52 protein-coding genes (2 of these 52 cut by a window edge) are annotated in these 56963 nt (G+C 69.1%); 21 read left to right on the top strand and 31 right to left on the bottom strand.

Translation table 11 applies throughout. From position 1 onward, the window contains the following. Positions 1-1243 carry the 5' portion of an AAA family ATPase gene (locus DL990_RS31850; protein ID WP_233620631.1) on the bottom strand. Its footprint begins 1568 nt before the window's first position, so only the first 1243 of its 2811 coding nucleotides appear in the window; it begins with the start codon at positions 1241-1243; the stop codon falls past the left edge of the window. Positions 1244-1628: 385 nt separating this feature from the next. On the opposite strand from DL990_RS31850, the gene DL990_RS31845 reads away from it, so the two are divergent. Next, positions 1629-2219, top strand: coding sequence for a papain-like cysteine protease family protein (locus DL990_RS31845; protein ID WP_125800895.1), 591 nt, complete (start codon positions 1629-1631; stop codon positions 2217-2219). Positions 2220-2223: 4 nt separating this feature from the next. Next, complete coding sequence (locus tag DL990_RS31840) at positions 2224-2976, top strand: hypothetical protein (protein WP_125786987.1); 753 nt, start codon at positions 2224-2226, stop codon at positions 2974-2976. A gap of 47 nt (positions 2977-3023) precedes the next feature. Here DL990_RS31840 and DL990_RS31835 read toward each other — a convergent pair whose 3' ends face one another. The 3 genes from DL990_RS31835 to DL990_RS31825 are packed head-to-tail and all read right to left on the bottom strand — an operon-like array spanning position 3024 to position 6294. Next, positions 3024-4505, bottom strand: a complete 1482-nt coding sequence (locus tag DL990_RS31835) for an NAD(P)/FAD-dependent oxidoreductase (protein WP_125800894.1) — start codon at positions 4503-4505, stop codon at positions 3024-3026. Further along, positions 4502-5350, bottom strand: a complete 849-nt coding sequence (locus DL990_RS31830) for an SDR family oxidoreductase (RefSeq protein WP_125800893.1) — start codon at positions 5348-5350, stop codon at positions 4502-4504. Before DL990_RS31830 ends, DL990_RS31835 begins: the two co-directional genes overlap by 4 nt. Continuing rightward, complete coding sequence (locus tag DL990_RS31825; RefSeq protein WP_233598985.1) at positions 5347-6294, bottom strand: patatin-like phospholipase family protein; 948 nt, start codon at positions 6292-6294, stop codon at positions 5347-5349. Before DL990_RS31825 ends, DL990_RS31830 begins: the two co-directional genes overlap by 4 nt. Before the next feature lie 48 nt (positions 6295-6342). Here DL990_RS31825 and DL990_RS31820 point away from each other — a divergent pair, with 48 nt between their 5' ends. Next, positions 6343-6975, top strand: a complete 633-nt coding sequence (locus DL990_RS31820; protein ID WP_125786984.1) for a TetR/AcrR family transcriptional regulator — start codon at positions 6343-6345, stop codon at positions 6973-6975. 137 nt (positions 6976-7112) lie between these two features. On the opposite strand, the gene DL990_RS31815 is transcribed toward DL990_RS31820, so the two are convergent. The 5 genes from DL990_RS31815 to DL990_RS31795 form a co-directional block, all read right to left on the bottom strand. Next, entirely contained in the window at positions 7113-8066 is a 954-nt protein-coding gene (locus DL990_RS31815; RefSeq protein ID WP_125786983.1) for a helix-turn-helix transcriptional regulator, read from the bottom strand. 92 nt (positions 8067-8158) lie between these two features. Beyond that, positions 8159-8980 carry a CoA ester lyase gene (locus tag DL990_RS31810; protein ID WP_125800892.1) on the bottom strand — a complete coding sequence of 274 codons (822 nt, stop codon included), beginning with the start codon at positions 8978-8980 and terminating at the stop codon, positions 8159-8161. Next, the gene (locus tag DL990_RS31805; protein WP_125800891.1) at positions 8977-9777 is read right to left on the bottom strand and encodes a MaoC family dehydratase N-terminal domain-containing protein; all 801 of its coding nucleotides are present in this window, start codon (positions 9775-9777) and stop codon (positions 8977-8979) included. The genes DL990_RS31810 and DL990_RS31805 overlap by 4 nt, the downstream gene beginning before the upstream one ends. Beyond that, positions 9774-10928 carry a CaiB/BaiF CoA-transferase family protein gene (locus DL990_RS31800; RefSeq protein WP_125800890.1) on the bottom strand — a complete coding sequence of 385 codons (1155 nt, stop codon included), beginning with the start codon at positions 10926-10928 and terminating at the stop codon, positions 9774-9776. Before DL990_RS31800 ends, DL990_RS31805 begins: the two co-directional genes overlap by 4 nt. A gap of 16 nt (positions 10929-10944) precedes the next feature. Further along, positions 10945-12093 carry an acyl-CoA dehydrogenase family protein gene (locus DL990_RS31795; protein ID WP_125800889.1) on the bottom strand — a complete coding sequence of 383 codons (1149 nt, stop codon included), beginning with the start codon at positions 12091-12093 and terminating at the stop codon, positions 10945-10947. 86 nt (positions 12094-12179) lie between these two features. Between DL990_RS31795 and DL990_RS31790 the strand changes: the two genes are divergently transcribed. The 3 genes from DL990_RS31790 (at position 12180) to DL990_RS31780 (ending at position 15331) form a co-directional block, all read left to right on the top strand. Further along, on the top strand, positions 12180-13127 hold the full coding sequence (locus tag DL990_RS31790; RefSeq protein ID WP_125800888.1) for a LysR substrate-binding domain-containing protein: 948 nt from the start codon (positions 12180-12182) through the stop codon (positions 13125-13127). Then, positions 13124-13906, top strand: coding sequence for an alpha/beta fold hydrolase (locus DL990_RS31785; protein WP_125785780.1), 783 nt, complete (start codon positions 13124-13126; stop codon positions 13904-13906). The genes DL990_RS31790 and DL990_RS31785 overlap by 4 nt, the downstream gene beginning before the upstream one ends. A 99-nt stretch (positions 13907-14005) precedes the next feature. Continuing rightward, positions 14006-15331 (top strand): MFS transporter, encoded by a 1326-nt coding sequence (locus DL990_RS31780; protein WP_199746687.1) that lies wholly within the window; start codon positions 14006-14008, stop codon positions 15329-15331. A gap of 655 nt (positions 15332-15986) precedes the next feature. On the opposite strand, the gene DL990_RS31775 is transcribed toward DL990_RS31780, so the two are convergent. Both DL990_RS31775 and DL990_RS31770 read right to left on the bottom strand, forming a co-directional pair. Further along, the gene (locus DL990_RS31775) at positions 15987-17207 is read right to left on the bottom strand and encodes an HNH endonuclease signature motif containing protein (protein ID WP_199746686.1); all 1221 of its coding nucleotides are present in this window, start codon (positions 17205-17207) and stop codon (positions 15987-15989) included. Positions 17208-17279: 72 nt separating this feature from the next. Next, positions 17280-18347 (bottom strand): NAD(P)/FAD-dependent oxidoreductase, encoded by a 1068-nt coding sequence (locus tag DL990_RS31770; protein ID WP_125786383.1) that lies wholly within the window; start codon positions 18345-18347, stop codon positions 17280-17282. An 81-nt stretch (positions 18348-18428) separates the two neighbouring features. Between DL990_RS31770 and DL990_RS31765 the strand changes: the two genes are divergently transcribed. After that, positions 18429-18992 (top strand): TetR/AcrR family transcriptional regulator, encoded by a 564-nt coding sequence (locus DL990_RS31765; RefSeq protein ID WP_125786382.1) that lies wholly within the window; start codon positions 18429-18431, stop codon positions 18990-18992. A 160-nt stretch (positions 18993-19152) separates the two neighbouring features. On the opposite strand, the gene DL990_RS31760 is transcribed toward DL990_RS31765, so the two are convergent. The 5 genes from DL990_RS31760 to DL990_RS31740 form a co-directional block, all read right to left on the bottom strand. Continuing rightward, complete coding sequence (locus DL990_RS31760; protein ID WP_125800887.1) at positions 19153-20148, bottom strand: TerC/Alx family metal homeostasis membrane protein; 996 nt, start codon at positions 20146-20148, stop codon at positions 19153-19155. A gap of 9 nt (positions 20149-20157) precedes the next feature. Further along, positions 20158-21072 (bottom strand): LysR family transcriptional regulator, encoded by a 915-nt coding sequence (locus DL990_RS31755; protein ID WP_125800886.1) that lies wholly within the window; start codon positions 21070-21072, stop codon positions 20158-20160. Beyond that, on the bottom strand, positions 21069-22250 hold the full coding sequence (locus DL990_RS31750; RefSeq protein WP_125786394.1) for a glycine C-acetyltransferase: 1182 nt from the start codon (positions 22248-22250) through the stop codon (positions 21069-21071). The genes DL990_RS31755 and DL990_RS31750 overlap by 4 nt, the downstream gene beginning before the upstream one ends. Further along, positions 22250-23281, bottom strand: coding sequence for an L-threonine 3-dehydrogenase (gene tdh, locus DL990_RS31745; protein ID WP_125786379.1), 1032 nt, complete (start codon positions 23279-23281; stop codon positions 22250-22252). The genes DL990_RS31750 and tdh overlap by 1 nt, the downstream gene beginning before the upstream one ends. Positions 23282-23351: 70 nt before the next feature. Beyond that, positions 23352-24032 (bottom strand): GNAT family N-acetyltransferase, encoded by a 681-nt coding sequence (locus DL990_RS31740; RefSeq protein ID WP_125800885.1) that lies wholly within the window; start codon positions 24030-24032, stop codon positions 23352-23354. Between the two features lie 121 nt (positions 24033-24153). Between DL990_RS31740 and DL990_RS31735 the strand changes: the two genes are divergently transcribed. Continuing rightward, positions 24154-24912: a sigma-70 family RNA polymerase sigma factor gene (locus DL990_RS31735; RefSeq protein ID WP_125786377.1), complete on the top strand. Its 759-nt coding sequence runs from the start codon at positions 24154-24156 to the stop codon at positions 24910-24912. 5 nt (positions 24913-24917) lie between these two features. Here DL990_RS31735 and DL990_RS31730 read toward each other — a convergent pair whose 3' ends face one another. After that, positions 24918-26657 (bottom strand): ABC transporter ATP-binding protein, encoded by a 1740-nt coding sequence (locus DL990_RS31730; protein ID WP_233620630.1) that lies wholly within the window; start codon positions 26655-26657, stop codon positions 24918-24920. 75 nt (positions 26658-26732) lie between these two features. Here DL990_RS31730 and DL990_RS31725 point away from each other — a divergent pair, with 75 nt between their 5' ends. Together DL990_RS31725 and DL990_RS31720 are read left to right on the top strand one after the other, a co-directional pair. Beyond that, the gene (locus DL990_RS31725) at positions 26733-27305 is read left to right on the top strand and encodes a TetR/AcrR family transcriptional regulator (RefSeq protein WP_125800884.1); all 573 of its coding nucleotides are present in this window, start codon (positions 26733-26735) and stop codon (positions 27303-27305) included. 56 nt (positions 27306-27361) lie between these two features. After that, the gene (locus DL990_RS31720) at positions 27362-28249 is read left to right on the top strand and encodes a CPBP family intramembrane glutamic endopeptidase (RefSeq protein WP_233598943.1); all 888 of its coding nucleotides are present in this window, start codon (positions 27362-27364) and stop codon (positions 28247-28249) included. Positions 28250-28322: 73 nt separating this feature from the next. On the opposite strand, the gene DL990_RS31715 is transcribed toward DL990_RS31720, so the two are convergent. Beyond that, complete coding sequence (locus tag DL990_RS31715) at positions 28323-29372, bottom strand: NAD(P)-dependent alcohol dehydrogenase (RefSeq protein ID WP_125800883.1); 1050 nt, start codon at positions 29370-29372, stop codon at positions 28323-28325. A gap of 88 nt (positions 29373-29460) precedes the next feature. Between DL990_RS31715 and DL990_RS31710 the strand changes: the two genes are divergently transcribed. Beyond that, a complete protein-coding gene (locus DL990_RS31710; protein ID WP_125800882.1) occupies positions 29461-30063 on the top strand; it encodes a TetR/AcrR family transcriptional regulator in 603 nt (200 codons plus the stop codon). 89 nt (positions 30064-30152) lie between these two features. Continuing rightward, the gene (locus DL990_RS31705) at positions 30153-31508 is read left to right on the top strand and encodes an MFS transporter (RefSeq protein WP_125800881.1); all 1356 of its coding nucleotides are present in this window, start codon (positions 30153-30155) and stop codon (positions 31506-31508) included. 1 nt (position 31509) lies between these two features. Here DL990_RS31705 and DL990_RS31700 read toward each other — a convergent pair whose 3' ends face one another. The 4 genes from DL990_RS31700 to DL990_RS31685 all read right to left on the bottom strand — a co-directional run bounded on the left by DL990_RS31700 (position 31510) and on the right by DL990_RS31685 (position 34331). After that, entirely contained in the window at positions 31510-31971 is a 462-nt protein-coding gene (locus tag DL990_RS31700; protein ID WP_125797307.1) for an ATP-binding protein, read from the bottom strand. A gap of 90 nt (positions 31972-32061) precedes the next feature. Continuing rightward, positions 32062-32673 (bottom strand): TetR/AcrR family transcriptional regulator, encoded by a 612-nt coding sequence (locus DL990_RS31695; RefSeq protein WP_125800880.1) that lies wholly within the window; start codon positions 32671-32673, stop codon positions 32062-32064. 6 nt (positions 32674-32679) lie between these two features. After that, positions 32680-33519: a class I SAM-dependent methyltransferase gene (locus tag DL990_RS31690; RefSeq protein ID WP_125800879.1), complete on the bottom strand. Its 840-nt coding sequence runs from the start codon at positions 33517-33519 to the stop codon at positions 32680-32682. A gap of 71 nt (positions 33520-33590) precedes the next feature. Further along, complete coding sequence (locus tag DL990_RS31685) at positions 33591-34331, bottom strand: DUF748 domain-containing protein (RefSeq protein WP_233598941.1); 741 nt, start codon at positions 34329-34331, stop codon at positions 33591-33593. Between the two features lie 618 nt (positions 34332-34949). On the opposite strand from DL990_RS31685, the gene DL990_RS31675 reads away from it, so the two are divergent. Beyond that, complete coding sequence (locus DL990_RS31675; protein ID WP_125800877.1) at positions 34950-35390, top strand: hypothetical protein; 441 nt, start codon at positions 34950-34952, stop codon at positions 35388-35390. Here DL990_RS31675 and DL990_RS31670 read toward each other — a convergent pair. From DL990_RS31670 to DL990_RS31655, 4 genes are all read right to left on the bottom strand, one after another. Beyond that, positions 35362-38265, bottom strand: coding sequence for an AfsR/SARP family transcriptional regulator (locus DL990_RS31670; RefSeq protein ID WP_125786366.1), 2904 nt, complete (start codon positions 38263-38265; stop codon positions 35362-35364). The genes DL990_RS31675 and DL990_RS31670 overlap by 29 nt on opposite strands. Beyond that, positions 38265-38927, bottom strand: a complete 663-nt coding sequence (locus DL990_RS31665; RefSeq protein ID WP_125786365.1) for a response regulator transcription factor — start codon at positions 38925-38927, stop codon at positions 38265-38267. Before DL990_RS31665 ends, DL990_RS31670 begins: the two co-directional genes overlap by 1 nt. Continuing rightward, positions 38924-40090, bottom strand: a complete 1167-nt coding sequence (locus DL990_RS31660; RefSeq protein ID WP_125786364.1) for a sensor histidine kinase — start codon at positions 40088-40090, stop codon at positions 38924-38926. Before DL990_RS31660 ends, DL990_RS31665 begins: the two co-directional genes overlap by 4 nt. Positions 40091-40209: 119 nt before the next feature. Continuing rightward, on the bottom strand, positions 40210-40581 hold the full coding sequence (locus tag DL990_RS31655; protein WP_125786363.1) for an MmcQ/YjbR family DNA-binding protein: 372 nt from the start codon (positions 40579-40581) through the stop codon (positions 40210-40212). A gap of 114 nt (positions 40582-40695) precedes the next feature. On the opposite strand from DL990_RS31655, the gene DL990_RS31650 reads away from it, so the two are divergent. The 3 genes from DL990_RS31650 to DL990_RS31640 are packed head-to-tail and all read left to right on the top strand — an operon-like array spanning position 40696 to position 44643. Then, positions 40696-41916 carry an SGNH/GDSL hydrolase family protein gene (locus DL990_RS31650; RefSeq protein ID WP_125800876.1) on the top strand — a complete coding sequence of 407 codons (1221 nt, stop codon included), beginning with the start codon at positions 40696-40698 and terminating at the stop codon, positions 41914-41916. 51 nt (positions 41917-41967) lie between these two features. Further along, positions 41968-43353, top strand: a complete 1386-nt coding sequence (locus DL990_RS31645) for an FAD-binding oxidoreductase (RefSeq protein WP_125800875.1) — start codon at positions 41968-41970, stop codon at positions 43351-43353. A 27-nt stretch (positions 43354-43380) separates the two neighbouring features. Then, the gene (locus DL990_RS31640; RefSeq protein ID WP_125800874.1) at positions 43381-44643 is read left to right on the top strand and encodes a class I SAM-dependent methyltransferase; all 1263 of its coding nucleotides are present in this window, start codon (positions 43381-43383) and stop codon (positions 44641-44643) included. A gap of 3 nt (positions 44644-44646) precedes the next feature. On the opposite strand, the gene DL990_RS31635 is transcribed toward DL990_RS31640, so the two are convergent. Beyond that, entirely contained in the window at positions 44647-46257 is a 1611-nt protein-coding gene (locus DL990_RS31635; RefSeq protein WP_125800873.1) for a thiamine pyrophosphate-binding protein, read from the bottom strand. After that, on the bottom strand, positions 46254-47030 hold the full coding sequence (locus DL990_RS31630) for a cyclase family protein (protein ID WP_125786358.1): 777 nt from the start codon (positions 47028-47030) through the stop codon (positions 46254-46256). The genes DL990_RS31635 and DL990_RS31630 overlap by 4 nt, the downstream gene beginning before the upstream one ends. A 102-nt stretch (positions 47031-47132) precedes the next feature. Here DL990_RS31630 and DL990_RS31625 point away from each other — a divergent pair, with 102 nt between their 5' ends. Together DL990_RS31625 and DL990_RS31620 are read left to right on the top strand one after the other, a co-directional pair. Beyond that, positions 47133-47465, top strand: a complete 333-nt coding sequence (locus DL990_RS31625; protein ID WP_199746685.1) for a GNAT family N-acetyltransferase — start codon at positions 47133-47135, stop codon at positions 47463-47465. Positions 47466-47774: 309 nt separating this feature from the next. Then, complete coding sequence (locus tag DL990_RS31620; RefSeq protein ID WP_125800872.1) at positions 47775-49019, top strand: HNH endonuclease signature motif containing protein; 1245 nt, start codon at positions 47775-47777, stop codon at positions 49017-49019. A gap of 437 nt (positions 49020-49456) precedes the next feature. Here the strand turns inward: DL990_RS31620 and DL990_RS31610 are convergent, their stop codons facing one another. Together DL990_RS31610 and DL990_RS31605 are read right to left on the bottom strand one after the other, a co-directional pair. Then, positions 49457-50323 carry a sigma-70 family RNA polymerase sigma factor gene (locus DL990_RS31610; RefSeq protein WP_125800871.1) on the bottom strand — a complete coding sequence of 289 codons (867 nt, stop codon included), beginning with the start codon at positions 50321-50323 and terminating at the stop codon, positions 49457-49459. Positions 50324-50332: 9 nt separating this feature from the next. After that, positions 50333-51247 (bottom strand): glycoside hydrolase family 16 protein, encoded by a 915-nt coding sequence (locus DL990_RS31605; protein ID WP_125800870.1) that lies wholly within the window; start codon positions 51245-51247, stop codon positions 50333-50335. Positions 51248-51368: 121 nt separating this feature from the next. On the opposite strand from DL990_RS31605, the gene DL990_RS31600 reads away from it, so the two are divergent. Genes DL990_RS31600 through DL990_RS31590 form a run of 3 tightly spaced genes read left to right on the top strand, consistent with a single transcriptional unit; the run spans position 51369 to position 55819 of the window. Next, the gene (locus tag DL990_RS31600; RefSeq protein ID WP_125800869.1) at positions 51369-52079 is read left to right on the top strand and encodes a GntR family transcriptional regulator; all 711 of its coding nucleotides are present in this window, start codon (positions 51369-51371) and stop codon (positions 52077-52079) included. Between the two features lie 52 nt (positions 52080-52131). Then, the gene (locus DL990_RS31595) at positions 52132-55530 is read left to right on the top strand and encodes a TM0106 family RecB-like putative nuclease (protein WP_125800868.1); all 3399 of its coding nucleotides are present in this window, start codon (positions 52132-52134) and stop codon (positions 55528-55530) included. Beyond that, positions 55523-55819: a hypothetical protein gene (locus DL990_RS31590; RefSeq protein WP_125786352.1), complete on the top strand. Its 297-nt coding sequence runs from the start codon at positions 55523-55525 to the stop codon at positions 55817-55819. The genes DL990_RS31595 and DL990_RS31590 overlap by 8 nt, the downstream gene beginning before the upstream one ends. Before the next feature lies 1 nt (position 55820). Here the strand turns inward: DL990_RS31590 and DL990_RS31585 are convergent, their stop codons facing one another. After that, positions 55821-56963, bottom strand: partial view of an AfsR/SARP family transcriptional regulator gene (locus tag DL990_RS31585; RefSeq protein ID WP_199746684.1) — the final stretch only. It continues 1941 nt past the right edge of the window; the window shows 1143 of its 3084 coding nt (coding positions 1942-3084); its start codon lies off the right edge, out of view; the stop codon is at positions 55821-55823.

Below are 56963 nucleotides of genomic sequence, written 5' to 3'. Positions count from 1 at the left end.
ACTCGCGCGCGGCCCACGGCAGCTCCGCGTCCCGCAAAGCCGCTTCGAGCAGACGACCCGCTTCCTCGGTCCGGCCGTCTTCGATGGCGTTGTCGACCGCGACGCCGGTCCACTGTGTCCATTCGGCGAGGTCACCCGCAAGCCGTGCGTGGCGGGCGACGAGCGACGCGATGGGTTCGTCGTCCGCGGCGAGCCGGGCGGCGGCGCGTCCGTGCATCGCGCACCGCTGAGGCCCGGGGAGCAAGGCGTAGACGGCTTCACCGATGAGCGGACTTCCCGAGACGTACCGGCCGCGGCCGAGATCACGCAGCAGTCCCGTTTCCACGGCTTCGGTGACCGCGCCGGAGATCTCCCCGGCCGACGATGCCGCGACAGCGCCCAGCTCCGGTTCCCCGGCAGGCGATCCCAGCACCGCGGCCGCGCTGACGACGTCCCGCGCGGCCGGGCCGATCGCCGCCATCAGCCCGGCGACCCGGCTCCGCACGATGGGCGGCACGGTCGCCGGGAGCGCGTCACCGGCGCTTTGGACCAGAGCCGTCAGATCGACGGCGATCCCGGACGTCCGCCGGTGGGCCGCCTCGGCGAAATCCGGCGCACAGCGGCCGAAGGAAACGTCCAGCAGCGTACGCACCTGGACGGCGCTGAACGCCCGAAGTGACAGCTGCGCGGCGGTTCCGGGCAGCGGCGGGAATCGCCTGGGACCACACGCAACCGCGCTGACCACCACGCTCAGCGACGTCGCCGGGGACGCCGCGAGCCCACGCAGGAACTCCCACGTTTCGTCGTCGGCGGCGTGGACGTCGTCGAGGACCAGCACCGCCGGACCGCAGCCGGTCAGCACTTCGCGAACGGCCCGGAACTCCTGTTGCCGGACGGTGCCGTCGTCGGCGTTCTCGGGAAACGGCGGCAGCCACGAAGACCATTCGGGGATCAGCCGCCGCAGGACGCCGGTCACCGGGGAGAACTCCGCCGCGTGGGCGGCGGCCACGGCGCCGCTCCCCAGCAACGCGTCGACCAAGGGCGCCAACCGGCACGGCCGGGCGAAGGGAACACATCGGGTGGACCAGACCACGCGTGACGCGATCCCGGGGTGGGCGACCAGTTCTTCGAGCAGACGGCTCCGGCCCACACCCGGTTCACCCTCGACGACGGCGACCGACGGCGGGCGCGAGGCGACGCGCACCAGTTCGGCCAATTCGGTGTCGCGGGCCACGAACACCGATGCCGCACCGCTCGTCGGCATGCTCGGGACCATACCGATCGGACACCCGCCGAAAGGCGGGAACACGAACAGTCACCACGGGCCGCAGGCTTTCCGCTGGTCCACACCACCGGAGTCACGAGCTTCCCGCGTCGTTAACTCGATCGGGCGACGCCGACCCGCGGTGACACGGAGCCGCGCGGCGGTAATACGGACCCTTAGGTATTGCCGCGAACCTTGCCACGGGATCCACCAGAGGGTGAATCTCAGTCTGTTCGCAGTGCCCCTCCGTCACTTCGTCACAGCGCAAATCCCCTGCTCGCGCCGGTCGGCCACCCAGTCGGGTAGCCGAAGTCCCCACTTGTTCCGTCGGGTAGCCGCCCGCGCGTGTTTCGCGTCCGACCATCCAGTTAGGAGTGTTCCGACGGTGAAGACCTCATTCAGGCGCGGGCTGGCCACGGCCTGCGCCGGTGTCGCCGCGATGGTCGCCCTGCAGGCGCCCGCCGCCGCGGCGCCCGCCATCACGGCCGCCACCACGATCCCGATCAAGATGCAGGCACAGGAGAAGAGCAACTGGTGCTGGGACGCCAGCGGCAACACCATCGCCGCCTGGTGGGGGCACAGCCTGACGCAGACGAAGTTCTGCCAGGTCGCGCACAACGAGTCCGGTACGGATTGCGCGAACAACCAGGGTTACCTCAGCGATCAGCAGCGCGTGTTCCGCTGGCTCGGGTTCAGCAACGTCGGCAGTTACAGCTCCTCCGGCCAGACGTTGAGCTTCGCCTCCATCAAGGGCCAGGTCGACGCGCGGCAGCCGATCGGCACCCGGATCGGCTGGCGCAACGGCGGCGGCCACATGCACGTGCTCTACGGCTACGACAACACGAACGGCGCGACGACGGTCTACTACGGCGACCCGTGGGGCTCGAGCCCCCGCTACAACCAGATGAGCTACAACGCCTACCGGTCCAACAACTCGTTCACCTGGACCCACACCGTCTACGGGATCAAGGACTGAAACCATGAAGCGAACCTTCCTCGGCGCCACGATCCTCGCCCTCGGACTGTCACTCGCGCTCGGCGGCCAAGCCTCCGCCGCCGACGCCCCCAGCGGCGCGCCCACCGCCGCCGACCTCGCCGCGGTGTCCACTGTGGTCACCAGTGACGCGACCACCCAGCGGCTCGCCAAGGCGGTTTTCCCCGGTGCCGCCAAGGCGGACACGGCCATCGCGGCCAGGACCGCGAAGGCGGATCCGCGGACGCCGGTGGCGGTCTACCAGCCGACCGCGGCCTTCATCTCCGGCACGTCCTCCGTCCCCGCCGAACTCGCCTACGTCGCCACACCCGCCACCCTCGGCAACGGTGACGCGGCGACCGTGTGGTCGCAGCGCGAGGGCTCGGGCTGGTCGGTCTACAACGTCGCCTCGGGTGACGTCGAAAAGCGCCTCGCGGCGCAGGCAGGCAGGGGCTACCTCCTGAGCGAACCGCAGGCGGGCGCCTGGTACTCCGTCGACGGGGACACCGTGACGGTCCTCGACGGCTCCTCGGTCGCGAAGACCGGCGAGAAGATGACGCTCGCCGCCTACCGCGAGGCCTTGCAGGGCCGCTACGGCGACAAGCTGCCCGGCTCGACCTACGACCGCACCGGTGCCGCCGGCGGTTATGGTGCCTCCCCGGTGGGCGACAACTCGGTGCCGTGGTGGCCGTACGCACTCGGCGCGGTCTTCCTCGCCGCGGCGGGCGCGGCCGTCACACTCCGGCTCCGCAGGCAGTAAACGCGACGGGTGCCGGGACCGCGCGGGGTCCCGGCACCCCTTGACCGCTAGGCGAAGGTGTAGTCCTCGAGCGGGAAACTCCCCGCCTCCTTGATGGCGTTCAGCGTGGAGGACGGCCGGAGCAGGGTCGCCTCCCCGTGCGGGTTGAAGTAGTAGCTGTTCGCCGGGGCGCAGTTCCCGAGGGCGAAGATCGAGTCGCCGAGGCGTTCGGTCATCCGGTCGAGGAACGCGTCGTTGGCCTCCTGCGTGACTTCGAACTCGGTCGCGCCGCGCCGCCGCATCGCGCCGAAGAGCCGGTCCATATGCCGCATCTGCGTCTCGATGGTGGTGAAATAGGACAGCCCGGAGTAGGAATACGGGCTGTTGAGCGAAACGAAGTTCGGGAACTTGGGGATCGCGACGCCCTCGTAGGCCTGGAACCGGTTCTCCCGCCACCACTTCCCGAGATTCCGGCCGTCGCGGCCGATGATCTCGATCGCCGGGAAGTTCGCCTCCCACAAATCGAATCCGGTCGCCAGCACCAGGACGTCGATCTCCCGCCGCCCGCCGTCGGTGGTCTCGATGCCGGTCTCGTCGATCTTCGCGATGGACGTCGTCTCCAGGTGCACGTGGTCCTTGGTGAAGGCCGGGTAGTACTCATTGGAGAACGTCGGCCGCTTGCAACCGAAGGAATAGCGCGGTGTCAGTTCCGCGCGCAGCCCCGGATCCCGCACCTGACGGCGCAGATGCGCCCGGCACCACAGCTTGCCGAGCCGGTTCGCCATCGGCAGCTGCTTGTAGTGCAGGACACCGGAGACCATCATCAGTTCCAGCAGCGCGGTCCCGGTCAGCCGGGCGGCCCGCTGGGTGAACGGGACGGCGGCGAACGCGCGGCGGACGGCCTTGGGCACCGGGAAGTCCAGTTTCGGGCTCACCCAGATCGGTGTCCGCTGGTACACGGTCAGTTCCCGCGCGATCTTCGCGATCTCGGGGATCAGCTGGACCGCTGTCGCGCCCGTGCCGATCACGGCCACTCGCTTGCCCGCGAGGTCGTAGTCGTCGTCCCAGGCCGTGGTGTGGATGACCTTGCCGCCGAAGGTGCCGATCCCGGCGATGTCGGGTTTCTTGGGCTGCGAAAGGAATCCTGTCGCGGTGAGGAGGTACTTGGCGGTGACCGGCCCACCCTCGGCGAGGGAGACCGTCCAGTGCGCCTTCGCCTCGTCCCAGACCGCGCCGGTGACCACCGAGCCGAACCGCATGTATCGCCGCAGCCGGTATTTGTCCGCGACGTGCTCGGCATACCGCTTGAGTTCCGCGCCCGGCGCGAAGAGCCGAGACCAGTGCGGGTTCGGCTCGAACGAGTACGAGTAGGTGGCCGACGGGATGTCGACGGCCAGGCCGGGATAGCGGTTCACATGCCACGTGCCGCCGAGGCCGGACTCGCGTTCGAGGATGAGCAGGTTGTCGTAGCCGAGCCGGTTGAGCTGGATCGCCGCGCCCATCCCGCCGAAACCGGCTCCGACGACGACGGCGTCGTACTGCGCGTTCATGCGTTTTCCTCCCGCTGGGTGTCCTGATGGAGGCGGGCGCGGTAGCCGTCCCGCTCCGGTGAATCGGGGCGCAGAGCCCGGTCGTCCCTCATCAGCCGACGGAAGGCGTTGAGCGCGGGCTCGGGTGTCACGGCCGCGAGGGTGGCGAGCGCGCCGACGTAACCGGGCACGGCGATCTCCGCGGCCCGGGTGCGGACGGAAGCCACGACGGCGTCGGCGATCCTGCCCGGTTTCACCTTCGGGATCGGCCGCATGTCGAGCCCTGAGGCGAGGGCGGTGTCGACCGCCGACGGCAGCACGGCGGAGACGCTCACGCCGTGCGGCGCGTACTCCAGGCGCGTCGCCGCGGTCAGCCCGACGACGGCGAATTTGCTGGCGTTGTAGATCGCCAGCCCTTTGACCGGGAACTTCCCGGCCAGCGACGCGACGTTGACGATGTGGCCGCGTCCGCGCTCCAGCATTCCGGGCAGGGCAAACCGCATTCCGTGGACCACGCCGAAGACGTTGACTTCCATGGTCGCCCGGTTCAGGGCGTCGGAGAGGTCGAGGAAACCGCCGTTGGGCATGATCCCGGCGTTGTTGACGAGCACCGCGAGCGGCCCGTTCCCCTGTTCGGCGTCACCGAGAAAAGCGGCGAAGGACGCCGGGTCGGCGACGTCGAGGTGATGCGCTGTCCCACCGAACCCGGCGGCGGTGCGCTTCGCGGCTTCGAGGTCCAGATCGCCGATGGACACGCGCGCCCCGACGGCGGCCATGCGTTCCGCGGTCGCGCGGCCGATGCCCTGGCCCGCACCGGTGATCGCCACGTGTGCCCCGTCGAGGTCGAGATCCGGGTACTTGCTCATGCGCGCACTCCCTCTCGTTCGAAGGCGTCGGCGACCAGACCGGGCGCCGTCCGTAACGCCGTGGTGAGCACGTGTTCCCGCCGCCGTCCGTCCATGAAGTTGGCGCCCATGGCGGCGAGATCGGCCGGTCCCGGTTCGATCCGGACCACCCGGACACCGGCCGCGCGCAGCCGTCGCGCCTCGTCGTCCACGCGCCTGGTCATCGCCGTCCGCAGCAGGCGTTCCAGCCGGGCCGGACCGCGTGCCGGAGCCCCGCCTTCGCTGCTCATCGGCGCGACCAGCACGACCTCGCCGACATCGTGCCCCAGCAGGAGGTCGGCCGACGTCGGGGAAACCGTCCCGCCGTCGAGCAGCGGCCGTCCGTCCACAACGGACGGCGGAAACCAGCCGGGGATCGCCCAGGAGGCGGCGATCGCCTCGCCGAGGCGGGCGGGTGGCGCGTCCGGGGAGCCGAGGGCGACCCGGTCACCCGCCGAATCCGAGGCCACCAGCCAGGTCGCGGGATGCGGGACCCAGCCGCCGGGTGCCAGCGCGTCCCCGAGCTCGCGGAGCCGGCCGGCGTTTCCCCTGCCACGAGGCAGAAAGCCCGCGAGACCGGCGAGCGTGTCGACGTCCCGGCGCAGCGCGGCCCGGACCAGCCCGGCCGCGGGCCAGCGCGGAGACGGCAGCGGCGGGAAGCGGTTCGGCACCCGCTGGACGTGCGCGGCGACGACGGCGTCTCCACCGGGCGCGCCGGCTACCGCGTCGAGGATCGCCTTCGCCGGAATGCCGGACCCGAGCATCGCCGCCGCTTCGGCGCCCGCGGAGGTCCCGACCAGGATGTCCGCCTCGCGGGGATCCCACCCCGCTTCGGCGTGCAGCGCGTCGAGGACGGCGGCCGTCCAGGCGAACCCCAGGGTTCCGCCGCAGCCGAGCACCAGCGCCCTCGCGGAATGACGTGTCATTTCCGGAACGGTATGTCATTTGAACGCGTCAGGCAATAAGCTGACGGAATGACGACGGAGACCCCGGTCAGCAGGGCCGCACGGAAGAAACAGGAACTACGGCGCGAGATCGTGGAGACCGCGTTCGACTGCTTCGCCGAACGCGGCTACCACGCGACCGGGATCGCCGACATCGCCGCACGGCTGGGCATCGGGCACGGCACCTTCTACCGGTACTTCCAGAACAAACGGGACATCGTCGACCACGTCATCACGGACCTGGTCGAAAAGGTGGTCGGCGCGCTGGCCGCGGACAACGCGCCGGACGCGGTCAACAGCCTCGCCGAGTACCGCAAACAGAGCGCGCGGATCGGGGAGGCGCTCGCCCGGATCTTCGGCGGCGACCCGCGGATGGCCCGCTTCCTCCTGCTCGAAGCGGCGGGCATCGACGCCGAGATGCGCGAACGGGTGCTCGACTTCTACGAGACCGCCGCCGAGCTGACCGCCGGCTACCTGCATCATGGCGTCCGCCTCGGCTATCTGCACGAGGACCTGGACGTCGACTCCACCGCCCGCGCGATCAACGGGATGATCCTCGCGTCGATCCTGTCCGAACTGCGCGACCCGTCACCGGAAAGGCAGGCCACGATGAGCCGGGCGATCCGGCGGGTCATGTACGACGGAATCGCGGCGCCTCGATAGGAACCGGCCGGCCGGCCCGTTTCGGCGCACCAGCAGGCGGGGGCCGGGCACTGCCAGTGAGCCTGAACCCAGTGAACCGGACCCGGCGGCCACGGTCTACCGGCGAAAACGCAGAACCGCACCGACAAAAACGAACTTCACCGCTTGCGCAAAGTTTCGCTGGGCGACTCCCCGAAGGCCGCCCGGTACTGCGCGCTGAACCGGCTGCCGTCCAGGAAACCCCATTTCGCCGCGACACCGGTCACCGTTGTGTCTCCCCCGGGGTCGGCGTCGCGGAGTTCGGTCCTGGCCTGGTGCAGCCGGACGTTGCGCAGATAGGCCATGGGGGTGGTGTCCAGATACCGCCGGAACGCCAGTTGCAGGGCACGCACCGATACCCGGCAGGCATGGGCGATGTCGGCGACGCCGAGGTCGAGGTCCGGATTCGCCTCCAGGAACGCGATCCCCCGGCGCACGGTGGCCGGAACGGCGTCCCGGCGGTCACCGATGCGGTCGTCACCTGTGCCCGTGGTGAAGGTGTCGAGAGCCATGGCGGCCATCAGCCGCCCCGCCGCCCCGAGCACCAGCGGACCGTTCTCCACGCCCGGTTCGGAGAGCAACCCGGTCATGTACTCGACCGTCCTGCGCCATCGCTGTGCCTTCTCCATGCGCACAGGCTCGTAGCACAACCGCTCGATAGACCTGCCGTCCTGCGCCGGGTCGATCCCGGTGAACAACGACAGATCGATGCCGATGACCTGCAGCCGCGCGCAGTGCATGCCCGTCCGGTAATCGTGACCAGGGTGCGGGCCGACGAACACGTCTCCGGCACCGAACCTGCGGTCACTGACGCCGTCATCGATCTCCAGCTCACCGTCCAGCACGCGCAGCAGCACGACTCTGCCCAACGGCTCGACGACGACTTCCGTGGTCAGCGTGTTGTGCAGGAAGTCGAAATGCACGTCCCCGAGATCACAACGGTTGTGCTCGAAACGGTAGTTTTCGACTGTGCCCCGCACCCGTAAGCGGTTATCGCGGTAAGCCTCGGCGATCAGCGCACATGCCTGTTCCGGATCGGTGGTCGCGAATTCCGTCACCAACGGTTCGTGCATGGGACCACGTCTCTTTTCCGTTCACCCGTAACGAAAAGTCCGCTCGCCGAACGCTACCGCCACCCGGTGGGAACTACCAGGGCACATTGGCCTCATCCAGCTGGTCGGAATGGCTCACCCGCGCGCCCGAGGATCGCCCTGGCCCGTGCTTCGATCGGTCTGTCCACCATCTGGCCGTCCGCCACGGCCACCGAGCCGTCCCCGGCGAGCGCGACCACGCCCCGCGCCCACTCGATCTCGCTTTCCGAAGGAGCCAGCCCACGATTCGCGGCGGCCACTTGGCGGGGATGCACGCAGAGTTTCCCGGTGAACCCGAGGGTCTTCGCGTGATCGAGGTCCGCGGCGAGCGCGGCCTCGTCGTCGAGTGCCGTGGTGACGCCGTCGATCGGAGCCGCCCCGCCCGCGGCCGCCGCGGCGATGACGAGCGCGGATCGCGCGTACCGCAACGCCTCGTGCGAACGATGATCGACACCCAGCTGCGCGGCGAGGTCGACGCTGCCGAAGGCGGGCCGCACCACCGCGTCCGCGGCGCAGACCGCGAGCGCGTTCGCGATCCCGGCCGCCGTTTCCACCAGCGGCAGGATCGGGACTCCGGGCAGCCGCCCGGCGAGGGAATCGATCTCGGCGCGGTCCTCTGCCTTGGGGAGCATCACCGCGAGCGCGCGCCCGACGCTCGCCACATCCTCGGGATACCAACCGGTTCCGGCCGCGTTGAGCCGGACGACCGCCTGATGGCCGTCCGCCAGCCACGTCCGGACGTGTTCGCGCGCGGCCTCTTTCCGATCCGGCGCGACGGCGTCTTCCAGGTCGAGGATCACGACGTCGGCGCCGCTGGCCGCGGCCTTGGCGAACCGATCCGGCCGGTGCCCGGGGACGAACAGGAAGGTCTTCGCACCGGCGAGGAGAGCGTTCATCGGCCGAGGCTCCGCACCGTTCCGGTCGCGGTCCGCCGTCCATGGCGATCTCGGACGGCGGTGACGGTCTCGTCACTTCCGGCTTCGGCCAGGACGACCATGCCCTGATGGTCGAACAGGGGCGAGACGAGGCGGTAGTCGAACGCCAGCCGCCCGCCGCTCCCCTGCCGCCTGGCGGCTTCGGCCATCGCGAGCGCCTGCAACGGCCCGTGGGTCAGCAGCCCCGGATAGCCTTCGACATCGCGGGCGTAGTCGCGGTCGTAGTGGATGCGGTGCGCGTTGTAGGTCAACGCGGAGAAGCGGAACAGCAGCGTCGGCGAGACGTCGATCGCCCATTCGTCTTCGGCCGCCGACACCTCCGGCTCCCCGGTGGCCACCTCGACAGGCCGGGAAGCGGCGTCGCGATAGACGATGTCCTGCTCCTCTTCGACCACGACCTCGCCGTCCTGGACGATCTTGTGGCCGGTGACGACGAAGGTCAGCCGTCCGGTGCGGCCCTGTTTCTCCCGCACGGAAAGCACTTCCGTATGCCGGGTGGCGGACAGTCCGCACCGCAGCCTGCCGAGCGTCCGTACCCGTCCGCCCGCCCACATCCGGCGGCGTCCGGGTTCCGGCGGTGCGGGGATCGTGCCGCGCACCGGATGTCCGTCCTGACCCAGATCGGCCTGCGCGGGCCGGTCCAGCAGGTAGAACCAGTGCCACAGCAAGGGCAGGCCGTCGCTGTCCAGATCCGGCATCTCGACGTCGAGCAACGCCGCCAGCGCCTCCGCGGGGCCGGGCAGCAGGACTTCCTTCACGTTCGAACCTCCTCGCCGGCACCGAACTCGGCCCGGATCGACTCGTTGTGCGCCCCCAGCGCGGGCACCGGCCCCATGACCGGTTCCCTGCCCGCCACCTCGACCGGCGGAAGCAACGCCTCAAGCGGTCCGGCCGGGGTTTCCACCGCACGCCAGCGGCTTCGCGCGGCCAGCTGCGGATGCCGGGTGAACTGCTCGGGCGTCCGCAGCCGGGCGTTGGCGATCCCGGCCCGCTCCAGCAGGTCTCCGACCTCGTCCGCCGTCCGGCCGCTGAACGCTTCTTCCAGAATCGCGGTGAGTTCGTCGTCGTTGACGACGCGGTCGTCGTTGGTCCGGAAACGCGGGTCTTCGACGAGTGCCTCCCGTCCCAGGACGCCCCGGCAGAGCACGACCCATTCCCGTTCACTTTGGACACTCAGGAAAACCTGGTCGTCACCGGTGCGGTACGGCCCGTACGGCGAGATCGACGGGTGTGCCGCCGCCGTCCGGCGCGGTGGTTCCTGTCCGTACCGGGAGAAATAGGCGGGCTGGCTCATCCATTCGCCGAGCGAGTCGATCATCGCGACGTGCAGGCTCGCGCCTTCACCGGTGCGCTCGCGGTCGTACAGCGCGGTGAGGACGCCACTGTAGGCGTACATCCCGGTGGCGATGTCGGCGATCGAGATCCCCGCCTTGGCCGGGGTCTCCGGGGTGCCGGTCGACATCACGAGCCCGGTTTCGCACTGCACCAGCAGATCGTAGGCCTTCTTCGTCCGATATGGACCTTCCGGACCATAGCCCGAGATCGAACAATGGATCAGCCGCGGACGCTCCGCGCGCAGCGTCACCGCGTCGAGGCCGAGCCGTTCCACCGCGCCGGGCGCCAGGTTCTGCACGAACACGTCCGCCCGGCCGATCATCGTGGTGAGCAACGTCCGATCGGCCGGATGCTTGATGTCGAGTTCGACGCTTTCCTTGCCCCGGTTCAGCCAGACGAAATAACTCGACTGGCCGTGCACGGTCCTGTCGTAGTCGCGGGCGAAGTCGCCGACGCCGCGGCGTTCGATCTTGATGACGCGCGCGCCGAGGTCGGCGAGCTGGCGCGAGGCGAACGGCGCGGCGACGGCCTGTTCCAGCGCGACGACGGTGATTCCCTCGAGTGGTTGGCGCATACTGCCTTCCTCGGTTTCAGGACGGGATGCGGTGCCGTTCGATCAGCTGGCGCGCGATCACGCCGCGCTGGATCTCGTTGGTGCCCTCACCGACGATCATCAGTGGCGCGTCGCGGAAGTACCGCTCGACGTCGAACTCCGTCGAGTAGCCGTAGCCGCCGTGGATGCGCACCGCGTCGAGCGCGATCTCCATCGCGGCCTCGGAGGCGAACAGTTTCGCCATCCCCGCCTCCATGTCCGCGCGTTCGCCCGAGTCGTAGCGCCGCGCCGCGTGGTGCACCAGCTGGCGGGCGGCCTCGAGTTTGGTCGCCATGTTCGCCAGATGGTTGCCGATCGACTGGTGCTGCCAGATCGGCTTGCCGAAACTCTCCCGTTCCTGGGCGTAGCGCAGGGAATCCTCCAGCGCGGCCCGGCCGACCCCGACCGCCCGGCAGGCGACCTGGATCCGGCCGATCTCCAGGCCCCGCATCATCTGGGCAAAGCCGCGCCCCTCCACGCCACCGAGCAACGCCGTGGCCGGGACCCGGAAGTCGTCGAAGGAGAGCTCGCAGCTCTCGACGCCCTTGTAGCCGAGTTTGGGCAGGTCCCGGGAGACCTGGAAGCCGGGTCCCTTCTCCACCAGCAGGACGGAGATCCCTTTGTGCGCGGGTTCGGCGCCGGGATCGGTCTTGCACAGCAACGCGACCAGCTGGGACCGGCGCGCGTTGGTGATCCACGTCTTGCTGCCGTTGACCACGTACTCATTGCCGTCGCGCCGCGCCGTGGTGCGCAGCGCCTGCAGGTCCGAGCCGCCGCCGGGTTCGGTGAGCGCCATCGTCGCCCGGATCTCGCCGGTCGCCATCTTCGGCAGATAGGTGTCCTTTTGCTCCTGTGTGCCATACGTGGCAAGGAGTTTCGCGACGACGGTGTGGCCGCCCATCGCTCCGGCGAGGCTCATCCAGCCGCGCGCGAGCTCCTCGGTGACCAACGCGTAGCACTGGGCGGAGACCTGGGTCTCGCCCCAGGGCTCGGGCACCGCCAGCCCGAAGACGCCCATCGCCTTCATCTGGTCGATGAGCTTCTCGGGATAGGTGTTCGCATGGTCGAGCTCCCGCGCGACTGGGCGGACCTCGCGATCCACGAACTCGGCCACGAGCGCGACGATCGCGGTCTCTTCCTCGGTCATGTGATTATCATGAGCGATGATGAGACGGTATGTGAAATACCGAATCATGATAGGCGCATACCGCGCCGCGATGCGAAGGGACGACGGTGGACTTCAAGCAGCTCAAGGCGTTGGTGACGGTCGCCGAGGTCGGCAGCGTGACCCGCGCGGCCGAGCTGCTGCACCTGGTCCAGCCCGCGGTCACCCGGCAGATCCGCACCCTCGAACAGGAGCTCGGGGTGCCGTTGTTCGAGCGGACCCGCCACGGCATGCGCCCGACCGAGGCGGGCGCGAGCCTCGTCGAACGTGCCAGGCGGGCCCTCACCGAACTCGACCGGGCCCGCGCCGAACTGGCCCCGAAACCCGGCGTGGTCGCCGGGATCGTCACGGTCGGCCTGCTGGAGAGCGCCGCCGAACGGCTCGCCGCACCGCTGACGACGGCCGTGCTGCGCGAGCATCCGGGGATCGAACTGCGGCTGCTCACCGCGTACTCGGGCCATCTTCAGCGGTGGATCGACGACGGCGACGTCGATCTGAGCCTGCTCTACAACCTGACCAGTACGCCGTCGCTCAACGTCCGGCCGCTGGTGCGCGAGCGACTGTGGGCGGTCGCTCCCCCGTCGGCCGGGCTGGATCCCGCGCGGCCCGTCCCGTTCGCCGAGGTGGCCGCACATCCGCTGGTGATGCCGTCCGAGGGGCACGCGCTCCGCACCCTCATCGACGGCGCGGCCCGTGAGGCGGGCGCCGACACCGAGGTCACCGTGCAGACCAACGCCATGACGCTGCAGAAACGTCTCGTGCTCGGCGGGCACGGCTGGACGATCCTGCCCGGCATCGGCATCGCGGCGGACGTCGCCGACGGCACCCTGAGCGCGGCCCCGGTCCGCGAACCGGAAGTCTGGCGCACCGTCGTCCTCGGCATGCCCCGGACCGGTCGCGTCACGCCCGCCGTCGACGCCGTCGCGCGGGCGCTGGTCCAGCAGATCCACCGGACCGTGCACGAGGGTGAGTGGCCCTCGGCCCGGCTTTGGGACGAACGAACAGGAGAAGGATGACCACGCTCCCCCGCACCGGCCACGCCGTCGCCGCCGACGGCACCCGGCTGGCCTACCAGTGGCACGGCACAGGCAGGCCGCTCGTGCTGCTGGCCGGGCAGGCGAACGACCACACATGGTGGGACCGCACACGCGGGGACTTCCCGAGCACGATCACCATGGACTACCGCGGCACGGGAGCCAGCGACGCGCCCGATTCCGCTTACACCACAACGGGTTTCGCGGACGACGTGATCGTGGTCCTTGACGCGCTCGAAGTCTCCGAGGCGGACGTCTACGGCACCTCGATGGGCGGCCGGGTCGCGCAGTGGGTCGCCGCGCGATATCCCGAGCGGGTGCGCCGGCTCGTCCTCGGCTGCACCTCGCCGGGTGGCACGCACGGTGTCGAGCGGTCGAACGACGTACGGCTGGCGCTGGCCCGGCGGTCTTCGGTGAAGGCACGGGAGACGCTGGAGGACCTCATGTACACGCCCGCCTGGCGAGCGGCGAATCCCGGCCCGTACCGGGTGCTGGGCGCGCACGGCATGCCGCCGCACGCGGTGCGCGGGCATCTCGTCGCGAGCAACACGCACGACGCCTGGGACGTGCTTCCGGAGATCACCGCACCCACCCTGGTCCTGCACGGTGACGACGACCTGCTCGCACCGGTGGCGAACGCGCCGTTGCTGACGGAGCGCATTCCCGACGCGCGAATGCATCTCTTCGCCGGAGCGCGGCACGCGTACTTCGACGAGTGCCGCCCCGAATCGAGCGACCTGGTGGGCGACTTCCTGGGATAGCCCATGCCGACCGGGCATGTGTCCATCGCGGATTTCTATTTCTCAACCGCAGGGATCACAGCTCATGATGGTCGGCATCCCGGAGCGAAGGAGCTTCCCTTGCCGCACAAGAAGTCCGGCGTCGTGGCGAACGTGGTCCGCGGCTGCCTCGGCAACCTGGTCGAGTGGTACGACTGGTTCGTCTACGCCTCGTTCAGCATCTATTTCGCGGCCAGTTTCTTCCCCGAGGGAAATCTGACGGCCCAGCTGCTGTCCACGGCCGTCGTGTTCGCCGTCGGCTTCCTGATGCGCCCGCTCGGCGGCTGGCTCCTCGGCCTCTACGCGGACCGGTTCGGCCGCCGGGCGGCGCTGACCCTGTCCGTGACGTTGATGAGCTTCGGTTCGCTGGCCATCGCCGTCACCCCCGGCTACGCGTCGATCGGCATCCTCGCGCCCGTGATCCTCGTGGTCGCCAGGCTCGCGCAGGGTCTCTCGGTGGGTGGCGAATTCGGTTCGAGCGCGACCTACCTGTCCGAGATCGCCACCCCGCGTCGACGCGGGTTCTACTCGAGCTTCCAGTACGTCTCGATCACCGTCGGGCAACTTTCGGCGCTGCTGGTGATGATCGTGATGCAGTCGCTGCTCACCGAAGCGCAGATGTACGCGTGGGGCTGGCGGATCCCGTTCGTGCTCGGCGCGATCGCCGGGCTCGTGGTGATGTACCTCCGCCGCAGCATGATGGAATCGGAACACTTCCAGCGCTCTTCGGCCGCCGGTTCGGCCGCTGGTTCGCCTCCCCGCGGCGGCCTGCGGGTCCTGCTGCGCGAGCACCGCCGCCAGGTTCTCGCCGTGCTCGGCCTCGCCATCGGTGGCACGGTGGCGTTCTACACCTTCACGAGCTATCTGCAGAAGTACATGGTGAACACGGCCGGGATCCCCAAACCGACCGCGTCGCTCATCGGTTTCGCCGCCCTGTTCCTGTTCATCTTCATGCAACCCGTCGCCGGCGCCCTTTCCGACCGCTGGGGCCGCCGCCCGGTCATGTTCGGCTTCTCCATCGGCGGCATGCTCCTGACGGTGCCGATCATGACCCTCGTGGGCAGGACCGGGAATCCGTGGGTCGCCTTCCTGCTCATGATCACCGCCATGGTCTTCCTCAGCGGCTACACCGCACTGTCCGCGATCATCAAGGCGGAAATGTTCCCCACCAACGTCCGCGCCCTCGGCGTCGGCTTGCCACACGCCGTGGCGACCGCCGTCTTCGGCGGCCTTTCGGAACCGATCGCGCTGGCCTTGAAGCAGGCCGGATACGAGAGCGTGTACTTCTGGTGGGTCACCGGGTGCATCGGGCTGACGTTCGTGGCGACTTTGGTGGTGCGGGAGCCTTCGCGCCGGTCCTCTTTGGAGGTTGAGGTGCAGCCTGCTCGGGATTCCGTTGCGGGGTGAGGTTGCTTCTTTGGTGGTGGTCTGTGGCTGGGCTGTGGTTGCTCGGGGCGGTTTGCTTTGCTGAGGCATTGGGGTTGGGGTTGGGGTTGGGGCTATTGAAACGTCGTGGCCGGATTCTGGCGACGGTTCCCTGGTTCGGGGCGGCCTGGACCGTAGCCGGATTTCGGCAACCGTCGCAGCCCAGACGTGCAAGGGTTCAGCACGCGGGAACCGGCGACGACCGCCCCGGCCGCGGAGGCCCTAAAAGGGAGTCGTGGCCAGTCTTCGGCAACGGACATCCCACTGGGAGCTCATGGCGGGCCCCGCCCATCGCCGAATTTCGACAACGAGACACAACCACACTCTGGCAACAACAGCGGCCGTTCCATAGATCCGCAAAGCGGAGTCGTCAACGACCATTCGGCCAGGACTGAAGATGGCTGTCGTACAAGGATCTGCACCAAAGGAGGCCGTTGCCGTATTCCGGCAACGAGTCAGAACCGCTGGTAACTCACGTCAAGACCCGAACCATGGCCGTATTTCGGCAACGACGCTCCGGCAACGGCAGTGGCCGTTCCGAAGGCCCCGTAAAGCGAAGGACTTGGCCACAGGACTCAGGGTGGCCGGCAAGCAAGATCCGCACCAGAGGAGGCCGTTGCCGTTTTCCGGCGATGGTTCAGAACGGTGGTGGTTCGGTGGCTGGGCGGGGTTCGTGCAGTGGTGGAGGCGAGCTGTCGTAATGCTGTCCAGTCGGTGTGGTGACGGTGAGGGTGCCGTCCGCGGCAAGCCGGTAAATCCAGCCGGGTTCGTCTTTGAGTCGGTGGTCGCGGCGGCACAGGTCGATCAACTCATCGGCGTTGGTGTGGCCGCCGAACTGCCACGGCACGACATGGTCGAGGTCGCAGGCTTGGGCGGGACGGTGGCAGCCGGGTCTTCGGCACTCACGATCCCGCACCCGCACGAACTCGCCCATCCCCGCCGTGGGCCGATACCGGTCTCGCCCCAAATCCAGTACCTGTCCGGAGAGCGGGTCGGTGATGATCCGCCGCAACACCGTGTCCGGCCCACTGGCGATCTCCCGCGCCAGCGACGCCGGGATGTGTCCGTGCCCGGCCAGTTCCGCCGGGTCCTCGTTCACGCCGAGGTAGGTGTTCAGATCCATGTAGAGGAATACCTCCGCCCGCTCGCTCTTGCCGCCCTGACCACTGAGCAGGAGGTCGAGGGCGACGTCGGCACGGAGCTGATCCAGGGTGCGAGGCTCGTCGCCGGTCTTGAGGGCGCGTGCCTCCCGATCGATCCGCGTGTAGGCGGCGGCGACCTTCTCCACCGGCCCGTCCTCGACCTCGATCGACGCCACCCCTGCCTCGCCGTGGCGCACCGTGAGGCGGCGGCCCGCCCGAGAATGCTCAGCCCGGCGAGAAGCACCCTCCCGATCCACCGTCATCGCCGCATGACTCGCCGCCTTCCGGACCTGCTCGGAGTTCTTCCCCTCCAACCGGTCTTCCAACAACACGTCTGCGGCCCGGGCGTCTTCGTCGGAGAGCCACGACGTCGCCGCCGCCACTTTCGCCGCCCCGAACCCATCCACCACCCCACGGTCCATCAACCCGAGTGTCCGCGGCAACCGGGTGGTCAACGCCTCCGCGGTGGAAACCAGAGTGCCCGCGTGACGGTCCACAACAGACAACGCGAACGCCACCTCCTGCACCACACTCGCCACCCCACCACGATGCCGCCCCAACCGTGCGATAGCGCGGAACCGCACCGCCTCCAACCGTGCGATCCCCACCGACGCCGCCACCGCGACATCCACCACATCCCTATCCCCCAACGAATCCAGCGAACCAATAACCTCCCCCAACACATCCGACTCGGTAATTTCCTTGAGCAGCGCCACAACGGCGTCAGAAGTATCCACACACAGAACGTACAACCGACCACCGACAGTTTTGAATCGCAGGAAGAACGCTCAATCGAGATCAAGCAACCCCTCAGCACCGTTTTCCAGCTGTCGCGCGAATTCCGCCGATCGCGGAAGCATGGTCGCCTCATAAGCCCGAACAGCCTCGCCGATACCGGCGGAGCCGACACTGGCGGAGCCCGCCAACGCGAGAGCGAGGTCGCACGCGTCGAGCATGGCCAAATTGACGCCGACGCCGAGCGGCGGCATCAGGTGGGCGGCATCGCCGAGCAGGGTCACCCATGGCGTGTGCTCCCAGGTGTGCGGGACGGGCAGAACGTACAACGGGCGATCGACGTACGGCCCGTCGTTGTCGGTGATCATCCGCAACATCGACGGCGACCAGCCGGAAAACGCATCGAGCAGCCTGCCGCGGACCTCCGAGCTCGACCCGATCCAGTCCGACGGCAGGCGTTGGATGATGTAGACCCGGATATGGTCGCCGCTGTTGCGCTGGGCGAACAGGCACCGGTCGCCGTCGGCCGCCATCGCGCTGCCCTGGCCGACGAGTTCGGCGAGTTCGGGGTGCGCGTTCTCGACGTCTTCGAACCATGCCTCAAGGAAGGTGATCCCGGCGAACTCGGGCACAGCGGCCGAAACCGCCGGACGGACCCGTGACCAGGCGCCGTCGGCACCGATGACCAAGTCCGTCTCGACGATCGTTCCGTCGGTGAACCGCAGGCGCCCGGGGGCCTCGGCCCGATCCAGCGTCCGTCCCCAGTGGACGGTGCCCGGCTCCAGCGAGTCGAGGAGCAGATCACGGAGCTGACCGCGGTCGATCTCCGGTTTGAACATCTCCCCTTCGGCAGGGACATGGTGCTCCAAGAGACGCCCAAGAGGATCCAGTTTGCGCATCTCCTGCCCTTCCGGACGGGCGAGCGCGAAGAACTCGGCGAGCAGGCCGGCTTCTCGCAGGGCCAGTTGGCCGTCGTCGGCGTGCAGGTCGAGGGTGCCGCCCTGATTACGGGCCTGGGGATGCGGGTCTCGCTCGTAGACCGTCACGGGAATGCCGTGTTTCTGAAGGATGCGGGCACAGGTCAGGCCGCCGGGGCCCGCTCCGATGATGCTGATCGTCATGACGCCAGAAAAGCAGAACGAGTTAAAAAGTGCAACGAGTCAACTTAGTGACTGTGACAACTCATGCGGTACAGTGCGCTCATGGAGACACCGGGACGGCGTGAACGCAAGAAGGCGGCCACCCGCCACGCGCTGGCGGACGCCGCGCTGAAGTTGTTCCTGGAGCGGGGCTACGACCAGGTGAGCATCCGCGACATCGCCGAGGCGGCCGACGTGTCGACCACGACGTTGTTCAAACACTTCCCCGGCAAGGAAGCACTGGTCTTCGACGAGTCCGAAGACAGGGAAGCGAACTTGATCGCCGCCGTGCGGCAACGGCCGGAAGACCAGGGCGTCGTCGAGGCGCTGCGCGAGTACGTGCTCGCCACGTGGCTGCCGCTCACGGCGCATCCCCAGTACGCCGGGTTCACCGCGCTGGTGAGCGGCACCCCCGCGCTACAGGAGTACGGCGAGCGCATGTGGACCCGGCACGCCAAGGCCCTCGGCGCCGCCATCGCCGAGGACGCCGGTGTGGACTCCGACGACATCGCCTGCCACGCGCTCGCGCGATTCGTACTGGACATTCCGGCGCTCACCCGGGGCAGGACGGATCCGCGGAAGGACGTCGAGCGGATCTTCGACCTGCTCACGGACGGCTGGCGCTAGGGCGTGTTTCACAAGTCAAGTGCGCGGTCTCCGCGCCCAGGCGGTCCCTGACGGCACGGGCGGATGCGCCCGAGTACGACCCGGTACGAGGCCGATCCGCCCGCACCGCCAGGGACCACCTGGATCACGAAGCCCATCGAACAGACTTGTGAAACACGCCCTAGTCCTCTTCGGGGCGGGAGCCGCGCAGCGAGCCCGGATGCGCCTTGGCGGACGGATCCTTGCGGGTCTTGAGCAGGCTCGCCACCGTCACCACGACGAGGATGCCGATGATCACCGCGAGGCTCACGGGCGTCGAGATCTCCGGGACGCTTTCGTCGATGTCCACATGGGCCCAGTGCAGGATCAGCTTGATCCCGATGAAGCCGAGGATGATCGCGAGCCCGGCGGACAGGTACACCAGCCGGTCGAGCAGGCCCTTCACCAGGAAGTACAGCGCACGCAGGCCCAGCAGGGCGAAGGCGTTGGCCGCGAAGACCAGATACGGCTCGTCGGTGACCCCGAAGACCGCGGGGATCGAGTCGAGCGCGAACAGCAGGTCGATCCCGCCGATCGCGAGCAGCACCACCACCAGCGGCGTGCCCACCCGCTTCCCACCGACGCGGGTGAACAGCTTGCCACCGTCGTATTCATTGGACAGCGGCAGCAGGCGGCGCGCGGTCCGCACCACCACGTTGTTCTCGACGTCCGGATCTTCGTCGCGGTGCCGGAAGAGCTGGATGCCGGTGTAGATCAGCAGCAGCCCGAACAGCAGGAACATGAAGGAGAACAACGAAAGCAGCGTGGCGCCGAGCGCGATGAAGATCGCGCGCATGATCAGCGCGACGACGATGCCGAACGTGAGCACCTTGTGCTGGTGTTCCTCGGGTACCGCGAAGGTCGTCATGATGATCACGAAGACGAACAGGTTGTCGACCGAAAGGCTCTTCTCGACGATGTAACCGGCGAAGTACTGCTGTCCGAAGTCGCCGCCGTGCGCGAGCGTCAGCCAGACGCCGAACGCCACCGCGACCAGGATGTAGCCCACCGACCAGGCCACCGCCTCACCGAAGCCGACCTTGTGCGGCCGCACGGCCGCGAGGATGAGATCGAGTGCCAGGAGCCCGAGCACCAGTCCGATCGTGACGATCCAGGTGAGGGCATCGATCTGGAGCATGCCAAGATCCTAAGCGCGGCTCGTCCGGTCCGCATTCGCATGACCGGGCGCCGCGTCCAGCAGCGCGGAGAGCGCGGTCTTGAGCAGCGGGTGGTCCGCGCTTCCCCGCCGGACCGCGGCGAACACGCGGCGCAGTGGCGGCTCGCCGCGCAACGGGACGGCGACCGCGCCGGGCACGGCGGTGAAAGCGTTGCGCGGCACCAAAGCCACGCCCTCGCCCGCGGCGACCAGGGTGGTGATCGCGTGGAAATCGTCGGAGACGTGCCGGATCTCCGGATTGGCACACGCGATCATCAGCACGTCGCGGCAGGGGTTGCCGGGCTTCGGCGCGATCCAGTCGTCGTCGGCGAGTTCGTCGATGTCCACTTCGGACGCTTCGGCGAGCCGGTGCGCGGTGGGCAGCACGGCGTCGAACGGCTCCACGTACAACGGGAACCGGGTGAGCCTGCTTTCATCCGTTCGTGGCGAGAGCCGGTACTCCTCGGTGATCGCCAGGTCGATCTCGCCGTCGAGCAGCAGCGGGATGCTCGCGTGCCCCTCGACGTCCTGCACCTGCATGGTGACCCCGGGCGAACCGGCGCGCAGGGAGGCGATCGCCGGCGCGACGACCATCGTGATCGCGGAGGCGAAACTCGCCAGCCGCACCAGACCCTGGACGCCGGAATCGAGCGCGGCCAGCGTCGCCCGCGCCCGTTCGAGCTCGGCGGCGACGGCGTTGGCGTGCACCACCATCAGTTCACCGGCGGGGGTCAGCGAAACCCGGCGGCCCCGGCGGCGAAGCAGCTGCTGGCCGCACTCGGCTTCGAGGGCGGCCAGCTGCTGGGAGACCGCGGACGGCGTCAGGTGCAGAGCCTGGCCCGCCGCCGTCACAGTGCCGTGGTCGGCGAGGGCGCGCAGTACCCGCAGCCGTCGCGGATCGATCATTCGTCCATCATGGACCTTGCCGTCACGAACGCGTCGACGGCACGGTTCACGTCTTCGGTCGAATGCGCCGCCGACATCTGCGTCCGGATCCGGGCCTTCCCGTGCGGGACCACCGGATAGGAGAACCCGATCACGTAAATGCCCTGGTCGAGTAGCAGATCCGCCATCTTGCCCGCCTTGGCGGCGTCGCCGATCATCACCGGGATGATCGGGTGCTCACCCGGGAGCAGGTCGAAACCGGCCTCGGTCATCCGGCGCCGGAACAGCTCGGTGTTGGCGCGCAGCTTGCCCAGCAGTTCACTGGAGGAGTCCAGCAGTTCCAGCGTGGCGAGCGCGGCCGCGGTGATCGACGGCGCCAGCGAGTTCGAGAACAGGTACGGCCGCGAGCGCTGCCGCAGCATCTCGACGATCTCCGCGCGGCCGGAGGTGTAGCCGCCGCTCGCGCCGCCGAGGGCCTTGCCGAGGGTGCCGGTCAGCACGTCGACCTTGTCCTGGACGCCGAACAGCTCGGGCGTGCCGCGTCCGGTCGGCCCGGTGAAACCGACGGCGTGCGAGTCGTCGACCATCACCAGCGCGTCGTAGCGCTCGGCCAGCTCGCAGATCTCGTCGAGCGGCGCGAGGTAGCCGTCCATCGAGAACACGCCGTCGGTGGCGATCATCCGGTACCGAGCGCCGGAAGCCTCCTTCAGCCGGGCTTCCAGGTCCGCGACGTCGCGGTTGCGGTAGCGCATCCGCTTCGCCTTGCAGAGCCGCACGCCGTCGATGATCGACGCGTGGTTGAGCTCGTCGGAGATGATGACGTCCTGATCGGTCAGCAACGTCTCGAAAAGCCCGGCGTTGGCGTCGAAACAGGAGCTGTAGAGGATCGTGTCCTCGGTGCCGAGGAACTCGGAGAGCTTCGCCTCGAGTTCCTTGTGCGGCTGCTGCGTCCCGCAGATGAACCGCACCGACGCCATGCCGAAGCCCCAGCGGTCCAGCGCCTCCTGCGCGGCCTTGACCAGCTTGGGGTGGTCGGCGAGGCCGAGGTAGTTGTTGGCGCAGAAGTTGAGGACGTCGCCGCCGGCGACACTGACCGAAGCCCGTTGCGGCCCCTGGAGCACCCGCTCGCCCTTGTACAGCCCGGCTTCCCGGATCTCGGCGAGCCCGGCCTTGAGGTCGTCGCGCATCGCGCCGTACATCAGTTCTCCGTCCAATCCAGAATGACCTTGCCACAGCGGCCTTCCCTGGCCGTCGCGAACGCCTTCTCGTACTCGGTGTAGCCGAACCGGTGGGTGACCACCGGCGAGATGTCCAGCCCTGCCTGCAGCAGCACGGACATCGAGTACCACGTCTCGAACATTTCGCGCCCGTAGATCCCCTTGATCTGGATCATCTTCAGCACGACGGCGGCGATGTCGACCGACACGTCGGAGGCGGGCAGGCCGAGCAGCGCGACGCGGCCGCCGTGGGACATGTTCGCGATCATGTCGCGCAGCGCCTCGGGCCGCCCGCTCATCTCCATGCCGACGTCGAAGCCCTCGGCCATGCCGAGCCGCTCCTGCGCGTCGGCGATGGTCGAGGTGGAGACGTCCAGCGCGAGGTCGACGCCGACCTTGCGGGCCAGTTCCAGGCGGTGCTCGCTGACGTCGGTGACGACGACGTTGCGCGCGCCCGCGTGGCGCGCGATGGCGGCGGCCATGATGCCGATCGGGCCGGCGCCGGTGACCAGCACGTCCTCGCCGATGACCGGGAAGGACAGCGCGGTGTGGACGGCGTTGCCGAGCGGGTCGAAGATCGCGGCGATGTCGAGGTCGACCTTGGTGCGGTGCACCCAGGCGTTCATCTCGGGCAGGACGGCGTACTGCGCGAAGGCACCATCGGTGTGCACGCCGAGGCCCTTGGTCCTGGCGCACAGGTGACGCCGCCCGGCCTTGCAGTTGCGGCAGCTTCCGCAGACCAGGTGACCCTCGCCGCTGACCAGGTCGCCCACCTTGACCGTCGTCACCGACCGGCCGATCTCGACCACTTCGCCGACGAACTCGTGCCCGATGACCAGCGGCGCGGCGATGGTGCGCGCCGCCCAGTCGTCCCAGGAGTCGATGTGCAGATCGGTACCGCAGATCCCGGCGCGCAGCACGCGGACGGCGACGTCGCCGGGGCCGACGGCGGGATCCGGCACGTCGGTGAGTTCCAGCCCGGGTGCTCGGTCGGCTTTGACCAATGCCTTCATGGCGCGAAGTCTGGTCCGCCCGCGCTGTTCAGTCCATCGCGAGTTTCTGAAATCCCTCGTTAGAGCAACTTCACAAGGAGCCCGGCACGCGGACCGACACGAAGTCCGGCCGCGGTACGACTTCGAAGCCGATCGACCGGTAAAGCCGGATCGCCGAAGTGTTCGTCGCCGCCGCGTGCATCATCGGGCGTTCGCCGCGAGCGCGGATTCCCGCCGCGACCGCGCGGATGAGCCGGGTCGCCAGTCCTTGGCCGCGATACGCCGGATCGGTGCAGACGGCGCTGATCTCGGTCCAGCCGGGTGGGCGCAGCCGCTCCCCCGCCATCGCGATCAGTTCGCCGCCACGCCGGATTCCCAGGTATGTCCCCAATTCGATGGTCCGTTTCCGGAACGGCCCGGGTTTGGTCCGCTCGACGAGGTCCAGCATCTCCGGGACGTCGTCCGGCCCCAGCAGGACGGCTTCGGGGTCTTCGGCGGCTTCGAGCGAGACGTCGACCAGCCGGACCCCGGCGATCCTGCCGAGGATTTCCCAGCCATCCGGGACGGGCAGTGCGTTGTGGACGGTGACCGTCGCCCCCGGACCCGCCAACGCGGCGACGTCGGCCCACACGCCCTCGTCCGGTTCGGGTGGCAGGGCGAAGAACGGGGCGACCTCGACCTGGTAACGCAGGACCTGGCCGAAGCCTTCGGCGAAGTGGGCGTGCGGCCCGGTCAGCGATTCCCAGGCCGGGTCGTCGAAAGGGATGGCCATGACGGATCCGACATCGGCGGGCCGCCGTTCATTCCCGCTCCCACATCCCGGACACGGCAGGCCGGGATCGATGACATCGTGGTCGTCGCGATCGGCCCGCGTCCGGGCTACGGTGGCCGAGATGAGGGACGACGCCGGACAGGACGCAGTGGACGCCACGCTGCTCGACGCCTTCCGTGCCGGCGACATCGACGCCGGAGAGGCGCTGTTCCGGCGGCACGCCGAGCCGCTCCGCCGGATCGCGGCGGGCTGGGTCGCCGAGCCCGCCGAACGGGACGACCTCGTCGCCGAGGCCTTCGTGCGTGTCCTGGGCGTCATTCGGGCGGGCGGCGGCCCGCGGGAGAACCTCCGCCCCTATCTCGCGGTCACCATCCGGAATCTCGCGGCCAAGTGGAGCCGTCACCACAAACGGGTCGAGTTGTACGGCACGGCCCCGGCGGTCGAAGAGGCCGCCGGGGCCGTGGGCGCGGAAGAACTGCTCATCCGCCGTTCGAACGCCCGGTTGGCGTGGCGTGCCTATTGCGCGCTCCCCGGCCGCTGGCGGACCGTGTTGTGGCGGACCGAGGCCGAAGGAGACTCGCCGAAGGTGGTGGCACCGCTGCTCGGCGTGTCACCCAACGGCGCCTCCGTCCTGGCGCTGCGGGCCCGCGAAGGGCTACGCCAAGCCTTCCTCCAGGCACAGGTCCCCGAAGCGGGCACGCCGTACTGCCGGGAAGCGCGGCGGCGCATGGGCGCGTGGCTCCGCGGCGGCGTGCCGGTCCGCCGGGCGGTTCTGATCGCCGCGCATCTGGCGGACTGCGAACCCTGCCGGACCGTCGCCACCCGGCTCGACGAGATCAACCGCGAGATGCCGCCGGGAGTCCGCGCCGTCCCCGCCTGAGCGGATCAGCCGAGAACCGGCGCGCCCTCCCCCGCGATCCGCAGCGCCTCCACCAGTTCGCGATACAGCGTGTCGGTGGCGAACAACTGTTCGTGGCTGCCACTCGCCCGCACGCGGCCGTCCTCCATCACCACGATGGTGTCCGCGTCGATCACCGTGGACAGCCGGTGCGCCACGGTGACCACGGCCCCTTCGCGCGCCAGCCGTCGGATGCAGTCGTGGATCGCGCTCTCGGTCCGGCCGTCGACCTGCGCGGTCGCCTCGTCCAGCAGCACCACGTCCGGCGTGCGCAGGATCGCCCTGGCCAGCGCGATCCGCTGCCGTTCCCCACCGGACACCGACGTCGACGAAAGCGGGGTGTCGAGGCCCTCGTCGAGTGCGGCGATCTTGTCGCTCAGCCGGACTTCGCCGAGTGCCCGCCGCACCTCCTCCTCGGTCGCGTCCGGATGGGTGAAGAGCACGTTCTCCCTGATCGTCCCCGGCACGATGGGCGTCTCCTGCTCGACGTAGGCCAGCCGTGCCCGCACCTCCGCGTACGGCAGGTCCGTGTACTCACGCCCGTCCAGCAGCACGGAACCCGACTGCGGCCGCACGAACCGCATGATCAGCGACAGCATCGTGGTCTTGCCCGCACCGGACGGCCCGACGATCGCGGTGTGCCCGCGCCTCGGGATCTTCAGCGACACGTCCCGCAGCGCCGGATCGCCGCCGTAGCTCACGGTCACCCCGCGCAGTTCCAGTACCGGGCCGTCCCGCCCGTCCGCGGTCTCCGGCGCCGTGGCCACCGTGTCCTCTTCGATCTCCAGCGCGTCCATCTCCCGGATCCGCCCCGCCGCCGCGATGCCCGCCTGCAACGTGGTCATGTTCTGGCTCAGTTCGGTGATCGGCTCCATCAACGCGAAGGCGTAGAGCAGGAACGCGATGAGGCTCGACACCTCGAGCAAACCCGCGCCGACGCGCCAGGCACCGAGGCCGAGGATCACCAGGATCGCGCCCTGGATGCCGGTCCACGCCACCACCCAGGCGACGGCCTCCCGCCGCACCGCACGGACGCCGTGCACGGTTGCGGCTTCGGCGTCGACCAGGACCCGCTCGGACTGCCGGTCTTCGGCGCGGCTGGCCTTCACCGTGCGGATCGCCCGCAGCGCGCCCTCGAGGACGCCACCGAGACGGCCCACCCGGTCTTGCGCCTTCTCCTGTTCCTTCGCGATGGCGGGCATGAGCCACGCGAACAGCGCGATCACCACGAGCACGGCGGCCACCGTCGTCGCGAGCAGCACCGGGTCGAGCACGCTCATCAGCGCCAAGGTGCCGATGAGCATCACGACGCCGTTGATCAGCCCGATCACGCTGGACGACGCCGCCTCGCGCAGCAGCACGGTGTCCGAGGTGACGCGGGTGACCAGTTCCCCCGTCGGCCGCTTCGTGACCGCCGGGATCGTCGCGCGGAAGAACCGCCGCACCATCGATTCCCTGGCCTTCAGCACCACCCGCTCGCCGACCGTGCCGAGCAGGATCCACTGCGTCAGCCAGATCACCGAGCCGACCAGCATCAGGCCGAGCAGCGCCAGTACGGGTCCGGCCAGCGACTCCGACGAGCCCAGCGAGTCGAGCACCCATTTCGTGACCATGGGCGTCGCGAGACCGGTCGCGGAGCCGAGCAGGGCGAGTACCAGGCCGATCGCGAGTGCCCCCTTGTGCGGCCGCGCGAACGACCACAGCACCTTCAATCGTGGAGTATCCATGGTTCTCAACGGAACACGCGTGTTCTAAAATCGTCAAGCGAGTTCCATATTGGCGAGCGAGGTACGGTACCGGCCATGAGCGAGGGTGTGGTCACCGAGACGGGTGTCCGGGCGAGGACCCGGCGCGCGATCCTGGACGCGGCCATCGAGAAACTGACGAAGCAACCGAGCGCCACGCTGGCCGACATCGCGGCGGCCGCGAACGTCGGTCGCACCACGGTGCACCGGTATTTCGCGGAACGCTCCGACCTCATCGACGCCATCAGCCACGACGCCCTCGACAAGGTCTCCCAAGGCACGCGGCGGGCACGGCTCGACGAAGGCCCGGCCCCGGCCGCGCTGGCGAGGTTGTGCCAGGAGTACTTCGAGTTCGGCGACGTCTTCCAGTTGCTCTTCACCATGCCGGATCTGGTGACCCGCCCCGAATGGCAGGACGAGAGCGAGGACGACCGGTCGCTGCTGAGGCTGATCGAACGCGGGCACGCCGAGGGCACGATCGACCCGGCGATGTCGAAGGAATGGCTGCTGCAACTGCTGTGGGCCCTGCTCTACACGGGATGGGAAGCGGTGCAGGAGAAGAAGACTCCGAAGCACGAAGCGCTCAGCTTGTGCCTGCGCAGCCTGGAAAAGGTCATCGCGGTCGGCTGAAGTCCTACGAAGTGATGACGCGCGGACGCGCCCGCTTCGAAGATCCTTGCCCGGTGATGGAAAAAACCGGTGCACGCCCGGAAGTCGCCAGGATCGCCCTCATCGGCGGACTCCTGGTCTTCCTCGCGGCACCCGCGCTGTTGCTGGCGACCGGGAACGACACGATCCAGCCGTCCGCGGACTCGGACAAACGGCTTTCCCTGTGGGGCGCGGTGATTCCCGCCCTGGTGGGGATCCTGCTGGTCCGCGCGATCCCGCTCCGCGCACCGTCGTTACCCGCCGAGGTGGACGACCGCCGCGCCCTGCGCCGTCAAGCAGGCGCCTTGGCGCTCATCGCCTTTGTGTGGCCGCCGGCGTTGTTCCTCGTGTCGATGGCGGGGCAGCAGGCGCTCGTCCGCGACATCTGGGGGCTAGCCAAACCGCTCGTGTTCCTGGTGCTACCGCTGATTCTCCTGCGAACCCTGCGCCCGCAAGGGAAACCGGATCCGTTCCGGCTCACGTGGCGGCCCCGGCAGACGTGGCGATGGCTCGCGCCGATTCCCGCGGTACTCGTGTTCGGCTGGCTCTACGTCCTCGGCCCGCTCGCGCCGCCGCTGCCGACCGCGGAGGACTACCCGGATCCGGTGTACCTGGCGGTGGGCGCGACGCTGACCTTCTTCACCGCGAACGTACTCGAAGAGGTCTTCTTCCGCGGCATGCTGCAGACCCGGCTGGAGGCGCTTTTCGGGCGGTGGCCGGGAATCCTGCTGACGTCACTGCTGTTCGCGTGGCTGCACCTGCCGACGCACGGGCAGGGATCGCTACCGCTCACCCTAGGCGCGATCGTGGCCTTCCAAGGATTCTTCGGCCTGTTCACCGGCTACCTGTGGTCGCGCTACCGCAACCTGTGGGCACCGATCGCCGCGCACACCGCGATGAACACGGTGCCCCTGCTGCTGATGTGACGCTTCCCGAGTCCGTGAAGGCCTCCTTGAGGGACTCTGGGTCCCTCAAGGAGGCCTTCACGGACAGTCGAAGTCAGGCGCCGATGGTCGCCGCGTCGATGACGAACCGGTAGCGGACGTCGCTGTTCTCGACCCGGTCGTAGGCCACGTTCACCTGGTCGGCCGAAATCGTCTCGATCTCGGCACCGATGCCGTGCTCGGCGCAGAAGTCGAGCATCTCCTGGGTCTCGGCGATGCCGCCGATCATCGAACCGGCGAGCACCTTGTTGCCACCGAGCAGCGAGAAGGCGTTGTAGGACAGCGGTTCGCCGGGCGCGCCGACGTTGACCATGGCTCCGCCGACCCGCAGCATGCCGAGGTAGGAGTCGACGGGCAGCGTCGCCGAAACGGTGTTGAGGATCAGGTCGAAGCGGCCGCGCTGCGTCTGGAACGTCGACGCGTCACCGGTCGCGAAGTAGTCCTTCGCACCCAGCTTCAGGCCGTCTTCCTGCTTCTTCAGGCTCTGGCTGAGCACGGTGACGTCGGCGCCCATGGCGACCGCGATCTTGACCGCCATGTGGCCGAGCCCGCCGAGGCCGACGACGGCGACCTTCTTGCCCGGTCCGGCGCCCCAGCGGTTCAGCGGGGAGTAGGTGGTGATACCCGCGCACAGCAGCGGGGCGGCGACGTCGAGGCCGATCCCTTCCGGGATCCGGCAGACGAAGCCGTCCTTCACGACGATCTGGCGGCTGTAACCGCCGTAGGTGTTCTCGCCGTCGAAGCCGACTCCGTTGTACGTCTGGATGTTGCCCTTGAGGCAGAACTGCTCGGTGCCCGCGAGGCAGTATTCGCACTCGCCGCAGGAGTCGACCATGCAGCCGACCCCGACGCGGTCCCCGACCTGGTACTTCGTGACGTCGGAGCCGACCGCGGCGACGACGCCGGCGATCTCGTGGCCGGGCACCATCGGGAAGATCGCGCTGCCCCAGTCCTCCTTCACCTGATGGATGTCGCTGTGGCAGATCCCCGCGTACGCGATGTCGATCAGCACGTCGTCCGGACGCAGGTCGCGACGCTCGATGGTCGTCGGCGACAGTGCGGCGCCCGGGGACGGCGCGGCGATGGCGTGCGTGGTCGTCGTCATGAAACCCTCCGAGAAACAGTGAGACCATGTAAGAGGTCACTTACAACTAGCGTAAGAGGGCTCTTACATATTCCGCGACCGGGATGGTGTGATCCACGACATGGGCGGCAAGTATCATCACGGCGACCTTCGCGCCGAACTCGTGCGGGTCTCGCTCGACTTGATCGCCGAACAGGGACTGGGCGCGTTCTCCGTCGCCGAGGTCGCCAGGCGCGCGAAGGTCAGCCCCGGCGCGCCGTACCGGCATTTCCCGGCCAAGGAAAGCCTGATGGCCGCGATCGCGACGAGCGTCGCCTGCCAGCTGGCCGACAGGGTGCACGACGCCGTCGAAGCCGAGAGCGAGCCCGTCGCCGCGCTCGCCGTGGCCGCCGGCGCGTACACGGAGTACCTGATCGAACGCCGGGCCGGAATGAACGTCATCTACGCCGACGGATTGCAAGGCCCGGAGCACTCGGACCTGCACGAGCAGACCCGCCGCCTGACCGACCAGTTCGTCATGCTCTGCCTCACCGTCGCCGATCGGCCACAGGACGGGCTGGAACTGATGGAGCAGTTGTTCACCCAAGCACACGGTTACGGCACGTTCTACCTCGACGGGGTCTTCACAAAACAGGGCTATTCCACGGAAGTCGTCGTCCGGAAGTCGGTCGAGGCGGCCCGTGCCGCCATCGAGGGCCGTGCGAAAATGTGACGTGATTCACGTCTGATTTGTCCGATTACCGGGGCTCCCCGCGCCGACAGGATGCGAAGCGCAATCCTTTCGACAACGAGGAGAAACGCGTGAGCATCGGGCAAGACGTCGGATCCTGGCGGGAACTGGGCCGTCATACGAGCACTTCGGTGGTACTGGCGGGTGGTGTGCTCGTCGGCGCGATCACCATCTATGTGGCGGCGAGCCTGCTGCCGACGGCGATCCAGGACATCGGCGGACGACCGTTGTACGCCTGGACCATGACGGCGTTCCTGGTCGCACAGGTCGTCGCGACCATGTCGGTGGGTCAAGCCCTTTTCCGCTTCGGCGGCAAGGGTTCCTACTTGATCGGCTTCGGCGTCTTCGCCACGGGCTCGGTGTTGTGCGCGGTGAGCCCGTCGATGCCGGTCCTCCTCGTCGGCCGTGGGACACAAGGGCTCGGCGCCGGTCTGCTGACCGGACTGGGTTTCGCCCTGATCCATTCGGCGCTGCCGCCCCGGCTCTGGAGCCGGGGAAGCGCCCTGATCTCCGCGATGTTCGGGGTCGGCAACTTCGCGGGCCCGGCGCTCGGCGGATTCTCGGCACAGTTCGGCTCGTGGCGGTCCGCGTTCGTGGTACTGGCGGTGGTGGCGGCCGCGCTGGCGGTCTTCGTGCCGCGGGCGCTCCCCCGCGGTGAACGTCCGGCGCAGGCGCCGCCGGTTCCGGTCGTGTCGCTGTCGTTGATCGTCGGCGCGACCGGAGCGGTGAGCATGGCCGGGATCCTGTCCGGCACGCTCGCGATGGCGGCCTTCATCGCGCTGGGTCTCGTTCTCGTGGCGGCGTTCCTGGTGACGGAGAAGCGCGCGGTGGCGAGCGTGCTGCCCGATTCGGTGTACCGGCGGGGTTCGCGGCTGCGGTGGATCTACCTGACCATCATGGTGCTGGCATCCGGTGTCTCGGTAGAGACGTTCTTGCCGCTCTTCGGCCAGCGACTGGGCGGACTTCCGCCCGCGGCCGCGGGGTTCTTCGCCGCCGCGCTGTCCTTGGGCTGGTCGGTGAGCCAGCTCGTCAGCGCTTCGGCCCGTGAGACTCGGCGGCTCGTGCTCGCCGGACCGGCCTGTCTCGCCGCCGGGTTCGCCGTGCTGGGTCTGCTGCAGACAGAACAGCCGTCGCTGCCCGTCGTTCTCGCATGGCTGCCGGTGCTCTTCTTCGGTGGCATGGGAATCGGCATCGCGATGCCCCATCTGTCCGTCGCCGCGATGACCTCCGCGCCGGACGGCGAGGGCGGGAAAGCCGCCGCCGGGATCGCCACGATCCTGACGATGTCGACCGCGTTCGGCGCGGCGGTCGCCGGCCTGCTGGTCAACCTCGGCGGCCCTTCGGTGCTCACGTCGGCGAGGTGGCTGTTGTTCGGCTTCGCCGCTGTCTCCGCTCTCGGCCTGCTCACCGCACGCCGCGCGGTCTGACTCAGCTCCGGGAGCGCTTCCCGCGCACGCGTGGAAGTGCTTCCGGGCAGCCGCCGTCGCAGCGGATATGTGCCCAGACGATCTTCCCGCCGCGGACCGGCTCACGCCGGACGCCCCATTGCACCGCCACCCCGTCGACGACGAGCAGCCCTCGCCCGCGGGGATCCTCGATCTGCGAACAACGCGCCCGGGGTTGTTCGACGCTGACGTCCGCGACCTCGATGCGGACGGCGCACGGTGTCACGCCGCGCCACAGCTGGATGTGGCGTGCGCCACCTCCGTGCACGTAGGCGTTGGCGACGAGTTCGGTCGCCGCCAGCAGGACGTCGTCACGATGCCCCTCGCCGAGATCGGGAAGGCATCTGACGACCCAGGCTCGCATGTCGGGCAAGGCCCGAGGCGTGGTGGCTCGCAGGTCGAGCACCCAGGTCCCCGGCACCGGATGCTCCGCGACGCTGATCATGGAGCCACCCCTCCCGTTGCACGCGGCCTCCCTGCTGAAGTCGCACAATCGGGTTACCCAAAACGGGCGAGGATCAACCCGTGCCGAGGATCATCGGGCCGCGATACCCTCCAGCACCGTTGTGACCACCGCATCCGTACCCGGCGTGGCGGTCACTTTCGGCCCGTGCGGAAGCAGGCTCGCGAGCACTGTTTCGTGGCAGACCCCGACCAACATCGCCGCCGCCGCTTCGACATCGCCGTCCAACCTGCCGAGTTCCTTTTCCGCGCACAGGTATTCCGCGAGGCGGTCCCGCCAGGTCTCCGCGCCCTCGCCCAGTTCTCCGTACCGCGCGAGCACGGTGGGCCGGGCGAGCAGCCCGGCGAACGCGGGCAGGATCTCCTTGTGCAAAGCCAAACCGTAGGACAGCTGGGCCCGGAGATTGGCCTCGACCGTACCCGAACCCGGCGCGGGCAGCTCGCCGAGCCCGGCTTCGACCCTCCGCACGTGTTCGGCCAACGCGTTGGCCAGCAACTCTTCCTTGTCGGAGAAATGGTTGTACAGCACGCCGTCGGCGACGCCTGCCGCACGCGCGATGGCGCGGACCGTGAGTTCCGCGGTGCCGTTGGCGGAAATCAGGGTCGCGGCCGTGGCGATCAGGTGCTCGCGCAGGCTCCGGCCGTCTTCGGTGTGGCGCAGGGCCGCCGCTTTCCTCGGTGACATCGGGGCTCAGCCGCGCGCGGAAGCCGTGACCAGCCACGCCGCGCCGCGCAGCCGGACACCGTCCGGTCCGTCGAAAGACCGGAGCGCGGCCGAAAGAGCTTCCCGCGCACCGGCCGCGGCTTCGGCTCCGGCCTGGTCGAGGTGATACTTGACCGGCCCCCAGCCCGCCATGAAACCGGCCGCGTCCGGCACGTCGCTCCCCCAGACCTGATCGGCCTCGACACGCGTGCAGGCGACGTCGAGGAATCCGGCGTCGCTCAGCACCGAACGGACCCGCGCCGGATCGGCGAACGACGTCGGGCCGGTTCCGTCTTCGCCGGTCGGGGTCGGCAGAAACGGTGCCAGCGAGGCGAAAACGGCACCCAGATCGGTTCCGGCGAGTTCGGTCATGCACAGGAACGCGAGCCTGCCGCCAGGTCGCAGCGCGCGGCGCACGTTGGTGAAGGCGGCGACCGGATCGGCGAAGAACATCACCGCGAACCGGCTGAGCGCGACGTCGAAAACGTCTTCACCGAACGGGAAGACCTGGACGTCACCCTGGTCGAACACGACGTTCGCGACACCTTCTGCCTCCGCGCGGGCCCGCGCCGTGGCGAGCATCGGCGCGGACAGATCGATCCCGGTCGCGCCGCCGAGCGCGGCACGGACGGCGGCGAACCGGGTGACCTGCCCGTTGCCGCAGCCGATGTCGAGCACCCGGTCACGTTCGCCGATCCCGGCCGCGTCGAACAGGAATTCGTTGAACCCGCTGTTCACCGCGTCGTAGCGCTCGTCGTGCTCGGCCCAGTGCCGTCCCTCGTAGCCGTTCCACGCTTCCGCCTGAGCGGTGTTGACGATGCCGGACATCCCAGAACCTCCTCCGTCATGAACACGTGTTCATGAACATGTGTTCATAGTGGAGGAGGCCGGTCAGGGCGTCAAGCGGTGACGGTGAACTCGGCGGTGCGGACCTTGTCCCCGTGCTGGAAGTCGAGGAAGAGCCGGTAAGTGCCACCGGTCGGGACTCCCGCGAAGAACGTGACCGTGGGCCCGGCCGCGGTGTGACCGTCACCGGGTTCGCCGTCCGGGTGGACGTGCAGGTACGCGAGGTCGCCGCCGCGCAAGGCGACCAAATGCCCGTAAGCACCCAGATACGGCTGCAGATCGGTGACTTCACGGCCGTTCTCGGTGACGGTGAGCGTCACCTTCGACGGCTTGCCCGGCGTGAGTTCGCCGTCGAGTTCGACCCGGTATCCGTCGACCTCCGCGACCCGCGAAGGCGCGTACTCGACGGGACGGAAGTCCCCGGCGGCGAAGAGGTCGACACCCAAGGTCGTCGCGACTCCACCATTGGGCTTGAAGTCGGCGAAGACGCGATAGACCCCCGCCTCATCGACGGTCAGCGGCACGGTCCACGTGCCGTCCTCGTCCAGTTCCGGGTGGATGTGCTGGAAGCCCGCGGTGTCGCGGCGGACGACGATGAGATGCATGCGCTTCTCGTGTTCGACGTCGTAGGCCGTCACCGGCGCCCCGTCGGGACCGAGGACGCGGAAGGTGAAGGGCCGGGTCATTCCCGGAACGAGCGTCGTGGTGGTGGGCGCGAAGGTGTAGCCGCCCTTCGTCGACGCGAGCCCGGCGGGTTCGTGGTCGTGCGTGCCGTGGGCGTCATGCGTGTTCATCGTGCGCGTCCTTGGTGCGGGTGCCACCCGCGATCGTGGAGCAGGCTCGGGTGCCGCTCTCACCATCACCTTACATACCCCCCACGGGTATAAGCGAGCGACGCTGGTCACACCGGGGCGCGAGCCGGCCGGCGCTGGAGCGTGTCGCCGGACGGTCGTGAACGCGTGCGCCTGAACGCCATGATTTCGGCCGTGGGGCGACGGTGTCTCGACCATGGGTGTCAGCGACGGCACCGGCACACCGAAGGCCCCCTTCTTCGCTACCGCACCCCGCCCCCGACGTTGCGAAAGCCACTTTCGCAACCTTCAACGTTGCCAAAGTGGCTTTCGCAACCCGCCACCTTTGCCATACCCCTCGATAAACCGAATCGCCGCTCACGACCCGCGTGCTTCCGCCGTCACATCGGCCACTATCCAAAAAGGACAAACGGGCCGGGCGTCGTCGCCGACAAGAAACCGCAGGTCGTGAGGTTGAGCAACTTGAGATGATCGACTCACGGCCCCTCGCCACTCAAGACCACCGCGAGTGAGCGCGTTTCATCGGGATTTCATGGCTCCGCCCTACGGTTCCGGGCACGGATCCGCGCTCGCGGGCCGGTTGTCCACGAGGAGACGTGCATGAGCCCGGCGAGCCGGACCCCGTACAACATGGTGCTGCCCCGGGAAGACGCGCCGAGTCCCGGGGAGCGGGACGGGGTCGTCGGACCCGGCTGGAGCTGGGCGGCGTTCTTCATGCCGTGGGCCGACGGCCGTCCGTCGCCGAAGTACCGGTGGACGTTGTTCGAAACCGCCGCCCAGGCCGTCGAGGACCTCCGCCGCTGCCTTGACGACGGCAATGTCGGCAGGCGCGGTGCCCTTTGCTCGTCCGTGCTCCGGAAACGCGGGGCACCGCGGGAACTGGTGCTGTGCGACGCCGCCGACTGGGCCTGCGTCGTCCACGAGGTCCGCGCCGGCGTGCATCTGGCCGACGCCGCCGACGCCTACTTCGCGCGCTGGCGGACGAGCATGGCGGGGCACCGCTTCACGATCATCAACGCCGGCGTACCGACTGTCTGGTGAGGTCCAGACCTTCCAGCGCGAGGGAACGTTGCAGGGAATCGCCGTCGGATCCGATGGTGGTGAGCACCCACTCGAAATGCTCCCTCGCCGCCACGGGATCGCCCGCGGCGAGATGGGTGCGGCCGAGCCGGTTGCGGATCTCGGACTCCATCCCGGCGATGGTCTCCTCGGTGACCGCGGTCAGCGCCCGCCGCTGGAGTTCGAACGCCGCGTCGAGGTTCCCCAGCTCCAGCTCCGCGGCACCCAGGCGGGCGAGGGCGGTCGCGGTCAGCAGGCCGTCCGTGGTCTCTTCGGCGAGTTCGACGGACCTCCGGAAGTCCAGCGCGGCTTCGGCGAACCTGCCGATTTCGAGCTGGACGGTGCCGATATGGCACAGCACCCTCGCCAGCATCCCCGCGCTGCCGATCTCCTCGCTCAGCTCACGGGCACGGTTGAGGTGGTCGAGTGCTTCTTCGTGCTCGCCCTGCAGATAGGCGAGATAGCCGAGCGCGGACAGCGATCGTTCGGCGAGCCAGCTGTCCCCGACCTCGTCGGCCAAGACCATCACCCGCCGCGTGCCGGGGATGGCGAGATCGTGCCTGCCGGCGATCAGATCCGCCATGGCAAGCCCGCCCAGCGCCCGGGCCTCCACCCCGCGGTCGCCCGAGGCCTGGCCCGCCCGCAGCGCGTCGTCAAAACAGCCGCGCGCCCGGTCCAGCTGCCCCTGCGCGGCGTAGGCGTAGCCGAGGCAGAACCGCAGTGACGACACCAGCCGTTCGTCTTCGGCCTGTTCCGCGAGTGGCAGCGCGACCTGCAGTGCCGTCCGGCATTCGTGGTACCGCTGCTGGCGCGCGAGATAGTCGACCAGCCCTTCGGCGATCGAGCACGCGAGGCCGTCCAGTCCCGCCTCCGCCGCTTGGGTGACCACCTCCGGCAGATCGCCGACGGCGTCGAGCCAGGCGGAAGCGTCCCGTTGCCCGGTGAACGCTCCGCCGGACTCCAGCGGGAACCGCGCGACGCCCCATTCGCTCGCCCGGCGAGCGGCGCTGAGGTACAGCCCGTACACCCGTTTTCGCGCCGCTTCGGCGACGTCCTCCGGCATCTCGCCGGCGAGCCGCCGAGCGTAGACCGCCACCAGGTCATGCAGCCGGTAGCGACCGCTCGCCGGTTCCTGCACGAGGCTGGCGTCGACGAGGCTTTCCAGCTGCCGCTCGGCTTCGGCGGGCGAGGAGCCCAGCAGGGCGGCGACCGAAAGCCGGTCGAATTCGGCGGTCGGTGACAGGCCGAGCACCGTGAACGCGTTCTGTTCGGCAGGCCGAAGCTGCTCGTAGGACAGGCGCAGTGCCACCTCGACGCTGCGGTCCTCGGCGGTCAGCTCCCCGAGCCTGCGCTCGTCGTCCGACATCCGGTCCACCAGGTCCTTGAATGTCCACATCGGACGGTTCTGCAACCGGGCACCCGCGATCCGCAGCGCGAGCGGCAGCCGCCCGCACAGTCCGGCGAGCGCGCGCACGGCGAACCGTTCGCCCTCGGCCCTCGGCGCCCCCACGATCCGCCCGAGCAGCTTCTCCGCCGCTTCGAGGCCCAGCGCGCCAAGGGAAACCCGCCGGTCGGCGTCCAAACCGGACAGACGACGCCTGCTGGTCACCAGCACGCGGCTGCCCGGCCCGGACGGCAGCAGCGGGCGCACCTGCCCGGCGGATTCGGCGTTGTCGAGCACCAGCAGCAACCTCAGCTGCGAGGTCGCCGCCCGCCACGACGCGGCCAGTTCGTCGAGATCGTCCGGCATGGCGCCGTCTTCGACACCGACCGCGCGCAGCAGCCGCCGCAGCGCGCGCTCCGGCTTCACCGGCTCACGGCCTTCGGTGTAGCCGTGGAGATCCACGAACAAGGCACCGTCCGGATAGGACTCGCGAAGCCGGTGTGCCGCGCGCACCGCGAGCGTGGTCTTCCCCGCGCCGGGAACGCCGTCGACGGCGTCGACCGAGACCGACTCCGGATCGCCGTCCTCGACGAGCAGCGCGAGTTCCCGGTCCCTGCCGACGAGTTCGCCGTTGGTGGCGGGCAGTTCGTTGCGGATCCGGCGGGACGGTTCGCGGCGCGGGGCGACCCCGAGCAGCGTCTCGTCCCCGCGCAGCACCGCTTCCTGCACCTGCCGCAGTTCCTCACCCGGCTCGACGCCGAGCTGCTCGATCAGCCGCTCGCGGACGTCGGTGAACACCTCCAGCGCCTCCGCCTGCCGCCCGCCGCCGTAGAGCGCCCGCATCAGCAACGCGGCCAGCGGCTCGCTCGGCGGATCGGCCGACACCAGCGCCGACAGCTCGCCGATCACCTCGTCGAACCGCCCGAGTTTCAGCTGGGCCCGCAGTTTCCGGCGCAGCAGCAGAAGCCTGCGTTCCTCCAGCCGTCGCCGCTCGCCCTGGACGAACGCGCCCGGCAACCCCGTCAGCGGCTCGCCGTGGAACAGCCGGAGCGCGTCGGCGAAGGTGTCCACCGCGGTGACGAGGTCACCCGTCTCCTCGGCGGTGGCAGCCACGACGGCGATCTCCTCCAACCGAACCACGTCGAGGCGCACCCCGCCGCTGGCGAACCGGTAACCACCGCGATCGGACACGATCACCGAGTCCCGCGGCTTCTGCCCGGAAGTGTCCAGGCATTGCCGCAGCCGCCGGACGTACACCGGCAGCACGTTGGACTCCGGCGGCTTTTCCCAGAGCCCGTCGGTGAGTTCGTAGTGGCTGACGGTCACGTCCGGGCGCAGCAGCAGCGCGGCCAGCACGGCCTGCTGCCGGACCGGCCCCAGGTCCAGCCGGGTCTCCCCGTGCCAGGCCCGCAACGGGCCGAGTAGTTCGAAGCGAAGTCGCGAGTCCGGCATGATCCCCCCATCGTTGCGCATCAGCCCGGCACCACGATCCCGTGGTCGAACGCGTAGACGATCGCCGCCGCCCGGTCGCGCAGCTGGAGTTTGGTGAAGATCCGGCCGATATGGCTTTTCACGGTCACCTCCGAGATGACGAGTGCCGCGGCGATCTCCGCGTTGGTCAGCCCGCGGCCGATCGCCCGGAGCACGTCCTGCTCCCTCGGGGTCAGCAGTTCCGGCGACCGGCCACCGCTGCCGTTCCCGGCGGCCTGCCGGTACGCGGCGAGCACCCGGCCGGTGACCCCGGGGTCGAGCCACGCGTCACCCGCGGCGACCGCCCGCACGGCCCGGATCAGGTCTTCGGCAGGGGAATCCTTGAGGACGTAACCGGCGGCGCCCGCCCGCAGCGCGTCGGCCAGGAGGTTGTCGTCGTCGAACGTGGTCAGCGCGAGCACGGGCGGATGGCCGCCGGACCGCCGCAGTCTGCTGGTCGCCTCGACGCCGCCGACGTTCTTCATCCGCAGGTCCATCACGATGACGTCGACCTCGTGCGCGGCCAGCGCCGACGGCACTTCCGAACCGTCGCCGCATTCCCCCGCGATGACGAAGCCGTCGCGACGCCGCAGGATGCGCCGCAGCCCGGACCGGACCAGCTCCTGGTCGTCGACCAGCAGCACCTGGATCTCGGCGGCGGTCACGCTTTGGCTCCCGGCACGGTGACCTGCACGATCCACTGCCTGCCACTGGGCCCGGCGCTGAGATCGGCGCCGAGCTGGGCCGCGCGGACGGCCATCCCCGCCAGTCCCGAACCGTCCTCTACCGAGCGCCGGACGGGCGAAGGGAGTGTGTTGCTGACGATGAGCTTCACGCCGGACCGACCTGCGTTCAGCCGGACCTCCGCGGTCGCGCCGGGGGCGTGCTTGACGACGTTGACCAGTGATTCCTGCACGATCCGGTAGAGGCCCAATCCTTCCGAGGCGCCTACCCGGCCGAGGTCGCCTTCCTGTGTATAGCGCACCGCCAGTCCGGCGCTGCGGGTGCGTTCCACCAGCGTCGCGATGTCCTCCACACCCGGCAGCGGGGCACTGCCCGACGGGGAGTCGGCGAGCAGGCCGACCGTGCGGCGGATGTCGGCCATCGCGGCGCGTCCCACCTGCTCGGCTTCGGTCAGAGCTTCGATCGCCTCGTCGACGTCGCGGTCCTGCTGCAACGCGTGCCGGGCACCGGTCAGATGCAGCAGGGTGATGCTGAGCGAATGGCCGACGACGTCGTGCACCTCACGCGCGATGCGCTGGCGTTCGGCGAGCAGGGCCTTGTCGCGGGAGGCGTCACGGTTGTCGCGTTCGGCGTCCAGCACCCTGGTGTACCAGCGGACCATGAGCCCGCCGCTGAGGCCGAGCAGGATCGCGACCATGTACACCGGCCCGCCGATCAGCCCGCCCCAGATCCCGGCCACGACCAGTACCGCCTCGCCCGCGACGGTGACGAGGGCGATCCCCCACGTCGTGCGCAGGACACTGCCCGCTTCGGTGGCCGCGACCAGCAGCAGGAGCGGCGCGAAATCCGGGAGCGCCGGCTCGATGAGGAGGACCGCGGCCGCGGCGATCAGCGCCGCCACCCGCGCCCACGGCACGACCCAGCCTGTGACGGCCCAGGCCAGCGGCGTGGCGAGCACGAGCAGCCCGCCCAGCGCGACCGGCTGCGGCGGCACCAACGCGTCCCGCTGCACCACGGCGACCACCGCGAACACCACGCTCAGCAGGGTGGAGGTCGCCGGAACCCACCACGGCAGGCTCAAGCCGGCCCGGGTGAGGCTGGCCTGCACCCGTGCCCGGAACCGGTCCCGCAAGATCTCCAGCACGCCATCAGCCTAGGAAGCGCCGGGAAGCGGGTCATCGTGCGGCGGGCGGCACCCGTCTCCGCCCACGGTAGGAGGCCGGCGAGCACGGTGGGATGAAATCCGGATGAAACCCGGGTCGGTCATTCCTGGCTGAGCGCGACCCAGTTCAGTTTCTCCTGTTCTCGTTTCGGCAGGCCCGCGACGACGAGGTCGTAGGAGTCCTCGATCATCTCCCGGACGAAGTCGTCGGTCAGCGAACCGTCCAGCTCGACGGTGTTCCAGTGTCGTTTGTTCAGGTGGTAGCCGGGGGTGATCGCCGGATGCTCGGCGCGCAACCGGACGGCGAGGTCGGGCTCGCATTTGAGACTGATCCGCAGCGGTTTCGCCTTGAGCGGGCCGAGCGCGAACACCTTGCCCGCGACCTTGTACACGTTGATGTCCTCGCCGAACGGGAACTCCTCCCGGGCGCCGGGGAGGCCGAGGCAGAGCTTCCGGAGAGCGGCTGGCTTCATGGCGTTCAGGCTAACCGCGACCACCGACAGAAACCTGTCCCGTCCGGGGCGTTGACCGGTTGTCGGTGATTCATTGACGATGGGTGGAGCCGACTGGGTGGAGGCGAAACCGATATGCGCGTGAAGCAGCTCGCCGTCGCGGGAATCCTGTTGCTGGGCGTGGTTCCGGGGGTCGCCGCGGCGGCTCCGCCGACGCCGGTGGAGAGCACCGCCACCAGCGGCTGGGTCGGCACCTGGGCGGCGGCGCCCGCGGCCGGGGTCGCCGGGACCGACAACGGCTACCCGAACTTCTCGATCCGCAACATCGTGCACACCAGCGCCGGCGGGCACGAGGTACGCGTCCGGCTGTCGAACGCCTTCGGCCGGACCCCGGTGCTGTTCGGGCGGGTGACCGTCGCGGTCGCCGCCGGCCCGGACACCCCGCAGGCCGTACCCGGCACGATGCGAACACTGACCTTCGGCGGAGATCGCGAGGTCACCGTGCCCCCGGGCGCCGACATTGTCAGCGACGGCGCGGCGTTGACCGTGCCGAGGGACGGCGACCTCTTGGTGACCACGTACACCCCGACGCCGTCGGGCCCGGTCACCTACCACCCGCTCGCGACGCAGAACTCCTATTTCACCCGGAACGGCGACAAATCCGCCGACGAGTCGGCGGCCGCGTTCCCGGAGAAGACCGCGGTCTGGCATTACGTGTCCGGAGTGGACGTCCGGGGCCCGGGTCTGCGGGGCAGTGTGGTGGCGATCGGCGACTCGATCACCGACGGGGCGAACTCGACCTGGGGTGCGAACCTGCGCTGGCCCGATCAGCTCGCCGACAAGATCAGCACGCGGCTCGGCGTGCTCAACGCCGGGATCAGCGGGAACCGGCTGCTGCTCGACGGCGGCACCTACGGGGTCAACGCGCTGGCCAGGCTCGACAGGGACGTCCTGAACCAGTCGGGGGTGCGGACGGCGATCGTGTTCGAGGGCATCAACGACATCCAGCAGACCCCGCACCAGGCCGATCCGAACAAGATCATCTCGGCGCTGAAACAGATCGCGACGAGGGCGCACGACCGCGGCCTGCGGGTGCTGGGCGCGACGATCACGCCGTGGAAGGGCTGGGGTTCGTACACGCCCCAGCTCGAGGAGACCCGGCAGGCGGTCAACCGGTTCATCCGGACCAGCAGGCACTTCGACTCCTACATCGACTTCGACGCGGCGATCCGCGACCCCGCCGACCCGCAGCGGATGAAACCCGAGTACGACTCCGGCGATCACCTCCATCCCGGAGACAAGGGCTTCACCGCCATGGCGAACGCCGTCCCGCTGCCCGGACTCCGGCAGGAATAAGGGCTGCGCCAGGCGGTTCCGTGGGGCACGATGAACTGATGGCGATCAGGAATGACTAGCGACGACAGCGGTACCCGAGCGACGGCGCGGCTGGTCCGGTTCGCCGAACACGACGCGCGCGCCGAAACGCTCCGGGCACAGCTCGCGGATCTCCACGGAACGATCCGGCTGGCGAAACGGACGTCGAACCTGTTCCGGGCTCGGACGACGACCAGTACGCCAGGGCTGGACGTCTCGGGCTTCACGCATGTCCTCGACGTCGATCCACTGGCACGCACGGCCGAAGTCGAAGGCATGGTCACCTACGAGCAGCTCGTGGACGCGACCCTGCCCCACGGGTTGATGCCGCTGGTCGTACCGCAGCTCAAGACGATCACACTCGGGGGCGCGGTCACCGGCCTCGGCATCGAGTCGTCCTCGTTCCGCAACGGCCTCGTGCACGAGTCGGTGCTGGAGATGGAGTTGCTCACCGGCGATGGGCGGATCGTCGTCGCGAACGCGGACAACGAGCACAGCGAACTGTTCCACGGCTTCCCGAACTCGTACGGGACGCTCGGCTACGCGCTGCGGCTGAAGATCGAATTGGAGCCGGTCAAACCGTACGTGCGGCTCGACCACGTCCGCTACGAGGACACGGACGAGTACTTCGCGGCACTCGGTGAAGCCTGCCGTAACGGGTCGGCCGATTTCGTGGACGGAACGGTCTTCGGACCGGGCGAGCAGTACCTGACGCTGGGCACGTTCACCACCACGGCGCCCGCGACCAGCGACTACACCTGGCTCGACATCTACTACAAGTCGATCCGCTCCCGCGAGACGGATCATCTGAGCGTCCGCGACTACCTGTGGCGCTGGGACACGGACTGGTTCTGGTGCTCACGGGCGTTCGGCGTGCAGCACCGGCTCCCCCGGCTGCTGCTGGGCAGGCGGCTGCTGCGGTCTTCGGTCTACTGGAAGGCGGTGGCGCTCGACCGCCGGTTCGGGATCGCCGCGAAACTGCTCAAGCTGCGCGGGCTTCCGCCGGAGGAGACGATCGTCCAGGACATCGAGGTTCCGCTGTCGCGTGCCGCGGAGTTCCTGGAGTTCTTCCGCCGCGAGATCCCGATCAGCCCAGTGTGGATCTGCCCGCTGAAGCAGCGGCCGGGTGGCGTGAACTCGCCGCTGTACGAACTGGACCCCGAAACGCTGTACGTCAACTTCGGGTTCTGGTCCGCGGTCCCGCTGGCCCCTGGCGAGGAACCCGATACGCACAATCGGCTGATCGAGGCCGAAGTGACGCGACTCGGCGGGCGGAAGTCGCTGTATTCCGACAGTTTCTATACCGAAGACGAGTTCTGGCGGCTGTACAACGGCGACGCCTACCGGAAACTGAAGACGGCTTATGACCCCGACGGCCGCCTGCTCGACCTGTACGCGAAATGCGTGCGGCGGCGGTGACCCGGGCCGGGAAGAAGAGAGACGAACATGGCTGAGACGACGACCGTCGGCAAGATCTTCGAGCGGTTGCTCGGCCCGAGCGCCGAAGTGTCCATCACCGCCTACGACGGCAGCAAGAGCGGCCCGGCGGACGCACCGGTGTCGATCCAGGTGCGGTCGCCGCTGGCGTTGACCTACTTGATGTCTTCACCGGGAGACCTCGGTCTCGCGCGGGCTTACGTGGCAGGCGCGCTCGAGGTGGACGGTGATCTCTACTCGGCGTTGCGCGCGCTCGTGGCGCAGGTCGATCAGCTCAGCGCCGCGGACCGGTTGTGGCTGCTGCGCGAACTCGGGCCGAGGCACCTGCGCCGCGTCGCGCCACCCGCCGAGGAACTGCCGAGCCGCGCCAAACGCGTCTTCGACGGCCTGCGGCACTCGAAAACGCGCGACAGCAACGCGATCTCGAATCACTACGACGTCTCGAACCGGTTCTACGAGCTGGTACTCGGCCCGTCGATGGCCTACACCTGCGCCGCGTATCCGTCCGCCGATTCCTCGCTGGAAGAGGCGCAGGCACATAAATTCGACCTCGTGTGCCGGAAACTCGACCTCAAACCGGGGATGCGGCTGCTGGACGTCGGCTGCGGCTGGGGCGGCATGGTGGAGCACGCCGTCGAGCACTACGGCGTCGAAGCGCTCGGTGTCACCCTTTCGCGCGAACAGGCGCAGTGGGCACAAAAGGACATCGTGACCAAGGGCCTCGCGGACCGCGCCGAGGTGCGGCATCTCGACTACCGCGACGTCACCGAAACGGATTTCGACGCGGTGTCGTCGATCGGGCTCACCGAGCACATCGGCGCGCGCAACCTGCCGTCGTACTTCCGTTTCCTCGCCGGGAAACTGAAGACGCACGGGCGGCTGCTGAACCACTGCATCACCAACCCGGACACCTCCGTCCCGCACCGGTCACGCGGGTTCATCGACCGGTACGTCTTCCCCGACGGCGAACTGGAGTCCGTCGGCGAGATCGCCACCGCGATGCACGACAGCGGGCTCGAGGTGCGGCATTCGGAGAACCTCCGCGAGCACTACGCCACCACCCTCGGCGCGTGGTGCGCCAACCTCGACGCGAACTGGGACGCGGCCGTCGCCGAAGCGGGCGCCGGGCGGAGCCGCGTCTGGGCGCTGTACATGGCCGCGTGCCGCCTCGCCTTCGAGCGCCGGGAGATCGAACTGCACCAGGTGCTCGGGGTCAAGGTCGGTCCGGACGGGGACTCGGGCATGCCGCTGAGGCCGGACTGGGGCGTGTAGACCTCAGTGACGGAAGGCTTCGGCGAGCCACCACGAGCCGCCGTCGTCGGCGATCTTGGCGTCGATGACGAGCGGCGCGTCCCGTGACCCGCCGAGCCATTCCGTGACCGCGCCCAGGTCCTCGACCGAACGTACGGTGACGCCGTCACAGCCGAAGCCGCGGCCGATCGCCGCGATGTCGGTGTCGGGGAACCGGACGGTGGTCATGTCCGCGTCGCCGAAGTGGTGGATCTCGGCGCCGTACGCGGCGTCGTTGTAGACGATGACCACGAGCGGGATCCGCAGCCGTACCGCGGTTTCCAGTTCGGAGATGGCCATGTGGAACCCGCCGTCGCCGACGCCGAGCACCGGTAGCCTGTCCGGCCGCGCCAGTGCCGCGCCGATCGCCGTCCCCAAGCCCAGCCCGACGCATTGGAACGCCTGTGTGAAGCAGAAACCGTTCTCGTCGGGGACGGACAGATACGCGCTCGGGTAGCCCATGAAGTTGCCGGAGTCGATCGAGACCACGCGTTCGGCGGGCAGGATCTCGTCGAGACGGCGGCTGAGCGTGCGCGGATCGATCCTCCCGTCGCCGGATAGGTCGTTATACGGCACGTCGTTCCACCGTGTGCTTTCGGGGGCTTCGCGGCTCGCTCGGTGTCCACGCCTTTTCAGCTCGGCGTGCACGTCCACGGCCGTGCTGGTGACGTCGCCGACGACGCCGAGGTCGATCGGCCGGTGGGCGCCGAGCGCGGCCTGCTCGACGTCGACCTGGACCAGGCGGGCCGCCGGACCGAGGAGCGTGCCGTGCCGGGTGGTCCACATGTTCAGCGCGCAGCCCCAGCCGATCACGAGGTCGGCATTCCTGATGAGGTCCGCCGTTCGCGGCGACGAGAAGCCGCCCGAGATCCCCAGCGAGAAGGGATCGTCGTGGAAGAGGCCGTGCGCCACCGCCGATGTCGACAGCAACGCGCCGGAGGCCTCCGCGAGTTCTTTCAGCGGCGCGGAACCGGCCCGGGCACCGCGACCGGCGACGAACACCGGCCGCCGTGCTTCGCCGAGGAGGTCCGCCAGTTTCGCGACCGCGTCGACGTTCGGCCGGATCGGCGCCGGGCCGGTGATTTTCGGAACCCGGGTCGATTCCGGAGCTTCCTGCGCTTGGACGTCGAGCGGCAGATTGAGCAGGACGGTCCGGCGTTGCTGCACCGCCGTCCGGTACGCGCGGACGGTGTCGGCGACCGCGGTCCCCGCGCCGTGGACGCGTTCCGGCACGGCACCGACGGCGGTTCCGAGCGCGTCCTGGTCGATCCGGAAGTTCGACAGCACCGACGACGCGGCGGTGTCGGCGGTCAGGACGATCATCGGGGTCCGGCTCTTGGCCGCCTCGGTGATCCCGGTCAGCGCGTTGGTCAACCCGACGCCCTGATGAAGACTCAGCGCCGACACACGGCCGCTCATCCGCGCGTACGCGTCGGCCATACTCGCCGCGCCACCCTCGTGCCGGGCGGCGACGAACGGCACCCCGCCCGCCCGCAAACCGTTGGTGGCCTCGAAGTTGCCACTGCCCACCACCCCGAACGCCGCACCCACGCCGAGTTCGGCGAGGGTGCGGCCGACCAGTTCCGCGACGTTCATGCCCGCTCGACCAGCGCGTAGACCCTGGCGGGGCTGCCGGAGCCGCCGACGATCGGAAGCGGGCTGACGATCAACAAAGATCCGGTGGGCGGCAGACTCGCCAGATTCTGCAACTGGGTCAAGCCATGCTTTCCCGCGCCCAGAAGGAGTTCGTGGCAAGGGAAGGCAGGTTCGATGGCCAGCGCCTGCCCCGCGTCCGTACCCACGGTCTCCACCCCGAACCCGGTGATCGGCGCCTCCTCCGCGAGCCAGCGGGCACACTCCCCCGAGACACCCGGCGAATGCGGGCCGTTCTCGTCGTTGTTGAGGAAGGCCTCCTGATCATGCGAACGGGCGTCCCAGCCCGTGCGGTAGAGCAACCAGCCGCCGTCGGGAAGCGGACCGTTCACCCGCTCCCACTCACGGATGTCGTCGATGGACAGCAGGAAATCCGGATCCTCGGCCGCGCGAGCCGACGCGTCGAGCACCACCGCCGGCGCGACCAGCGTCCGCAAGGGAACCTGGGACACGTCGTGGCCGTCCTTTCCCGACAGCCAGTGAACGGGAACGTCGAGGTGGGTCCCGGTGTGCTCGCCGGTGTGGATGTTGTTCCAGTACCAGCGCGGCCCGCGTTCGTCGTACCGGCTGATCTCCTCCAGGCCGAACGGGATCGTGTTCGCGAACGGCTCCGGCAACTGGAGGATCGGCGTGCTCTCACTCAAGGGGGCGGTGAGGTCGACGACCTCGATCGTGCCCGTGGTGATCGCGGTGTTCAGCTGGGCCAACAACGACATGCGTGCCTCCCGGGAGTGACTGCGGCGTCCTGGTCACCTTAGGCGGATTTCGGGTTTGATGGCTGCCGGAGACGTCGCCGATACGCTGAGGAGGAGATCCACATGGCGAGGTTGAGGACTTCTCCGGATCTCATCCTGCGCGCGGTGACGGGTGACGGACGATTCCTCGGCACCATCGGCAAGTTCTTCGTGGACGGCGACGCCGAAATCACCTACTGGATCGACCGTTCGGTTTGGGACCGGGGAATCGACAGCCGAGCACTCGCGCTCTTTTTGGACATGGTCGAGGTCCGGCCTTTGTACGCCCGCGCCGCCAGCGACAATCTCGGGTCGCTTCGGGTCCTGCAGAAGGCAGGCTTCACGGTCATCGGCACCGAGAACGCCTACGCGTCCGCCAGGGGCACCGAGATCGAAGAAAACCGTTCTGCGCCTTGATGTCGGGTCGCTGTCCGGCTCATGACCTCGCGCTGTCAGTCTTTGCGGTTCCCTTACTTCTCGACAATATTCAGGTTTCGGCCATCACGAGAATTTGAGGCGAGTGGATTCACGAAGTCAGCGCACCACCTGATTCCAACGGGAGCTTGTTGAGACTTCGGCGAGTTCGAGCAAACCCGTGGACTCCCTGGATTAGCCACCAATTCTCCAGTGTTCAGCCATTGCGCCCAGGCGACTCACCGACCGTTTGACCTAAGTAGAGTAATTTTCATCTTCGCACACCTGTTCGATCACTGGTATTCTTGTGGGGTGTCCAGCCAACGAATCCTCGAACCGCCGCAGGAGCTGTGGCGTGCCGGTGCGCGCGAGCTCGCGCACGGCGTCGTGGAGCGGTTGTCGGTGGCACGTCAGGCGTTGGCTGAGGTCGGGCAGTACCTGGCGGAGATCGAGTCCCGCGGCCCGATGGAACTCTTCGGGCATGGTTCGACCGCGGGCTGGTTCGCCGAAACCGCCCGCATCACCCCGAACGAAGCCCGTGACACCGTGGCGCGGGCGTTGGCGGTGAACGAGAGCCGCAACCTCGACGGCTCCCCCGCACCGGCGTTCGCACCCATCGCCGGAGCCGCCGCCGCGGAAGGCGAGCTCGGGCACCAGCAACTCGACCCCATCCTGGCCGTACTGAAGAAAATCCCGGCAGAGGTGTCGGCCGAGGACCGGTCTGGTGCGGAACGGATCTTGGTGAACCTGGCCCGTCACGCCGGGCCCCAAGAGATCACCAACGTCGGCGCCGAACTCCTGGCGCATCTGGATCCCGACGGGAACGAGCCGAAAGACGACGACCTCGAACCACCCTCACGTGAGGTGTATCTGCGCAAGCGTGAGGATGGCTGGTGGCGGCTCAACGGCCTGCTGGATCCCGAATTCGGGGCCAGAATGAACGCCCTGTTCGACACCTGGGGACAGCGAAGACCCGTCGACCAGGACGGCAACCGCGACCCTCGCACCCCCGGCGAACGCCATGGTGACGCGCTCTTCGACGCGATCCACTACGCGATGACCAACGAGAAGGCGCCTACGTTGTCCGGGGACCGGACCACCGTCGTCGTCACCATCCCCCTGGAGACCCTGACATCCGGACTGGGATCCGCCTGCATCGACGAAGTTTCGCAGATCACCGCACGGCACGCCCGCATGCTCGCCTGCGACGCCAAGATCATCCCCGCCGTCCTCGGCTCCGAGAGCGAACCCCTCGACATCGGCCGCGCCACCCGGTCCGTCAGCCCCGCACAACGACGCGCCCTGAATCTCCGCGACCACGGCTGCGCCTTCCCCGGCTGCCACCGACAGCCCAAACACTGCGAAGCCCACCATATTTTGCCGTGGGGCCAACTCGGCGACACCGACCTCGACAACCTCTGCCTACTCTGCCGCTACCACCACATGGTCATCCACGGACAATCCGGCTGGAAAGTCCAGATCACCAACGGACGACCCGAATTCATCCCACCCCAATACCTCGACCCGCTACAAACCCCACGCCGCAACCACCGCTGAACCCGAGGAGCCCGCCGACCACCACCGGCGACGGGCCCTTCGGCATGCCCGGAGAACGACACCGACCACGCGAGGCATCAGCTAATCACTGTCCGGCCTCACTTCCAGGGAAACACCCCACACACCCCGCGTGCCCTCGCTCAGTTGAACCACGTACCGAACATCGAACTCTCCGACCGCCCCGCCAGCCGCTTCCCGAGGTCGACGGCCTGTGCCTCGGTCAGCAGACAGATGTAGTCGGTGACAGCCCGACCGCGTCGAGCCGTTGAAAACCCCTTGGACGCGTCGTCATGTGCGTTGTCGCGAGCCCATGATCCTCTTCTGACTTTCCTGCTGTATCGCCGGCGGCGGCCTATCGTGTCCGCTCATCCCGGGCGCGGAACTCGCCGAATCCTTGGTACTCCGTCAGCGACGGTGTCCGTGCTTGGCACCGGAAGTCATCGACCCAGAATCACCAAATCCAGCCCCTGCAACCGTTCCCGGTCCGCGATGACGTCGATCTCGCTGATCTTCCCGTCCACGAAAGCGAACGCGAGGACCACCGAAGGCCGTCCTTCGTCGGCCATCACGAGTCCGATGCCGCCGTTCACCAGCGCGAGCTGAGTGACGGCCGCCCGCACCGAGGCGGCCGCCGCACCACGGGCCACCGTGTCGACACCTCGCAGGAAGATCGGCGCGCGCGACGGGCCCGCGGCCTTGTCGGCGCGGAGGACGACGTCGGGGTGCAGGAGTTCGAGGAGCGCTTCGAAGTCTCCGCCGCGGGCCGCGGCCAGGTAGGCGTCGACGACTTGGCGGCGTCGCGCGACGTCCGGTTCCGTGGCGACGGAACGGCCTTGGACGCGGCGCCGGGCGCGGCTCGCGAGTTGCCGGGCGGCGGCCGGGGTGCGGTCGATCAGCGGGGCGATCTCGTCGAACGGTACGGCGAACATGTCGTGCAGGACGAACGCGAGCCGTTCGGCGGGGGCCAGCGTGTCCAGGACCACCAGCATCGCGAGTCCGACCGAGTCGGCCAGCACCGCGTCGGCGGCGGGATCGACCGAGGAGCCGATCGGCTCGGACGACTGGTCGTCGAGCGGTTCCTCCCGCCGGTGGTCGCGCGAGCGCAGCACGTTCAGGCATACCCGCGCCACCACCGTGGTCAGCCAGCCGCCGAGGTTCTCGATCTCACTCGCATCGGCGCGATCGAGCCGCAGCCACGTGTCCTGGACGGCGTCTTCGGCCTCGCTGACCGAACCCAGCATCCGGTACGCCACCGCCCGCAGCCTGGTCCGGTGCTCCTCGAAACGTTCAGTCAGCTGATCCACCGCTCACATTTAACAGCCTCCGAGATCGTCGGCGAACCGCACGCCCGACGACCGGTACGAGGCGGCCCGATCGGCGGCCGCCTGCGGCGTCAGGACCTCGTTCTTCGCGTAGTAGACCCAATCCACCTGCTCGAGGTAGGTGCTCGTGCCACCGCTGTGCCGCGTGAGGTCGATGAACCACTGGTTGAAATTCAGGGACATGTTCTGCCGCGGGTACACGTCGAACGGCCCGCCGCGGTCGTGGTCGGCCACCAGGACGCCGTCGATGTAGTACCGCACGTGGCCATCGGACACGGTCGCGGCGACGGAATGCCAGCCGTCGATGCTGCGGCGCTGGCTGTCGCTCTTGTTCTCGGCGTACCACGGGTCCGGCGTGTAGGTGTGCCAGCTGGTCTGGAAGTTGACCGGACCCGTCTCACCCCATCCGCCGTTGGGCAGGTACTCCGAGAAATCCAGCTCGCTGTAGATCGGGTCGTTGTCGTAGCGGAGCGGGCTGATCGTGAAGAACGTCTGGTTGATCCGGTCGCCGTCGGGGCCGGACACCGGCGCGTCGGAGAAGCGGATCCGGGCCGCGTAGGTCCCTTCGAAGAACCGCCGGTCCGGCTGCATGATCTCGGTCTGCGTCGTGCCCGCGGGCGTGCCGTCGGTGGCGGAGGCGAGTTGCAGCACCTTGTCGCCGCCGGACGTCGGGAACGTGATGCCCTCCGGAGCCCAGCGCGCGCCGCCGACGCCAGGGCCGCCGGCGCCGGAACGCACCTGCCAGCCGTGCTGGGACAAGAGTCCGTCGGTGTGCGAGGTGTAGTGGAAATCGTCGAACAGCTGCCCGCAGGCGGGCGCTCCGGTCGCGGTACCCGGCGCGAGTCCCAGTGCGGCGACCGACAACGCGGCGACGGCGGCGGAACGGAACTTCCCTCGGTTCGGCATCCTTGTCCCCTTTACCACTGGTCAGTTTCCACCACCGTCGCCCGATGAAGTGGTAAAGTCAATAGGTCTAGACAACTTGTCCACCAGCCAATTCGAGATGACCACTGGGTAGGCTGTGGTCATGCGGCGAACAGAGGTCAAGGATCGGCTCCGCCTGCTCATCGAGCGGCGGCAGCCGGGCGAGGTCCTGCCTTCGGAACGCGCGCTGAGCACCGAAATCGGCGTCTCGCGCCCCACCCTGCGGGCCGCGATCGACGAATTGGAACGCGACGGTCTCGTGGTCCGCGAACACGGCCGCGGCACGTTCACCGCACCGCGCAAGATCTCCCAGGATCTCGTGCCCGCCACCGGCGGCGAGCAGTTCGCCCCGCCCGCCGAGGGCCACTGGACCAGCCGGGTGATCGACTTCTCCACCATCCCGGCGGGCGCCCGGCTCGGCAAACGACTCGAGGTCTCCCCCGCCCGGCAGCTGGTGGCCGTCACCCGCATCCGCGTCGTCGAAGAGGCGCCGATGGCGATCGAACGGATCCTGGTCCCGCGGGATCTCGTGCCGGACATCACGGCCGCGGGCTTCGAGTCCGGCTCGTTCTACGAACTGCTCCGCACGCGGTACGAGGTCGTCCCCGCGACGGCCGTGCAGATCATCGAGCCGACCGTCACCGACGCCGACGAATCCGGCCTGCTCGGCGTCCCGCAGCACTCCCCGGCGCTGCTGTTCGAGCGCACCACCCGCGACGAGAGCGGCCGCGTGATCGAGTACACCCGCTCGATCTACCGCGGCGACCGCTACCGGATCACCTCGCATCTGACGTTCGACCACACCTCCGGCTGACTCCGGCGCGCCGGGGCCGTCCGGCCGCGAGTCCGTGCGAGACTCCCGGGCGATGTACACCCCGTCCGATCTCGCCGACCTGCTCGAATGCGAGCACCGCAGCCTCCTGAACCAGGCACTGGCCGCCGGCCTCCCGGGAGCGCCGCGACCGGGCTCCGGGCCGGATCAGCTGGCGGTCACGCACGGGCGCGCGCACGAGGCCGCGACGCTGGACAAGCTGCGCGGCGAGCGCAGCGCCGTCGTCGAGATCGACGAACGAGACCCTGTCGTCGCCGCGAAAGCCACCGAAGAGGCACTTCGGGCGGGCGCGCCGGTGATCTACCAGGCGGTCTTCCACGACGGCGAGTTCTCCGGCCGCGCCGACTTCCTGATGAGGGACGACGAAGGCCGCTACGAGGTCTACGACACGAAGCTGGCCAGGCACGCGAAGCCCGCTGCTGTGGTCCAGCTGACCGCGTACGCCGACGCCCTTCGCCGCGCAGGCTGGCCCGCAGGTCCGCGAATGCACCTGCTGCTCGGTGATCACAGCACCCGCTCGTTCCGCGTCGACGACTTTCTCCCGCTGGTGGACCGGCTCCGAGCCCGGTTACGGAACCGGGCGCCGACCCTGCCGGTCCCGTTGTGGGCCGACGAACGGCCCGCCTGCGGTGGCTGCTCCTACGCCGCCCATTGCGCGAGCGCCCGCGAAGCCGATCGAGACCTTTCGCTGGTCGCGGGGATGCGCGGTGACCAGCGGCGGAAGCTCGTCGCCGCGGGTCTCGGCACCATCGACGCACTCGCGACCGCCACGCCGGAGGATCGGCCGCGCGACATCTCGACGACGTCGTTCACCACGCTGCGCGCCCAGGCCGCGATCCAGGTCCGGCAGGACGCCACCGGGCAGATCGCCTACGAGATCATCGATCCGGACGCGCTGGCCACCCTGCCGCCGCCCGCGCCCGGTGACGTCTTCTTCGACATGGAAGGCGATCCCTACGCCCTGGCCGGCGAAGGGCTCGAGTACCTCTTCGGCGCGGTGACCGCGGACGACGACACGAAGTTCACGCCGTTCTGGGCGCACAACCGGGCGCAGGAGAAGCGGGCCTTCGAGGAGTTCGTCGACTTCGCCACGGCGCGGCTCGCGGAACATCCCGGTTCGCACGTCTACCACTACGCGCCGTACGAGGTCACCGCGATCAAACGGCTCGCCGCCGTGCACGGGACCCGCGAGGACGCCGTCGACCACCTGTTGCGCAGCGGCGGGCTGGTGGACCTGTATTCCGTGGTGCGCAAGGCACTCCGGGTCTCGCAGCGGTCGTACTCCATCAAGTACCTCGAACCGCTCTACATGCCCGAAGCCCGCGACGGCGACGTCAAGACGGCGGTCTCGAGTATCGAGGCCTACGAGGAGTACCTGACGCTCACCGCCTCCGGCGAGACCGGACACGCGGACGAAGTGCTGCGCGGGATCGGCGACTACAACGAATACGACTGCGTTTCCACGCTGCGGTTGTTCGAGTTCCTCCACAAGGTCCGCGTGCAGGAAGGGATCGAGCTCGCCGAGCCGCCTGAAGTGTCCGATGTGGACGCTCTACTCCGGCAGACCGAAGAGGACGTCGCGGCCCAGAAACGCGCGGAACGCGCCGCGCAGCTGGCCGCGCTGGTCGATCCGCTGCTGGAGGGCCTGCCCGACGACCCGGCCGAGTTCACCGGCGAGGACCGCGCCCGCGCACTACTGGCCGCGTCCGTCGGCTACCACCGCCGCGAGACGAACCCCGCGTGGTGGGAGTACTTCCGCCAGCTGGCCGCCCCGCTCGGCGATCTGGAGACCGACAACGCGTGCACCGTCCCGGTTTCGCTGGAGGCCGGGGAATGGGTGCCGCCTTCGGGCCGGGTCCGGAAGGCGAAACGCTCGCTCATGCTCCGTTGCGACCCGGACCGGCCGCATCCCTTCGCCCCCGGCGACGACGTCCGCCTGCGGTACGGGGCGGCCGCGCGGGACGCCAAGGTCGTCTCGGCCACGGCCGTCGAACTGACCCTCGAGGAAAGCTGCCCGCCCGACGAGACCACCGCGGACCGGCCGGTGGCGGTGCTGCCGGGGAGCCCGGTCCGGCCTTCCCCCAAGGACGACGCGGTCGCGGACCTCGCCCGGCTCGCCGTCGGCACGCTGCCGGTGCTGCCCGCTCATCCCGGCGTCGATCTGCTCCGGCGCACGTCACCGCGGTTGCGTGACGACCGGCCCCTGCCCGAGCCCGGGGCGGATCTGGTGAACACGGTGATCGAGGCCGTAGAGGCGCTCGACGGCTCCGCGCTCGCCGTCCAGGGCCCGCCCGGCGCGGGCAAGACGTACCTCGCGGGCAGGCTGATCGCGAAACTGGTGCGCGCGGGCAAGACGATCGCGGTCACCTCGACCAGTCACAAGGCCGTGGAGAACGTCCTGTCCGCCGCGCTGAAGAACGCGCCGGATCTGCCGTGCGCCAAACGCGCCAAGCGGACCCCGGATCCGGCCGCGCCCTGGGAGCAGCCGAAGACCAATCCCGCGCTGGTGAAATGGCGCGAGGAGCACGACACCGGCCATCTGGTCGGCGGGACCGCGTGGACGTTCGCGAACGCCGCGATCCGGGAAGAGCCCTTCGACCTGCTGATCATCGACGAGGCGGGCCAGTTCGCCCTCGCCGACGCGCTCGCGGTGTCGATGTGCGCCAAGAACCTCCTGCTGCTGGGTGATCCGCAGCAGCTGCCGCAGGTCGTGCAGGGCACGCATCCGGCGGGTGCCGAGGCGTCCGCGCTCGGGCATCTGATCGGTGAGGCCGACATCATCCCGGCCGAACTCGGCTACTTCCTCGACGAGACCCGCCGGATGCATCCGGCGGTCTGCTCTCCGGTGTCTCAGCTGTCCTACGCGGGACGCCTGCACTCGCATCCTTCGGCGGCCGAGCGGGCGATCGAAGGGGTTGAGGCGGGCCTGTACCTCGCCGAGGTCGATCACCACGGGAACACGACACGGTCGGTCGAGGAGGCCGAGGCCGTCACCGCCCTTGTGTCCGAACTCCACGGCCGCGCCTGGACCGACCACGGTGATCCCCGGCCGCTCGGCGACGAGGACATCCTGGTCGTGGCGCCGTACAACCTGCAGGCCCGCGTCGTGGCGCGTGCGCTGGACCAAGCCGGGTATCCGGGCGTCCGGGTGGGCACGGTCGACCGGTTCCAGGGGCAGGAGGCACCGGTGGTGATCACCACCATGACCTCGTCTTCGGCCGTCGATCTGCCCCGTGGCCTGGACTTCCTGCTCTCCCGCAACCGGCTGAACGTCGCGCTGTCCCGGGCGCAGGCGCTCGCGATCGTGGTCTGCTCGCCGCGGCTGGTCGAGGCCGACATCCGCACGGTCGACCAGATGCGGCTGGTTTCGGGCATGCTCGGGTTGATGACCGAAGCCGTGCCTTGGCACGCAGGACGGAGTGACCATGAGTGAGAACAGTCCGGAGAAGAAGCCGGAGATCCTCGACGCCGAGATCGTCGAGGAGACCCCTGTACCTCCCGTCGAGGTTCCGGACCCGGACTACAGCGAGTCCGGGGTGCCCTCGTTCGATCACGTGCGCGACCGCATCGAGCAGCGGTACACGACCTCGCTGGGCTCGACCGAACTCGCGGGCATCGGCGGCAAGGAAGACGTGGCCTCGCTGGACAAGAAGATCGCCGACCGCGACAAGGCGGCCAAGGACAAACTGGCCGAGATCCGCCGCGCGATGCGGGAGCAGTGAGTCAGCCCCAGTGCGGTGAACCGGCCTTCACCGCGATGGCCCGCGCCTTCCGAAAGTGCTCGGCGGCCGCTTCTCGCAGGCCGAGGGCGGTGGCCAGCTCGCCGAGATAGTGCGCGACCGGGCGGAGGGTGAGCATCCCGCTCCCGGCGCCCGCGATCTCGTCCTCTGCCGGGAGAAGCCCGGCGTACAGGCGTTCCATCGCCGTCCGGTCGCCGAGTTCGATCGCGACGACGGCGGCGAGACAGGCGCGCGCCTCGTACAGCAGGTCGCGGGGCGAGTCCGGGATCGGGAGCACCGGTCGGCACCAGCTTTCGTAAGCGCCGTAGCTTTCTTCGCGCGCTTCGGGCGGCATGCCTCGTTGGATCCGGTCGCAGAACAGGGCGAGCGCGAGGATCCCGTTGTCCACTCCGGACATCGCGGTTCCGGCGAGACCCGCCGCCGCGGCGCGGTAGGCGGCTTCCCCACCGGGGCCGGTCATCGCGGTCCGCATCGCGCGATACCACCGGGTGAACACGCCGACGAGCGGAAGGGCGTACTTCTCCCCCAGTTCGTCCGCCGAAGCGGCGTGCCGGTCCGCGGCCTCGAACTCCGCGAGCGCGCTCTTCGCCTGCACGAGCACGAGATGCCCGAGTACCTCGAACGTCACCAGCCCATGCCGCCTGGAGAGGTCGACCAGTTCCGCGCCGATTCCGGCCCGCCGGGGTGCGAGCCCCGCGCGGTCGAAGGACTGCAGGAACCGGGCGTTGAGCGCGAAGGCCAGCAGCGCCGGGTCACCGATCCGGCGGGCGAGCGTCTCGGCTTCCCGGGCCGCGTCGCGGGCCCGCCGTCCGCCCGCGTTCCGCAGTTCGACGGCGAGCGTGGCCAGCAGACGGCACCGCTCGGCCTCCCGATCGGCCGGCAACGCGGCGAGGGTCCGCTCGACGGCGCCCGCGATCCGGGAAGCGAGTGCGGGATCGTCGCTCGCGGTCCAGCTGGCGGGGACGTCGAACGCGCCGATCACCCGCGCGGTCAGCAGCGGATCGTCCAGCTTTTCCGCCAGTTCCAGCGCTTCGGCCCGATGCCGCCGCGACTGGCCGAGGCCGCCCGCGACGGCCGAAGCACGCGCCTTGCCCATGATCAGCTCCAGCCGCTTCTCCACATCGGA

The sequence above is a fragment of the Amycolatopsis sp. WAC 01416 genome (assembly GCF_003947485.1).
GTDB lineage: Bacteria > Actinomycetota > Actinomycetes > Mycobacteriales > Pseudonocardiaceae > Amycolatopsis.
This window is presented reverse-complemented; position numbering and strand designations above follow the sequence as displayed.

Coding starts and splice junctions, on each gene's coding strand:
- DL990_RS31840 (WP_125786987.1), top strand. CDS start 2,224: ATGAAGCGAACCTTCCTCGGCGCCACGATCCTCGCCCTCGGACTGTCA.
- DL990_RS31835 (WP_125800894.1), bottom strand. CDS start 4,505: ATGAACGCGCAGTACGACGCCGTCGTCGTCGGAGCCGGTTTCGGCGGG.
- DL990_RS31830 (WP_125800893.1), bottom strand. CDS start 5,350: ATGAGCAAGTACCCGGATCTCGACCTCGACGGGGCACACGTGGCGATC.
- DL990_RS31825 (WP_233598985.1), bottom strand. CDS start 6,294: ATGACACGTCATTCCGCGAGGGCGCTGGTGCTCGGCTGCGGCGGAACC.
- DL990_RS31820 (WP_125786984.1), top strand. CDS start 6,343: ATGACGACGGAGACCCCGGTCAGCAGGGCCGCACGGAAGAAACAGGAA.
- DL990_RS31815 (WP_125786983.1), bottom strand. CDS start 8,066: ATGCACGAACCGTTGGTGACGGAATTCGCGACCACCGATCCGGAACAG.
- DL990_RS31810 (WP_125800892.1), bottom strand. CDS start 8,980: ATGAACGCTCTCCTCGCCGGTGCGAAGACCTTCCTGTTCGTCCCCGGG.
- DL990_RS31800 (WP_125800890.1), bottom strand. CDS start 10,928: ATGCGCCAACCACTCGAGGGAATCACCGTCGTCGCGCTGGAACAGGCC.
- DL990_RS31795 (WP_125800889.1), bottom strand. CDS start 12,093: ATGACCGAGGAAGAGACCGCGATCGTCGCGCTCGTGGCCGAGTTCGTG.
- DL990_RS31785 (WP_125785780.1), top strand. CDS start 13,124: ATGACCACGCTCCCCCGCACCGGCCACGCCGTCGCCGCCGACGGCACC.
- DL990_RS31770 (WP_125786383.1), bottom strand. CDS start 18,347: ATGACGATCAGCATCATCGGAGCGGGCCCCGGCGGCCTGACCTGTGCC.
- DL990_RS31765 (WP_125786382.1), top strand. CDS start 18,429: ATGGAGACACCGGGACGGCGTGAACGCAAGAAGGCGGCCACCCGCCAC.
- DL990_RS31760 (WP_125800887.1), bottom strand. CDS start 20,148: ATGCTCCAGATCGATGCCCTCACCTGGATCGTCACGATCGGACTGGTG.
- DL990_RS31755 (WP_125800886.1), bottom strand. CDS start 21,072: ATGATCGATCCGCGACGGCTGCGGGTACTGCGCGCCCTCGCCGACCAC.
- DL990_RS31750 (WP_125786394.1), bottom strand. CDS start 22,250: ATGTACGGCGCGATGCGCGACGACCTCAAGGCCGGGCTCGCCGAGATC.
- tdh (WP_125786379.1), bottom strand. CDS start 23,281: ATGAAGGCATTGGTCAAAGCCGACCGAGCACCCGGGCTGGAACTCACC.
- DL990_RS31740 (WP_125800885.1), bottom strand. CDS start 24,032: ATGGCCATCCCTTTCGACGACCCGGCCTGGGAATCGCTGACCGGGCCG.
- DL990_RS31735 (WP_125786377.1), top strand. CDS start 24,154: ATGAGGGACGACGCCGGACAGGACGCAGTGGACGCCACGCTGCTCGAC.
- DL990_RS31730 (WP_233620630.1), bottom strand. CDS start 26,657: ATGGATACTCCACGATTGAAGGTGCTGTGGTCGTTCGCGCGGCCGCAC.
- DL990_RS31725 (WP_125800884.1), top strand. CDS start 26,733: ATGAGCGAGGGTGTGGTCACCGAGACGGGTGTCCGGGCGAGGACCCGG.
- DL990_RS31720 (WP_233598943.1), top strand. CDS start 27,362: ATGGAAAAAACCGGTGCACGCCCGGAAGTCGCCAGGATCGCCCTCATC.
- DL990_RS31715 (WP_125800883.1), bottom strand. CDS start 29,372: ATGACGACGACCACGCACGCCATCGCCGCGCCGTCCCCGGGCGCCGCA.
- DL990_RS31700 (WP_125797307.1), bottom strand. CDS start 31,971: ATGATCAGCGTCGCGGAGCATCCGGTGCCGGGGACCTGGGTGCTCGAC.
- DL990_RS31695 (WP_125800880.1), bottom strand. CDS start 32,673: ATGTCACCGAGGAAAGCGGCGGCCCTGCGCCACACCGAAGACGGCCGG.
- DL990_RS31690 (WP_125800879.1), bottom strand. CDS start 33,519: ATGTCCGGCATCGTCAACACCGCTCAGGCGGAAGCGTGGAACGGCTAC.
- DL990_RS31685 (WP_233598941.1), bottom strand. CDS start 34,331: ATGAACACGCATGACGCCCACGGCACGCACGACCACGAACCCGCCGGG.
- DL990_RS31675 (WP_125800877.1), top strand. CDS start 34,950: ATGAGCCCGGCGAGCCGGACCCCGTACAACATGGTGCTGCCCCGGGAA.
- DL990_RS31670 (WP_125786366.1), bottom strand. CDS start 38,265: ATGCGCAACGATGGGGGGATCATGCCGGACTCGCGACTTCGCTTCGAA.
- DL990_RS31655 (WP_125786363.1), bottom strand. CDS start 40,581: ATGAAGCCAGCCGCTCTCCGGAAGCTCTGCCTCGGCCTCCCCGGCGCC.
- DL990_RS31650 (WP_125800876.1), top strand. CDS start 40,696: ATGCGCGTGAAGCAGCTCGCCGTCGCGGGAATCCTGTTGCTGGGCGTG.
- DL990_RS31645 (WP_125800875.1), top strand. CDS start 41,968: ATGACTAGCGACGACAGCGGTACCCGAGCGACGGCGCGGCTGGTCCGG.
- DL990_RS31640 (WP_125800874.1), top strand. CDS start 43,381: ATGGCTGAGACGACGACCGTCGGCAAGATCTTCGAGCGGTTGCTCGGC.
- DL990_RS31635 (WP_125800873.1), bottom strand. CDS start 46,257: ATGAACGTCGCGGAACTGGTCGGCCGCACCCTCGCCGAACTCGGCGTG.
- DL990_RS31630 (WP_125786358.1), bottom strand. CDS start 47,030: ATGTCGTTGTTGGCCCAGCTGAACACCGCGATCACCACGGGCACGATC.
- DL990_RS31625 (WP_199746685.1), top strand. CDS start 47,133: ATGGCGAGGTTGAGGACTTCTCCGGATCTCATCCTGCGCGCGGTGACG.
- DL990_RS31605 (WP_125800870.1), bottom strand. CDS start 51,247: ATGCCGAACCGAGGGAAGTTCCGTTCCGCCGCCGTCGCCGCGTTGTCG.
- DL990_RS31600 (WP_125800869.1), top strand. CDS start 51,369: ATGCGGCGAACAGAGGTCAAGGATCGGCTCCGCCTGCTCATCGAGCGG.
- DL990_RS31595 (WP_125800868.1), top strand. CDS start 52,132: ATGTACACCCCGTCCGATCTCGCCGACCTGCTCGAATGCGAGCACCGC.
- DL990_RS31590 (WP_125786352.1), top strand. CDS start 55,523: ATGAGTGAGAACAGTCCGGAGAAGAAGCCGGAGATCCTCGACGCCGAG.